This is a genomic window from Actinopolyspora biskrensis (assembly GCF_013408175.1).
In the GTDB taxonomy this organism is placed as follows: Bacteria; Actinomycetota; Actinomycetes; order Mycobacteriales; family Pseudonocardiaceae; genus Actinopolyspora; species Actinopolyspora biskrensis.
The window spans coordinates 1,150,217-1,207,887 of the sequence record NZ_JACBYW010000001.1 but is presented as its reverse complement, the minus strand read 5'-3'; the positions used below and the strand labels follow the sequence as shown (position 1 = coordinate 1,207,887).

General features: G+C 68.4%; 48 protein-coding genes and 2 pseudogenes (2 of these 50 running past the window's edge). 35 read left to right on the top strand and 15 right to left on the bottom strand.

Annotated features, from left to right (window positions below):
* Both FHR84_RS05195 and FHR84_RS05190 read right to left on the bottom strand, forming a co-directional pair.
* On the bottom strand, positions 1-327 hold the 5' portion of the coding sequence (locus FHR84_RS05195; protein ID WP_179534233.1) for an Orn/Lys/Arg family decarboxylase. 99 nt of this gene lie to the left of the window's left edge; 327 of the gene's 426 nt are visible here — the first part of the coding sequence; its start codon is at positions 325-327; its stop codon lies beyond the left edge, outside the window.
* The gene (locus tag FHR84_RS05190) at positions 255-1,322 is read right to left on the bottom strand and encodes a hypothetical protein (protein WP_179534232.1); all 1,068 of its coding nucleotides are present in this window, start codon (positions 1,320-1,322) and stop codon (positions 255-257) included. The genes FHR84_RS05195 and FHR84_RS05190 overlap by 73 nt, the downstream gene beginning before the upstream one ends.
* Positions 1,323-1,655: 333 nt before the next feature.
* Between FHR84_RS05190 and FHR84_RS05185 the strand changes: the two are divergent.
* The 9 genes and pseudogenes from FHR84_RS05185 to FHR84_RS05145 all read left to right on the top strand — a co-directional run.
* A pseudogene (locus FHR84_RS05185) lies at positions 1,656-2,759 on the top strand (Gfo/Idh/MocA family protein); the annotation flags it as partial.
* The gene (locus tag FHR84_RS05180; protein WP_179534231.1) at positions 2,756-3,673 is read left to right on the top strand and encodes a DUF6807 domain-containing protein; all 918 of its coding nucleotides are present in this window, start codon (positions 2,756-2,758) and stop codon (positions 3,671-3,673) included. The pseudogene FHR84_RS05185 and the gene FHR84_RS05180, both read left to right, overlap by 4 nt.
* Positions 3,674-3,681: 8 nt before the next feature.
* Positions 3,682-4,434 carry a cupin domain-containing protein gene (locus FHR84_RS05175; RefSeq protein WP_179534230.1) on the top strand — a complete coding sequence of 251 codons (753 nt, stop codon included), beginning with the start codon at positions 3,682-3,684 and terminating at the stop codon, positions 4,432-4,434.
* Positions 4,434-5,744, top strand: a complete 1,311-nt coding sequence (locus FHR84_RS05170; protein WP_179534229.1) for an ABC transporter substrate-binding protein — start codon at positions 4,434-4,436, stop codon at positions 5,742-5,744. Before FHR84_RS05175 ends, FHR84_RS05170 begins: the two co-directional genes overlap by 1 nt.
* The gene (locus FHR84_RS05165) at positions 5,741-6,712 is read left to right on the top strand and encodes a carbohydrate ABC transporter permease (protein WP_218861972.1); all 972 of its coding nucleotides are present in this window, start codon (positions 5,741-5,743) and stop codon (positions 6,710-6,712) included. Before FHR84_RS05170 ends, FHR84_RS05165 begins: the two co-directional genes overlap by 4 nt.
* 2 nt (positions 6,713-6,714) lie before the next feature.
* On the top strand, positions 6,715-7,581 hold the full coding sequence (locus FHR84_RS05160; protein ID WP_179534228.1) for a carbohydrate ABC transporter permease: 867 nt from the start codon (positions 6,715-6,717) through the stop codon (positions 7,579-7,581).
* A 10-nt stretch (positions 7,582-7,591) separates the two neighbouring features.
* Positions 7,592-8,236 (top strand): hypothetical protein, encoded by a 645-nt coding sequence (locus FHR84_RS05155; protein ID WP_179534227.1) that lies wholly within the window; start codon positions 7,592-7,594, stop codon positions 8,234-8,236.
* A 145-nt stretch (positions 8,237-8,381) separates the two neighbouring features.
* Positions 8,382-9,533, top strand: coding sequence for a Gfo/Idh/MocA family protein (locus FHR84_RS05150; protein ID WP_179534226.1), 1,152 nt, complete (start codon positions 8,382-8,384; stop codon positions 9,531-9,533).
* A gap of 153 nt (positions 9,534-9,686) precedes the next feature.
* The gene (locus tag FHR84_RS05145) at positions 9,687-10,781 is read left to right on the top strand and encodes an ABC transporter ATP-binding protein (protein WP_179534225.1); all 1,095 of its coding nucleotides are present in this window, start codon (positions 9,687-9,689) and stop codon (positions 10,779-10,781) included.
* Between the two features lie 184 nt (positions 10,782-10,965).
* On the opposite strand, the gene FHR84_RS05140 is transcribed toward FHR84_RS05145, so the two are convergent.
* Positions 10,966-11,997 carry a LacI family DNA-binding transcriptional regulator gene (locus FHR84_RS05140; RefSeq protein ID WP_179534224.1) on the bottom strand — a complete coding sequence of 344 codons (1,032 nt, stop codon included), beginning with the start codon at positions 11,995-11,997 and terminating at the stop codon, positions 10,966-10,968.
* Positions 11,998-12,138: 141 nt separating this feature from the next.
* Between FHR84_RS05140 and FHR84_RS05135 the strand changes: the two genes are divergently transcribed.
* Genes FHR84_RS05135 through FHR84_RS05125 form a run of 3 tightly spaced genes read left to right on the top strand, consistent with a single transcriptional unit; the run spans position 12,139 to position 15,184 of the window.
* Positions 12,139-13,302 (top strand): DUF993 family protein, encoded by a 1,164-nt coding sequence (locus FHR84_RS05135; protein ID WP_179534223.1) that lies wholly within the window; start codon positions 12,139-12,141, stop codon positions 13,300-13,302.
* On the top strand, positions 13,299-14,141 hold the full coding sequence (locus tag FHR84_RS05130) for a sugar phosphate isomerase/epimerase family protein (RefSeq protein ID WP_179534222.1): 843 nt from the start codon (positions 13,299-13,301) through the stop codon (positions 14,139-14,141). Before FHR84_RS05135 ends, FHR84_RS05130 begins: the two co-directional genes overlap by 4 nt.
* Before the next feature lie 32 nt (positions 14,142-14,173).
* Positions 14,174-15,184, top strand: coding sequence for a glycerate kinase (locus FHR84_RS05125; protein ID WP_179534221.1), 1,011 nt, complete (start codon positions 14,174-14,176; stop codon positions 15,182-15,184).
* Between the two features lie 77 nt (positions 15,185-15,261).
* On the opposite strand, the gene FHR84_RS05120 is transcribed toward FHR84_RS05125, so the two are convergent.
* Positions 15,262-18,006, bottom strand: coding sequence for an exo-rhamnogalacturonan lyase family protein (locus FHR84_RS05120; RefSeq protein WP_179534220.1), 2,745 nt, complete (start codon positions 18,004-18,006; stop codon positions 15,262-15,264).
* A 758-nt stretch (positions 18,007-18,764) separates the two neighbouring features.
* The gene (locus FHR84_RS05115) at positions 18,765-19,811 is read right to left on the bottom strand and encodes a substrate-binding domain-containing protein (RefSeq protein ID WP_179534219.1); all 1,047 of its coding nucleotides are present in this window, start codon (positions 19,809-19,811) and stop codon (positions 18,765-18,767) included.
* A gap of 136 nt (positions 19,812-19,947) precedes the next feature.
* Between FHR84_RS05115 and FHR84_RS05110 the strand changes: the two genes are divergently transcribed.
* The 8 genes from FHR84_RS05110 (at position 19,948) to FHR84_RS05075 (ending at position 31,986) form a co-directional block, all read left to right on the top strand.
* Entirely contained in the window at positions 19,948-20,223 is a 276-nt protein-coding gene (locus FHR84_RS05110; protein WP_179534218.1) for a hypothetical protein, read from the top strand.
* 98 nt (positions 20,224-20,321) lie between these two features.
* Entirely contained in the window at positions 20,322-22,370 is a 2,049-nt protein-coding gene (locus FHR84_RS05105; protein WP_179534217.1) for a bifunctional aldolase/short-chain dehydrogenase, read from the top strand.
* Positions 22,371-22,545: 175 nt separating this feature from the next.
* Positions 22,546-24,048, top strand: coding sequence for a rhamnulokinase (locus tag FHR84_RS05100; RefSeq protein ID WP_179534216.1), 1,503 nt, complete (start codon positions 22,546-22,548; stop codon positions 24,046-24,048).
* Positions 24,049-24,256: 208 nt separating this feature from the next.
* Positions 24,257-24,655 carry a DUF5313 family protein gene (locus tag FHR84_RS05095; protein WP_179534215.1) on the top strand — a complete coding sequence of 133 codons (399 nt, stop codon included), beginning with the start codon at positions 24,257-24,259 and terminating at the stop codon, positions 24,653-24,655.
* A 423-nt stretch (positions 24,656-25,078) separates the two neighbouring features.
* Positions 25,079-26,254, top strand: coding sequence for a right-handed parallel beta-helix repeat-containing protein (locus FHR84_RS05090; protein WP_179534214.1), 1,176 nt, complete (start codon positions 25,079-25,081; stop codon positions 26,252-26,254).
* A 282-nt stretch (positions 26,255-26,536) separates the two neighbouring features.
* Positions 26,537-27,787 carry a formamidase gene (fmdA, locus tag FHR84_RS05085; protein ID WP_179534213.1) on the top strand — a complete coding sequence of 417 codons (1,251 nt, stop codon included), beginning with the start codon at positions 26,537-26,539 and terminating at the stop codon, positions 27,785-27,787.
* Positions 27,788-28,296: 509 nt separating this feature from the next.
* A complete protein-coding gene (locus FHR84_RS05080; RefSeq protein ID WP_246300126.1) occupies positions 28,297-30,342 on the top strand; it encodes an FUSC family protein in 2,046 nt (681 codons plus the stop codon).
* A gap of 480 nt (positions 30,343-30,822) precedes the next feature.
* Positions 30,823-31,986: a monodechloroaminopyrrolnitrin synthase PrnB family protein gene (locus FHR84_RS05075; protein WP_179534212.1), complete on the top strand. Its 1,164-nt coding sequence runs from the start codon at positions 30,823-30,825 to the stop codon at positions 31,984-31,986.
* Between the two features lie 259 nt (positions 31,987-32,245).
* Here the strand turns inward: FHR84_RS05075 and FHR84_RS22765 are convergent.
* Positions 32,246-32,734, bottom strand: a pseudogene (locus FHR84_RS22765) (class I SAM-dependent methyltransferase); the annotation flags it as partial.
* A gap of 287 nt (positions 32,735-33,021) precedes the next feature.
* Here FHR84_RS22765 and FHR84_RS05070 point away from each other — a divergent pair.
* Together FHR84_RS05070 and bfr are read left to right on the top strand one after the other, a co-directional pair.
* On the top strand, positions 33,022-33,225 hold the full coding sequence (locus tag FHR84_RS05070) for a (2Fe-2S)-binding protein (RefSeq protein ID WP_179534211.1): 204 nt from the start codon (positions 33,022-33,024) through the stop codon (positions 33,223-33,225).
* Between the two features lie 121 nt (positions 33,226-33,346).
* Positions 33,347-33,832 (top strand): bacterioferritin, encoded by a 486-nt coding sequence (bfr, locus tag FHR84_RS05065; RefSeq protein ID WP_092521333.1) that lies wholly within the window; start codon positions 33,347-33,349, stop codon positions 33,830-33,832.
* Positions 33,833-33,905: 73 nt separating this feature from the next.
* Here the strand turns inward: bfr and FHR84_RS05060 are convergent, their stop codons facing one another.
* From FHR84_RS05060 to FHR84_RS05045, 4 genes are read right to left on the bottom strand one after another with little or no spacing between them, the layout of a single operon-like run.
* Positions 33,906-35,147 (bottom strand): cytochrome P450, encoded by a 1,242-nt coding sequence (locus tag FHR84_RS05060; protein WP_179534210.1) that lies wholly within the window; start codon positions 35,145-35,147, stop codon positions 33,906-33,908.
* A gap of 49 nt (positions 35,148-35,196) precedes the next feature.
* Positions 35,197-35,391: a ferredoxin gene (locus FHR84_RS05055; RefSeq protein ID WP_179534209.1), complete on the bottom strand. Its 195-nt coding sequence runs from the start codon at positions 35,389-35,391 to the stop codon at positions 35,197-35,199.
* 53 nt (positions 35,392-35,444) lie between these two features.
* Positions 35,445-36,089: a TetR/AcrR family transcriptional regulator gene (locus tag FHR84_RS05050; protein ID WP_179534208.1), complete on the bottom strand. Its 645-nt coding sequence runs from the start codon at positions 36,087-36,089 to the stop codon at positions 35,445-35,447.
* Between the two features lie 2 nt (positions 36,090-36,091).
* The gene (locus FHR84_RS05045) at positions 36,092-37,312 is read right to left on the bottom strand and encodes a cytochrome P450 (RefSeq protein WP_179534428.1); all 1,221 of its coding nucleotides are present in this window, start codon (positions 37,310-37,312) and stop codon (positions 36,092-36,094) included.
* 197 nt (positions 37,313-37,509) lie between these two features.
* On the opposite strand from FHR84_RS05045, the gene FHR84_RS05040 reads away from it, so the two are divergent.
* Together FHR84_RS05040 and FHR84_RS05035 are read left to right on the top strand one after the other, a co-directional pair.
* Positions 37,510-38,904, top strand: a complete 1,395-nt coding sequence (locus FHR84_RS05040) for an MFS transporter (RefSeq protein ID WP_218862223.1) — start codon at positions 37,510-37,512, stop codon at positions 38,902-38,904.
* 419 nt (positions 38,905-39,323) lie between these two features.
* Positions 39,324-40,811 (top strand): amino acid permease, encoded by a 1,488-nt coding sequence (locus FHR84_RS05035; protein ID WP_179534206.1) that lies wholly within the window; start codon positions 39,324-39,326, stop codon positions 40,809-40,811.
* Positions 40,812-40,836: 25 nt separating this feature from the next.
* Here FHR84_RS05035 and FHR84_RS05030 read toward each other — a convergent pair whose 3' ends face one another.
* Positions 40,837-41,442 carry an N-acetylmuramoyl-L-alanine amidase gene (locus tag FHR84_RS05030; protein ID WP_179534205.1) on the bottom strand — a complete coding sequence of 202 codons (606 nt, stop codon included), beginning with the start codon at positions 41,440-41,442 and terminating at the stop codon, positions 40,837-40,839.
* A 185-nt stretch (positions 41,443-41,627) separates the two neighbouring features.
* Here FHR84_RS05030 and FHR84_RS05025 point away from each other — a divergent pair, with 185 nt between their 5' ends.
* From FHR84_RS05025 to FHR84_RS05005, 5 genes are all read left to right on the top strand, one after another.
* Entirely contained in the window at positions 41,628-41,942 is a 315-nt protein-coding gene (locus FHR84_RS05025) for a hypothetical protein (RefSeq protein WP_179534204.1), read from the top strand.
* Between the two features lies 1 nt (position 41,943).
* Positions 41,944-43,464, top strand: a complete 1,521-nt coding sequence (locus FHR84_RS05020) for a sodium:solute symporter family protein (protein ID WP_179534203.1) — start codon at positions 41,944-41,946, stop codon at positions 43,462-43,464.
* 40 nt (positions 43,465-43,504) lie between these two features.
* Positions 43,505-43,831: a hypothetical protein gene (locus FHR84_RS05015; protein WP_218861970.1), complete on the top strand. Its 327-nt coding sequence runs from the start codon at positions 43,505-43,507 to the stop codon at positions 43,829-43,831.
* 108 nt (positions 43,832-43,939) lie between these two features.
* The gene (locus FHR84_RS05010; protein ID WP_179534202.1) at positions 43,940-45,424 is read left to right on the top strand and encodes an aldehyde dehydrogenase family protein; all 1,485 of its coding nucleotides are present in this window, start codon (positions 43,940-43,942) and stop codon (positions 45,422-45,424) included.
* 705 nt (positions 45,425-46,129) lie between these two features.
* Positions 46,130-46,735 carry an Hsp20/alpha crystallin family protein gene (locus FHR84_RS05005; RefSeq protein WP_246300125.1) on the top strand — a complete coding sequence of 202 codons (606 nt, stop codon included), beginning with the start codon at positions 46,130-46,132 and terminating at the stop codon, positions 46,733-46,735.
* On the opposite strand, the gene FHR84_RS05000 is transcribed toward FHR84_RS05005, so the two are convergent.
* Positions 46,672-47,406 carry an RNA-guided endonuclease InsQ/TnpB family protein gene (locus tag FHR84_RS05000; protein WP_246300124.1) on the bottom strand — a complete coding sequence of 245 codons (735 nt, stop codon included), beginning with the start codon at positions 47,404-47,406 and terminating at the stop codon, positions 46,672-46,674. The genes FHR84_RS05005 and FHR84_RS05000 overlap by 64 nt on opposite strands.
* Positions 47,407-47,878: 472 nt before the next feature.
* On the opposite strand from FHR84_RS05000, the gene FHR84_RS04995 reads away from it, so the two are divergent.
* From FHR84_RS04995 to FHR84_RS04975, 5 genes are all read left to right on the top strand, one after another.
* Complete coding sequence (locus tag FHR84_RS04995) at positions 47,879-49,303, top strand: amino acid permease (RefSeq protein ID WP_179534426.1); 1,425 nt, start codon at positions 47,879-47,881, stop codon at positions 49,301-49,303.
* Between the two features lie 55 nt (positions 49,304-49,358).
* On the top strand, positions 49,359-50,120 hold the full coding sequence (locus FHR84_RS04990; protein ID WP_179534201.1) for a lipoate--protein ligase family protein: 762 nt from the start codon (positions 49,359-49,361) through the stop codon (positions 50,118-50,120).
* A gap of 311 nt (positions 50,121-50,431) precedes the next feature.
* Positions 50,432-50,791: a GntR family transcriptional regulator gene (locus FHR84_RS04985; protein ID WP_017975075.1), complete on the top strand. Its 360-nt coding sequence runs from the start codon at positions 50,432-50,434 to the stop codon at positions 50,789-50,791.
* Positions 50,788-51,690: an ABC transporter ATP-binding protein gene (locus FHR84_RS04980; protein ID WP_179534200.1), complete on the top strand. Its 903-nt coding sequence runs from the start codon at positions 50,788-50,790 to the stop codon at positions 51,688-51,690. Before FHR84_RS04985 ends, FHR84_RS04980 begins: the two co-directional genes overlap by 4 nt.
* On the top strand, positions 51,687-52,385 hold the full coding sequence (locus tag FHR84_RS04975) for a hypothetical protein (protein ID WP_179534199.1): 699 nt from the start codon (positions 51,687-51,689) through the stop codon (positions 52,383-52,385). Before FHR84_RS04980 ends, FHR84_RS04975 begins: the two co-directional genes overlap by 4 nt.
* A 126-nt stretch (positions 52,386-52,511) precedes the next feature.
* Here FHR84_RS04975 and FHR84_RS04970 read toward each other — a convergent pair whose 3' ends face one another.
* The 3 genes from FHR84_RS04970 to FHR84_RS04960 all read right to left on the bottom strand — a co-directional run bounded on the left by FHR84_RS04970 (position 52,512) and on the right by FHR84_RS04960 (position 57,271).
* Positions 52,512-53,504 carry an exonuclease domain-containing protein gene (locus FHR84_RS04970; protein ID WP_179534198.1) on the bottom strand — a complete coding sequence of 331 codons (993 nt, stop codon included), beginning with the start codon at positions 53,502-53,504 and terminating at the stop codon, positions 52,512-52,514.
* The gene (locus FHR84_RS04965) at positions 53,504-54,046 is read right to left on the bottom strand and encodes a hypothetical protein (protein ID WP_179534197.1); all 543 of its coding nucleotides are present in this window, start codon (positions 54,044-54,046) and stop codon (positions 53,504-53,506) included. The genes FHR84_RS04970 and FHR84_RS04965 overlap by 1 nt, the downstream gene beginning before the upstream one ends.
* Positions 54,047-54,157: 111 nt before the next feature.
* Positions 54,158-57,271 (bottom strand): beta-ketoacyl synthase N-terminal-like domain-containing protein, encoded by a 3,114-nt coding sequence (locus FHR84_RS04960; protein WP_179534196.1) that lies wholly within the window; start codon positions 57,269-57,271, stop codon positions 54,158-54,160.
* Between the two features lie 350 nt (positions 57,272-57,621).
* On the opposite strand from FHR84_RS04960, the gene FHR84_RS04955 reads away from it, so the two are divergent.
* A protein-coding gene (locus FHR84_RS04955; protein ID WP_179534195.1) for an acetyl-CoA carboxylase carboxyltransferase subunit alpha/beta crosses the window boundary here: on the top strand, positions 57,622-57,671 show its beginning. The gene runs 1,501 nt beyond the window's last position; the window shows 50 of its 1,551 coding nt (coding positions 1-50); it begins with the start codon at positions 57,622-57,624; its stop codon lies beyond the right edge, outside the window.

Below are 57,671 nucleotides of genomic sequence, written 5' to 3'. Positions count from 1 at the left end.
GAAATCACGCAGTCCGAACAGGTAGCCGGTGAACGCACCGCGGCGCGGTCCGGTGGCCTCGCCGGGCATCAGAATCGGCGCCCCCGGCGGCACGGGAACCACCATGCTGGCCGCCACGGAGTGGTGCAGCTTTTCCAGCGGTACCCGACGCAGCCTGTCGCGCACCAGCTCATCATGCGCCTCGGCGGGGGTGCGGCACCGCCGTGGAAGACAGGAACAGGCATCCTTCAACCGTCCCGGTAGATCCCACTGCCTCAAGTGATCCTGCGTCCGGGCCGCGAGGCCGGGCAGAGTGACACCACGGTAGTGGTCCGGGTACTCGTCCACCAGTCCGGACACCACCTCTGAGAGCAGATCTCCACCCCGGAGAAGCCGTGCCAGTCCTCCGCAGGATCCAGCACCCAGCAATCGGGGACCGTGCGTAACAGCTCAGCGGGCGCGTTGCCGAACGAGTACCGCTTCCCGTCCACGGGGTCGGCCACCTCGGGTGGTTGCCAGATGTCGAAGAACCAGTCGTCCTCCCGTCGAGCCGTCTCCGCTTTCGCGGAAACGCCCTGCCGGAACCGGACAGCTTCGCGCACGACGTCGTCGATCAGCACGGGGCCCGACCCCCCCTCCAACATAGTCGCCGCGACGTCGAGCCCGGCGAGCATCGGATACGACGAGGAGGTGGAGGCGTGCATCGCGTAGGTGAGGTTGAAACGATGCCGGTCGACACGACCACGACGAGCACGAACATGGATCATGGAGCTCTGTGAGAGCGCGGCGAGCACCTTGTGGGCGGACTGAGCTGAGCAGATCAGCTGATCGTCCTCTCCGCGGGAAACCGCCATGGCATACCTCCCCCTGTACAGGGGGAGGAAAGCGGCGTGGCCGAACCAGGCCTCGTCGAAGTGCAGGTCCCGTACCGAGGCGGCGAACGAGTCCGCCGCCCGGTTCGTGTCGTAACAGAACCCGTCGTAGGTGGAATTCGTGACGACGGCGTAGGTCGCCCCCTCCGTTCTCCCGGTCTCACGGGAAAGCGCCCCCGGGAGAACGGGGCCGGGCAACCCGTACCCGTTGCGCTGAGCGGGAAGGTATTCCGGCCGAGCACCGGTCAGCGTGATCCCGTCGCACACGCACTTGTGGCAATTGCGGTCCACCAGGATCTTCTCGCCTCGAGCAACGCAACCGTGCATGATCGTACGATTGGCCCCGGAACTGCCGTTGAGGAAGAAAAAGGTCTCGTCAGCGGCGAAAACCCCCGCGGCCTTCCGCTCGCCCGCACCGATCGGCCCCGACGAGTCGAGCAGGGAACCGAACCGGGACACGGAGACGGACATGTCACTGACACCCCGCTGACGGTGCGACCGGAAACCGCGCTCGCCCTGCCACACCCGCCCGGGCAACCCCACCGCAACCGAACCCTTCCCCTCCGGAGCACCGGCGGGACCGGCGCAGGGCACCTCGCCCGGCGAGCCTCTCACCAGCACTGACTCGAACACGCTGACGAGCACCTCCCACCCGGCCCGAAGGAACCCGCACGCTCCTCTTGTGGCAAGCGTTACAAGCGGGTTAATGTCTCCCGCACTAGAAAGCGCTTTCCAACTTTTCGTTCGAGGCGAGCGGCGTCTCGACGCCCACGAGAGGAGAAAGTCACGTCCCCCGCGAACACTCGCTTCCGCGCCGCCGTCATCGGCACCGGCGCCGTGGCGACACACCACCTGTCCGCACTGTCCGAGCACGACGAGATCGACCTCGTCGCCGCGGTCGACGTCGACCCCGCCCGACTGGAGACCTTCCGCGCGGAGAACCGGACGATGCGGGGCTACACCGACCCGCACGAGATGCTCAGCGCCGAAAAACCGGACCTCGTGTCCATCTGCACCCCGCCTGCCCTCCACGTGGAACAGGTCAAACAGGCACTGCGGGCCGGCGCCTGGGTGTGGTGCGAGAAGCCTCCCTGCCTCTCCCTGGCCGGCTACGACGAGATGGTCGACGCGGAAGGAACGAACGGTCCGTACGCCTCCTTCGTCTTCCAACAGCGCTTCGGCTCGGGAACCGAACACGCCGGCACGCTGCTGTCCAGCGGCGAACTCGGCACTCCGCTGGTCGCGCACTGCCAGACCACCTGGTACCGCGACTCCCGGTACTTCTCCGTGCCCTGGCGCGGCAAGTGGGAAACCGAGGGCGGTGGCCCGGCGATGGGACACGGCATCCACCAGCTCGACCTGCTGCTGCACCTGCTCGGGCCGTGGACGGAAGTGCAGGCGATGACCGGACGTCTGCGGCACGACATCGACACCGAGGACGTCTCCACCGCGCTGGTGCGGTTCTCCTCCGGGACACTGGCCACGATCGTCAACAGCGTGCTCTCCCCGGACGAGACGAGCCGGATCCGCCTGGACTGCTCGGAAGCCACGCTCGAACTGATCCACCTCTACGGGCACGGCAACGAGAACTGGCACTACACCCCGGCACCGCACGTCACCGACGAGACCCGGATCGCCCGCTGGCGCACCCCCGAACGCGACGAGCCGAGTTCCCACCGCGGGATGCTGCGCGAACTGGTCACGGCGATGCGGACGGGAAAGCGCCCCCCCTGCAGCGGACGGGACGGACGCCTCGTCCTGGAACTGCTCACCGCGCTCTACAAGTCGGCGGCCACCGGCCGCGCGGTCTCCGCCACGGAGATCGACCCGGACGACCCCTACTACACGGTGATCCACGGCGGGAGCCCGGAGAAACTGATCCAGCGGGGAAAGGCGAGCACCACATGAGTCACCCCATCACGGTGACGCACCGGCACGGCGAGAGCATCACCGTCGAATCCGGCCGGACCGAGCTCATGACCTACGTGTACAAACCGGACCCGGGCGAGTTCGAGTCCCAGAAGCCCTACGTGCACCCCCTGCGCACCCTTGCCGGAAACACGGTGACCGGATACCGGCCGAACGACCACCGCTGGCACAAGGGGCTGCAGATGACCGCCAGCCACGTTTCCGGACAGAACTTCTGGGGCGGAAACACCTACGTGCGCGGTGAGGGGTATCTCGCACTGCCCGAGCGGGTCGGCTCCATGCGCCACGAGGGTTTCGAGGCCTTCGAGGCGCACCCGGACGAACTGCGTTTCGTCGAGAACCTGCGCTGGCTGAACAACGGCGGGGACCCGTGGGCCCTCGAACGTCGCGAGCTGCGCGCGCACTCCGTCGACCCCGCGAACGGCACCTGGGCGCTGGACTGGTCCATCCGGCTGACCAACACGTGCGACGCGCCGCTGCGCTTCGGAAGCCCCACGACCGAGGGCCGCGAGATGGCCGGCTACACGGGACTGCACTGGCGTGGCCCGCGGGAGTTCACGGGCGGCGCGGTGCGCGGCCCCGGCACCACCGGGGCCGACGCGATGATGGGCACGCAGGGCCGCTGGTTGGCCTTCACGGGCGAACACGACGAGGTCGACGGGCATTCCACGGTCGTGTTCGAGCACTGCCCGAGCAACTCCGAGTCCGTGCACGAATCGCACTGGTTCGTGCGTTCGGACCCCACACCGGCCGTGGCGATTTCCTGGGCCTTTTTCGAGGAGTTCGAGCTTCCCGGCGGGGAAAGCTTCGAGTACACCTACCGAATCCTGATCGCCGACGGCGCTCTGAACCACGAGCGAATCGACAGAACTCTCGACGAACATCCCTGGTAGGAGACGTCATGACCGAACCCCCCGACATTCCCCTTCCGGGATCGATCGGGCTCTCACACGTGCGTTCCTACGAATGGCCCGCCGAGGACGGACTCGGCGGCGGTAGCCCGCACATGCATCTGGCCTGCACCGAGGCCTACGTGGTCACCCACGGCCGCGGTGCGGTGCAGACGTTGAGCACGGACGGATACCGCGAGCACGAACTGGAGCCCGGTGCCGTGGCCTGGTTCGCTCCCGGCACGGTGCACCGGATGGTGCAGCACGAGGACCTGCGGGTCACGGTGCTGATGCAGAACAGCGGCCTGCCCGAGGCGGGCGACGCGGTGTTCACCTTCCCACCCGAGGTGCTCGCCGACCCGGACTCCTACTCCGCTGCCGCGAGCATCCCACGGGATGCGGACGAGCAGGAGACGCGAGCCGCCGCTCACCGGCGCAGGGACCTCGCCGTCTCCGGGTACCTGGCGCTGCGCGAGTCGTTGCGCGCGGGCGATGCCGGACCGCTGCGCGAGTTCCACCGGGCCGCCGTCCGGCTGGTGGGTCCCGAAGTGGACCGCTGGCGGCAGCTGTGGCGGCGCGGCGCGCTGGCCACCGCCGAGCACACCGGTGCCCGCCTGGACCGACTCGCCGAGGGCGATCCCGCCGACCTGGAGAACTCCGAGGTCCGTCTGGCCCACCCGTCACGGCGGGACGGGTACGGCGTGTGCGGCCTGCGTGACGAGTACGAGATCCCCGGTACGACCCTTCCCTACGGAGGCGAGTGATGCCGGACAAGTCCCCGAAGCAGCGGACGCTGCCCCGCACCGGGATCAAGGCCTCAGCGCTGACCTTCGCGGTCCTGACGCTGTGCGGTCTGCTGGCCGGCTGCGGCGCAGGAACGAACGGATCCGCGGGCGGCGAGGTCGAGTTGCAGTTCAGTTGGTGGGGAAACGCCGACAGGGCGGCCGCCACCAACGAGGCCGTCGACCTCTTCGAACAGCGCCATCCGAACATCGAGGTGCAGACCTCGTTCTCCAGTTACAACTCCTACATCCAGAAGCTGGCCACCCAGGCCGCCGGTGGGAACGCCCCCGACGTGATGCAGCTGGACTACCGGCAGATCAGCCAGTACGCCTCCTCCGGGTTGCTGCTCCCGCTCGGGGACCGCCCCGAGGTCGGCACCGGGAAGGTGGGCTCGGGCATGCTGCGCACCGGCCAGGTCCGTGGAACGCAGTACGCGATCCCGATGGGCCGGACCTCGCAGGTGCTGGTCTACGACTCCGCCGAGTGGCAGCGGGTCGGCGTGTCCGAGCCGCGTCTCGACTGGACGTGGCGGGACTGGAGCGCGGCCATGCGCGAACTGAACGAGAACACGGGCCAAGCGGGCTCCACCGATCCCGGGTGGAGCGAGGACTGGTTCGAGGTGTGGCTGCGCGGCAGGGGCAAGAGCCTCTACACCGACAGCGGTGAACTCGGCTTCGACAAGAGCGATCTCGCGAAGTTCTGGAGCTTCACGAACGGGCTCAGCCAGCGGGGCGCGGTCAGCCCGGCACGCCAGACGACGCAGATAGACGGGTCGGCGGCGAACATGCCCTTCGGACGCGGCAACGCCGCATCGGGCATCACCTGGGATTCCGCTGTCGGCGGTTTCCAGGCCCTGATCGGTGACAGCCTGCGGCTGGCCCCGCTGCCCTCCGGTCCGGACGGCACACCGGGGCAGTACTTCAAACCCTCGATGCTCGTCGGCGTCTCCGCCAACAGCGCCCACCCGGAGGAAGCCTCGCAGCTCGTCGACTTCCTGATCAACGATCCGGAGGCTGGCGACGTTCTCGGGGTGAGTCGCGGGATGCCGGTCAACCAGGACATCCGCGAGGACATCACGCCCTCCCTGAGCGGTCTGGACGAACGGATCGCCGACTTCCAGCAACGTCTCGAGGGCAAGCTGCTCGACCCGCCGAGTGCTCCCCCCTCGGGTGATCTCGCACTGCAGACGACCTTCCAACGCGACTACGACCACGTGGGCTTCGAACTCCGAACACCGCGGCGGATGGCCGAGCAGTTCCTCACCAGCGTGAGATCGGAGTTGCAGCAATGAACGTCGAAGCTCCTGACCAGAGGCTGAGCGAGAAGCCGAGGGCCGAGAAACCGGCCGAACCCGCCGAAGCGGAGGGCACACGGCGGAAACGGAAGCGCGAGGGCGCCGCCTGGGTGTTCCTCTCACCATGGCTGCTCGGTGCCGCGGTGCTGACGCTGACCCCGATGCTGGTCTCGCTGTACCTGTCGTTCACCGAGTACGACCTGTTCACCGCTCCCGAGTGGGTGGGCCTGGACAACTACGTGCACATGTTCACCGAGGACCCCCGCTACTGGCGGTCGGCGGTGAACACCCTGGTGTACGTGCTGGTGGCCGTTCCGCTGCAGCTCGCGGCCGCGTTGGCCGCGGCCCTGGCGCTGAACTCCATCGGACGCGGCAAGGGTTTCTACCGCTCGGCCTTCTACGCCCCCTCGCTGCTCGGCGCGAGCATGAGCATCGCGCTGGTCTGGCGCGCCCTGTTCAACGACGGCGGCACCGTGGACGACCTGCTGTCCTCGTTCGGGGTGAACATGGGCGGCTGGGTGAACCAGCCGGGGTGGGCCCTGCTGGTGGTGGCCCTGCTGACGATCTGGCAGTTCGGCGCCCCGATGGTCATCTTCCTCGCGGGCCTTCAGCAGATCCCGGGCGAGCTGTACGAAGCGGCCGAAGTGGACGGCGCGGGACGGTTGCGGCGGTTCCGCTCGGTGACGCTGCCGATGCTCTCGCCGGTGCTGTTCTTCAACCTGGTGCTGCAGACCATCCAGGCCTTCCAGGTCTTCACCCCGGCCTTCACCGTCAGCGGGGGACGCGGCGGCCCCGCGGACTCGACGCTGTTCTACACGCTCTACCTGTACGACCGGGGATTCACCGCATCACACATGGGATACGCCTCGGCGATGGCCTGGGTGCTGCTCGTGGTCATCGGCATCGTGACCGCGCTGCTCTTCCGCAGTTCACGCTCCTGGGTCTTCTACAACGATAAGGGGTGACGATGGTAGCCGTCAGAGGATCCATCACCGGTCGCGGACCCGACTGGGGCCGCATCGGACTGCACGTCGGCTGCCTGGCCGTCCTGCTGGTCATGCTCTACCCGCTGGCATGGCTGGCCGCGACCTCGTTCAAACCCGCCGACGAGGTGATATCGAGCCTGCGGCTGCTGCCGAGCAGGATCGAGCTGGGCAACTACGCCACGGCGCTGGAGGGCGTCGGCGGGGTGAGCGTCCTCAGGCTGATCGGGAACTCCCTGATCATCTCCGTCGGCGCCGTGCTGGGCAACGTGCTCAGCTGTTCCCTCGCCGCCTACGCGTTCGCCCGTCTCCGGTTCACGCTGCGGGGACCGTTGTTCGCGCTGATGCTGGCCACGATCATGCTCCCGCAGCACGCGGTGCTGATCCCCCAGTACATCGTGTTCAACCAGCTCGGGATGGTGAACACCTTCTGGCCGCTGGTCCTGCCGAAGTTCCTCGCCACCGACGCGTTCTTCGTCTTCTTGACCGTCCAGTTCATGCGCGGGATCCCCAAGGAGCTCGACGAGGCCGCCACGCTCGACGGCTGCGGTCCCTTCCGAACCTTCTTCCGGATCATCCTTCCGCTGAGCAGGCCCGCGCTGATCACCACGGCCATCTTCACCTTCATCTGGACGTGGAACGACTTCTTCCTGCAACTGATCTACCTGTTCGAGCCGGAGAAGTTCACGATCACCCTGGCACTGCGTTCCTTCGTGGACACTTCCAGCCAGTCGGCCTACGGTCCGATGTTCGCCATGTCGGTGATCGCCCTGCTGCCCATCGTGCTGTTCTTCATGGCCTTCCAACGATTCCTCGTCCAGGGGATGGCCAGCTCCGGTGTGAAGGGGTGAGTTCTTTTCGATGACCGCCACATCACAGCCGAAGCAGCACCGCGGCCCGTTCGGCCCCGGCTTCGAACTGTTCGCGGACATGCTGGGCATCGGGGTGGCCACCACGCTGGCGTCGCTGCCCGTGGTGACGGCCCCCGCCGCGGTTTCGACGGCCTGTGCACAACTGCGGGCACGCTCCCGAGGAGGTCGTGGCCCCGGGGGACTCGGGTACGCGCGCCAATTCCTCCGGAGACTGCGCGGCGAACGCGCACTCCCCGACCTCACCGCCGGGGTGCTCGCGCTGGCCACGGGAGCACTGCTGGCGCTCGACCTGTTGTTGACGCGCACGAGCAGCGGTTTCCCCTGGCAGGGAACCGTCACGGCGATCCTCTTCCTCGTGGCGTTGACGCTGGTACCGGTCGGGCTGCGCACCGTGGCACTGCCCGAGTCCGAGCACGACTGGCGCGCGGCGCTGACAACGGCCGCCCGGACCACCGCCACCGATCCCGGCGGGAGTGTGCTGCTGCTCGGGGCCCTGGCCGTGTCCGCCCTGTGCGTGTGGATGCTGCCCGTCCTGGCAGTGCTGATCCTGGGACCGCTCAGCCTGGCCGCCACGGCCGTCGAGGAACGCAGGCCTAGCCGTGGCTCGGAGACCTCACCACGCGAAACCGGTTGAGCCGAACAACGATTCCCCGCTCCGGGAAAGGCCGGACGCGGAAAAACCGAGAAGCACACCGGACGCCCCTCCGCACGAACACGCTTCGGCGGGCGGGTCCCGGCTGACCGAGAAACAGCACTGCAGAAATCGAGGCACTGCTCATATGACGACGAAAACGGTACGTATCGCGCTCAACGGCGTCACGGGGCGAATGGGGTACCGCCAACACCTGCTCAGGTCCGTGCTGGCCATCCGGGATCAGGGCGGCATCGAAACCGCCGACGGCGAACGGGTGACCGTGGAACCCGTGCTGATCGGCCGCAGGCCCGAAAAACTCGCGGAAATCGCACGGCAACACGACGTCCCCGAGTGGAGCACGGAACTGGACACCGTGCTGTCCGACGATTCCGTGGACGTGTACTTCGACTCCCAGATAACCTCTGCCAGGCAGAAAGCACTTCGTTCGGCCGTGGAGGCGGGCAAGCACGTCTACTCGGAAAAGCCGGTCTCTGAGACCGCGGAGCAGGCACTCGAACTGGCCCGGCTGGCCGAGAACGCCGGAGTGTGCCACGGGGTGGTGCACGACAAGCTGTTCCTGCCCGGTCTGCTGAAACTGCACCGCCTGCTCGAAGGCGGATTCTTCGGTCGAGTGCTGTCCGTGCGCGGCGAATTCGGGTACTGGGTCTTCGAAGGGGACTGGCAGTCCGCGCAACGTCCCAGCTGGAACTACCGTTCCGAGGACGGCGGCGGAATCGTCTCCGACATGTTCTGCCACTGGCACTACGTGCTGGAGAACCTGTTCGGACGGGTCGAGTCGGTCACGGCCAAGGCCACCACGCACGTTCCCCGGCGCTGGGACGAACGGGGGCTCGCCTACGAGGCCACCGCCGATGACGCGGCCTACGGGATCTTCGAGCTCGAGGGCGGCGCGATAGCCCAGATCAACTCCTCGTGGGCGGTGCGGGTCAACCGCGACGAGCTGGTCGAGTTCCAGATCGACGGCACCGGGGGAAGCGCGGTCGCCGGGTTGCGCGGATGCAGGTTGCAGCACCGCACCATGACCCCGAAACCGGTGTGGAACCCGGATCTTCCCGCCACCGAGCCCTTCCGCGACCAGTGGTCCGAGGTACCGGACAACGAGGAGTTCGACAACGGGTTCAAGGCCCAGTGGGAGCAGTTCCTGCGGGACGTGGTCGGCGATGCGAAGCACCGCTACGACTTCTTCGCCGGAGCCAGGGGAATCCAGCTCGCCGAAGCCGGACTGCGCTCCTCCGAGAGCGGGCAGCGGATCCCTCTGGACCGTCTCGACAGCTAACAGGAACTCGTTGACTCGGTTGCCGTAGGTGGTCGCTCGGCGGACCCTCCCGCGGCGACGCCGACCGCCCGGGTGTCCTTCGAGGCGGGCAGCGCCGAAGGACACCCGAGCTCGAACAACCGAACGAACGGAAAAGCTTCAGGAGGAGGACCGATGGCACAGGTCGCGTACAACAAGGCCGCACGGGTGTTCGGCGGAACCCCGCCCGTGCGTGCGGTCGACGGTTTGGACCTGACGGTCGACGACGGGGAGTTCCTGGTTCTGGTCGGTCCTTCGGGATCGGGCAAATCGACGGCGCTGCGCATGCTCGCCGGCCTGGAGGAGATCGACGAGGGCGGCGTGCAGATCGGCGACGTGGACGTGACCACGATGCCACCGAAATCCAGGGACATCGCGATGGTGTTCCAGTCCTACGCGTTATACCCCCACATGACCGTGGCCGAGAACATGGGCTTCGCCCTGAAACTGCGGCGCATTCACAAGCAGGAGGTGCGGCGTCGGGTGGAGGAGGCGGCCGAACTGCTGGACCTGACCAGCTATCTCGACCGCAAGCCGAAAGCGCTGTCCGGGGGGCAGCGTCAACGCGTGGCCATGGGACGCGCCATCGTCCGCGAACCGTCCGTGTTCCTCATGGACGAACCCCTGTCCAACCTGGACGCCAAACTGCGGGTGGAGACCCGGGCCAACATCGCCTCGCTGCAACGTCGTCTCGGGACCACGACCATCTACGTCACCCACGACCAGGTGGAAGCCATGACCATGGGGCACCGGGTGGCCGTCCTCGCCGACGGTGTCCTGCAGCAGTGCGAAACCCCGCGTGAGCTCTACGAGCGCCCGGCCAACGCCTTCGTGGCCGGGTTCATCGGCTCTCCCGCGATGAACCTCAGAACGGTGCCGCTGACCCCCGAGGGCGCGGAACTGGACGAGGTCTCCATCCCGGTCCCGCGTGCGGTGACCTCCGGGCGGTCCGACGACTCCGAGATCACCATCGGTATCCGCCCCGAGTCGCTGCACCTCGTCTCCTCCGAGGAGGGCAGCCTGCCGCTGCAGGTGGAACTCGTCGAGGAGCTGGGGGCCGACTGCCTGATCCACGGCCGGACGCTCACGAGCACGAACAGGGATCCGCTGATCATCCGTGGGGACGGACGCACTCCCCCCACGCCGGGCGAGACCGTGAACGTGGCCGTACGTGATCTCGAGGAGATCCACCTGTTCGACGCCGGAAGCGGGGAAAGGCTGGCGAGCTGATCCCGACGACGGCGGGGAGGGGCTTCGGCCGGGCACCGGAAGAAACTCCGGGCGGACTCCCCGGCCCCGCATCCCGCCTCTCCCCCACCGGGTTCCGCACTGGGGGGCAGACCGCCACGCACCGTCGGACGGCGGCCCCGCTCCACGGCGGGCCCTCGCGCGCCGAGCGGTCCGCGGACCTCCCTCAACCGATCCCCGGGGTGCTGGCCCGCACGACCACCTCTCCCCGGAAACGACGCACCCTCGCCCTGTCCGCGGGCTCGTCGAGCAGGAAGCCGAGCGCCTCCTCCCCGAGGCGTTCCAGCGGAATGCGCACCGTCGTCAACGAGGGCCACACGTCCCGCAGGCTGGCGATGTCGTCGAAACCGGCCACGGCCAGGTCCTCGGGCAGCCGCACTCCACGCTCGCGGAACGCGGACAGGGCGCCCACCGCCATGACGTCGTTGACCGCGAACACGCACTCCGCACCGCTTTCCCGGTCGAGCAGCTCGCAGGCGGCCTCGTGGCCACCGTCCCGGGTGAAAGCACCGTTGATCACGTTCCGGCGGGGCAGCTCGATCCCCCTTTCGCGCAGCCCCTGCCGGAAGCCGGCCAGCCTGTCCCGCGCCGTGATCAGGTCGGCGGGACCGGCGAGGACCGCGAACTCGCGGTACCCCAGCTCCACGAGCTTCTCGGCCAGCGCGCACGCCCCGGCACGGTTCTCCACCACCACCGTGTCGGCCGGCAGCTTGTGCTGTCCGATGGCGGCGGCCCGCCCTCCCGCGGCCGTGTAGGCCTCGATCTCCGCTCGCAACGACTCCAGCTCCTCGTCGCTGGTGGTGCGGCTCCCGACGAGGACGATGCCGCGCGCCTGCTGCCGGCGCAGCGAGGCCACGTACTCGGCCTCGCGCTCGAAACGACGCTCGGTGCTGGCGAGGTTGATGATCAGGCCGTGGGGCTCGGCGGTGCGGACGATGCTGGCGGCGATCGTCGAGAAGTACGGATCGGCGATGTCGGGAACCACCAGCCCCACGACATCCGTTCCACCGCGGGCCATGGCCTGCGCGGGCGCGCTAGGAGAGTAGTCCAACCTGGCCGCGGCCTGACGGACGCGCTCCCGCAGGTCGGTACCGACGCTGCGGGTGCTTCCGTTGAGAACCCGCGACGCGGTCGCCAGCGACACACCGGCCTGGCGCGCCACGTCGACCAGATTCACCTTGCCGGAACCGCGCGGCATCAGTCCTCCCTAACTCGAAGTGCTCCGATACTACCTGCTCGGGAGAAGCCTTCCCGGGAAAGCTCCCGCTGTTTTCTTGCGTTCACGCTGTCCTCCCACCTAAGCTCCGGAAAACGCTTTCCGAATTCTTTCGAGGTTTCCGTGTCGTACACCATCCAACTGCCCGGTGCGGACGGTTCGCTCGTCACCCACCGGCTGAACGAACCGATCCCCCGGCCGGTCGAGCCCGCCCCACCCCGGAGCCGCGTCGCCTACGCGGCCGCCCACGTCGTGGGCAATCCCCTCGGCGACAACGCGCCGGGAGCCCCCGCCGATGTCGACTGGGAGTCCACAATGGCCTTCCGTAGGCATCTCTGGGGCCACGGCCTCGGAGTCGCCGAGGCCATGGACACCGCACAACGCGGCATGGGACTGGACTGGACCGCCACCCGCGAGTTGATCAACCGCAGCGCCGCCGAGGCGAACGAGGTCGGCGGACGCATCGCCGCCGGTGTCGGAACCGACCACCTGCCCCCCGACGTCACCGACCCGGAGAAGATCACCGCGGGCTACGCGGAGCAGCTCGAGTTCACCCAACGGGCGGGCGCGCGGGTGATCCTGATGGCGAGCAGGCAACTCGCCGCGGGTGCGCGCGGCGCCGCCGACTACCACGAGGTCTACAACCGCCTGCTCGAAGACGTGCAGCACCCGGCGATCCTGCACTGGCTCGGGCCGGCCTTCGACCCCGCGCTGGAAGGCTACTGGGGATCGACGGACATCACCGAGGCCACCGAGACGCTGCTGGAGATCCTGCACGCGCACTCCCACCGGATCGAGGGAGTGAAGGTGTCGCTGCTGGACCTCGAGCACGAGATCCACCTGCGTTCCCGGCTCCCCGAAGGAGTGCGCCTCTACACCGGGGACGACTTCAACTACCCGCGACTCATCAAGGGGGAGAACGGGAGCCACAGCGACGCGCTGCTCGGGGTGTTCGCCGCGATCGCCCCCGCGGCGTCCGCCGCGCTGCGCGCGCTGGACAACGGGGACGAGATCACCTTCGACGAGGCGCTGGCCCCGACGGTTCCGCTGGCCAGGCACCTGTTCTCCGCCCCCACCTACTACTACAAGACCGGAATCGCCTTCCTGGCGTGGCTCAGCGGGCACCAACCCGGGTTCACCATGGTCGGTGGGCTGCAGAGCGGACGCGGCATCGTCCACCTCGCCGAGACCTTCCGGCTCGCGGACCTGGCCGGCCTGTTCCCCGACCCGGAGCTGGCCGTGACACGAATGCGCGAACTGCTCGACGTTGCGGGGGTGCCTCGTTGACCGACGAAGACACCACACCGGCCGATCTCTCGATCAACCAGAAGACGCTGAACAACAGCTCGCTGCCCGAAGTCGTCGACGAGTGCGTGGCAGCGGGCGTCCCCGCTGTGGGCCTCTGGCGCGAGTCGATCCACGAAATCGGCGTGGGCGAAGCCTCCCGACTGGTGAAATCGGCGGGGCTGCGGGTCTCCTCGCTGTGCCGGGGCGGTTTCTTCACCGCCGACTCGCCCGAGCGCAGACGCGAGTCGCTGTCGGAGAACCGGCGGGCCCTCGAGGAGGCGGCCGAGCTCGAGGCCCCGTGCCTGGTGCTGGTCGTGGGAGGCCTCCCCCCGGGGTCGAAGGACCTGGCGGCGGCACGCAGGGGGGTCGCCGAGGTACTCGCGGAACTGGCTCCCCTCGCGGAGCGGCACGGGGTGCGACTGGCCCTCGAACCGCTGCACCCCATGTACTGCGCCGACCGCGCGGTGCTGTCCACGCTCGACCAGGCCCTCGAACTGGCCGAACCGTTTCCCGTGGAACAGGTCGGAGTCGTGGTGGACACCTTCCACGTCTGGTGGGACCCACGACTGTTCGAACAGATCGAGCGGGCCGGTTCGCGCATCGCCTCCTTCCAGGTGTGCGACTGGCTGACCCCGCTGCCCGCCGACGTCCTGCTGGGCCGGGGGATGATGGGCGACGGTCACATCGACTTCGCCCCGATCGACACCGCTGTCCGGCAGACCGGCTACTCGGGCGACGTGGAGGTCGAGATCTTCAACGAGGAAGTGTGGTCCCGGCCGCCCCGCGAAGTCGTTGAAACGACCGTCGACAGGTACCGGCGTCTGGTACGTCCCCGGTAACCGGGCTCCGACAGGTCCCGCAGGAGGCACGGATGCGAATACTGGCCGCCCCGGACAAGTTCCGCGGCTCGGCGACTGCCCGTGAAGTCGCCACGGCGGTCGCGAGCGCGGCGAGCGCGCACGGCGCGGAGTGCGTCGAGCTGCCGATGGCCGACGGCGGAGAGGGCACGCTGGACGCTTTCGGCGGGCCGAACCGCCGAACCGCGGTCACCGGACCGCTCCACGAGAGCGTGGAGGCGGGGTGGCGGTTGACCGCGGACGGCCGTGCCGTGGTCGAGATGGCCACCGCATCGGGCCTGGCTCTGGCCGGAGGCCCCGAGCACAACACACCTGAGGAGGCCACCACCCGGGGAACGGGCGAACTGATCGCCGCGGCACTGGAGTCCGGGGCCTCCCGGGTCCTGGTCGGCCTGGGTGGTTCCGCCACCACCGACGGAGGGCTCGGCGCCGTCGAGGTGCTGGAAGGGTTCGCTCCGCTAGACGGACGAGCGGGACGCCCCGAAGTGCTCCTCTGCTGTGATGTGGACACCGGGTTCACCGAGGCCGCCGAGGTGTTCGGGCCCCAGAAAGGAGCGAGCGCGCTCCAGCGGAACCGGATGACCGAGCGCCTGGAACGACTCGCCGCGCACTACCGGAACCGATTCGGCGTCGACGTGACGGGCCTCCCCGGCGGCGGAGCGGCGGGCGGCCTGGCCGGAGGTCTCGCCGCGCTGGGCGCCCGTCCGGTATCCGGTTTCGGGACCATCGCCGACGAACTCGGCCTGCGCACCGCCCTGGACTCCGCCGACCTGGTGGTCACCGGGGAGGGCAAGCTCGACCCGGAGTCCTTCACGGGCAAAGTGGTCGGCGGTGTCACCCTCGCGGCGGAAAGGCGCGGCGTGGACGTGCTCGCCGTCGTGGGAACGGCGGCCCCCGAGGTGAGGGGACGGATCGAGGTCCGGGACCTGTCCGCGGAGTTCGGGACCGCGGAGTCCTTCGCGAACACCACCGAGTGCGTCCGGAAAAGCGTCGCCGAACACCTGGCCCGCGAGGCGCGACACTGATCCGACCCCCGACCGCGTCGCCCCGCGGCGGGGAGGGGCTGCTCGCTCCTCCCCGCCCTCTGGTCAGGGCCCGGTTGTCAGGGGGCCTCGTCCGGGGCTATCGCCAGCAGCGACACGATGGCCAGCGTGCGCTGCGCGGCGTCGTTGGTCCCGCAGGTCGCGAAGTCACCGGACTGGTTGCTGGAACGGTCGACGGGGATCTCGTCGACCGGAGTGGCCACCGCCGTGCCGTCGACGCGGACCGGGTCCGGCCACGGACGCCCGTTGGGGTCCGAAGTGAACTTCTCCCAGCCCCGCCGCCGCAGCTTGGGGTCGTCGAGCTCCTCGCCCGCCCAGGCGGTCACCCGCGAGTAGATCGTGCCGAACAGACCGGGATCGAAGTCGAAGCCGAACCTGTCGATCTTCTCCTCGGCCGGGGCCTGCGCGTAGCGCGCGAAGTCCAGGAAGGTCCGGCGGAACTCGGGGACGTCGACCAGCTCGAGGGTCTCCCAGAGGATCTGCTCCCCGCAGAAGGCCATCGACAGATTGTAGCTGCTCTCGTAGTCGCCCTTGCCGAGATCGGTCAGATGGGCGCTCTCCGGGTCGAAACCGACCGCGCCGCCCGCCTCTCCGGTGAACAACCCGGCCGGGAAGCCGGCGATGTCGCGCATCCCCGTGACGATCCGGTCCCGCCAGCGCGTGTCCCCCGTACGTTCCCACTCGGTCATCCAGTTGCTGACCAGCGCGTACCAGTCGGGACCGATGCGCAACCTGGTGGGGGCCTCGTCCTGCGGGGGCAGCGCGTTGCGCAGCGGCGGCACCCGCATCATGGTCTCGTCGGCCTTCAGGGAGGAACGCATCAAGTCGCCGAGGGTCTCATCGGCGGTGAGGTAGTAGCAGAAGCGCTTGGTGAAGGACTCGGAGACCCGCGCCTCCTTGGCTCCGCCCCCCCAGTGCGAGACGTTGTGCCGGGCCCCCAGTCCGGCGAAGCGGCCACTGTGGTGGGTGTCGACCTCGCTGAGGTGCTGCGTCATCGCCCGCGCCAGCCGGAACGCGGTCGGGTCCCCGGAGCGGAGGAAGACGTACCAGAGCATCGCGTCGGTGCCGAGCTCACCGTTGTCCCAGGCGTAGCCCCCCACGTCGTAGCGCCACTCGTGGCGGTCCGAATCGTAGGTGTGCATGACGTCGCCGTAGTCCCAGAAGCCGTACCACTCCCGCTGGTCGATCTGCCCCTTGTAGAACTCGATGTCGCGTTCGACGGAACGCTCCAGCTCGGCACGACCCGATGTGCTGCGGTCCGGCAGACTCCACCTGCCGAACACCCCCGCACCGTGGTACCGGGAGGGCTTCGCGACCAGCTGGGCCGGTGCGTCCACCTCCGCGGACAGCTCGGCCACGCGCTTCCGCGTCGGCGTCGAGGGCAGCGCCCACAACCGCATCTCGGTGGAGCGCGAAACGCCCTCCGGGGTGCTGAACCCCTCCTGCACGTCCTCGTAGGCCAGGCCGAGCCCGTGCGCCTCGGTGTCGTAGTGCCGCAGGTCCATGGCCTCGGCGTGCGGGGAGTACGACCACAACGTCACCGTCGCGGAGTCGGTCGCGGCGCCGCTGATGTCGAGCGAACGCGGGAAACGTCGCCAGAAGTCCTGCAATCCCGCTCCGAGTCCGCCGCTGACACCGCCGAGGTACCCGAATCCGGCGGCCCTGCGCCCCCGGCCCGCGTTCTTGAGCCAGCTCGCGGAGGTGGAAGTGCGCTTGCGGACCGAGAAGTGCTCGGAGGACTCCTGGAACAGCGCGAAGTCGTTCCACAGCGCCAGCTCCTGATAGCCCTCGCGCACCTCCTCGGACCACTCCTCCGGGGCAGGAGTCCGCGTCCCCGCGTACTGCGCGTGCCGGACCTTCTCCCCCGGATCGCGCCGGAGGCCGGTCAGCACCCGAACCGGTTCCCCCCAGACTCCCCCGGAATCGGTGCCGAAGCGGATGTGGCGGTTGTGGGCCTCGTCGGACATAGGAACCGACATCCGCAGCCCCAGTCCGCGGACGTGGTCCTCGTCGACCTCGGCGTCCCAGACGAAGTTGTGCACGATCCTCATGGACTCGTCCCCCGCGGACAGGTACACCCGCAGCGTCCAGGGAAGGATCCCCCTGCCTCCCGCACCGCGCCGATTACCGCGGTCCTGCTTGTACCGCCCGGAGAGCTTGACCACGGCCCGCACCGGGCCGCGCTGCTCGATCTCCGCGTTCTCCACCACCCCCGACCACTCGAACCGCCGGGGTTCGGCGTCCTCTCCGTCCGGTTGGTCCTGGGTCAGCAGCACCAGCCTTCCCGCGTTCGCGGTCGCCCGACCGTCGCGCCCGACCGAGCCGATCACCTCGGCACCGCCCCGGGCCAGGCGGACCTCCACGATCCCGTTGCTCATCCTGATCTCGCCGGATTCCTCGGAAACGCCGACCGCGTTCTCCGGGGCGGCCGGTTCTCCCTCGGTCAGGTAATAGGAATCCGCCGGAGCTCTCGCGGCCATCGCGTGACCGCTCCACTTCAGCGTCCCGTCCGGCCAGTAAGCCAGCGGCCAGGACTGCAGGGGAACCGGTTCGCCGTTCTTACCGGCGAGGGTGAACGAGGCGTCCGAGGAAACCGTTCCCCGCGGCCACGGCACCCCCCACGTGACAGCGGCAGGGGCCGCCGGAGCGCCCTCCAGCCAGTGCAGTTCCGTTCTCTCCGGTTTTCCGGTCTCCCCCGCGGCCGACGCGGGCGTCACGACTTCGTTGCCGAGGAAAGTGACCGCTGCCGCGGCACCGGCCCCGGCCAGAAAACCACGACGACCGAACGGTGAATCCAAGGGCATGGGCGGCCTCCGAACAGTGACTTGTCGAATACCGTCACGGCTTTTTCCAGCCGGACGTGCTCAGCTCCGGTTTTCCGGTTCGGCACAGACGTGACGCCCGCGGAAGCCGGTAACCGGGTACACCCGGGCGGAGGAAAACACTTCCGCTCCGCACGCGGAGCCCTCTGGTGCTTCGGGCAAAGTGCGTTCGAAAATTCCGGGATCGGTTTCCCGTGGGGATTCCGGCCCCGGAACCCCCTCGGAGCCGGAGCGGAGGACCGGGAGCGCCCCCGCCCGGACGCCTCGATCTCGTGGGCGACGTCCCCCGCTGCCGGAGCCCCGCGGACTCGGCCCCACCGGACCGGCCACGACGAACCCGGCAGCTGTACAGCCGACAATGGGCGCGCCGAACGATCCTTTCCGGCACCGTCCGGAAACGACGCTTCCCGAACGCTCCGTCAGCTGCGACTCGGACGACGTCATCGCCACGACCTCTCCGATCCCGTTTCCCCCGGTCGAACGAGCGCGGGGGGAGAAATCGGCACGAAGAACCATCGCGGCCTTCGTGGAACCGATTCAATGAAACGTTTTATGAAACGAGACCGTAGAGCCGAACTGTGGCCCAGTCAACACCCGGAGTCGCAGCGCGCGAAAACGCCCCGCCCGGACCGGCGGTGAGGCCGCCGGAGCACCCGGCTCGGCGTCCTCCTCCGCCGGGCCGGGAGTCCCGGCGGAGGAGGACGCGGCGCGGATTCCGCGCCGCGCGACCGCCGACGAGCTCAGTCCCGACGGTGCAGTGTGGAACGACGAACGATGAGTTCCGGGCTGTAGACCACGCTCTCGTGCTCGTGGCCCGGTTCGCCCTCCGTCTCGCGCAACAACAGCTCGGTGGCGGTGGCGCCCATCCGGGCCGCCGGCTGACGCACCGAGGTCAACGGAACGGCCGCGGCCTCGGCGAACTCGATGTCGTCGTAACCGATCAGGGCCAGATCCTCGGGGACCCGGACCCCCGCGTCGAACATGGCCTGCAACAGGCCGAGCGCCAAGAGGTCGTTGGCGCAGAACACCGCGGTGGGCCGCGGGCGCAGTCCCAACAACCGTGCTCCCGCGTCACGCCCGGACTGAACGTCCAACCTCCCCGTGTCCAGCACCGCCACCGCATCCGGGGGCAGTCCCGCTTCCGCGACGGCCCGGCGCGCTCCGACGAGCCTGTCCGCGCACTGCGCCAGCTCGACGGGACCACTGACGTAGGCCACGTGCTCGTGGCCGTTCTCCAGCAGGTGCCGCATCGCCAGTTCGCCGCCTGCCACGTCGTCCACCGACACGGAACAGGCGTCGTCGCTGTCGACCACCCGGTCGACGAACACGTACGGGATCCCGTGCCGCCGAAAGGACAGCAGATTGCCGCCCGAGGCCTCCGCGGGAGTGACGAGCACCCCGTGCACCCGCTGTTCGGCGAACATGGACAGATAAAGCGATTCGGCCTCGGGGTCCTGAGCACTGTGGCACAGCATCACTCCGAGACCGTGATTCCGCGCGGCGCGCTCGGCTCCGCGGGACAGGTCCACGAAGAACGGGTTCCCCATGTCGAGCACCAGCAGCGCGACCATGCGGCTGTTGCCCGAACGAAGCTGTCTGGCCGACTCGCTACGCACGTAACCGAGTTCGTCGATGACCGCGCGAACCCGGGACCGGGTCTCGGCCGAGACCCGGTCGGGGCGGTTCAGCGCGTTGGAGACGGTTCCGATCGACACGCCGGCCCGATGGGCGACGTCCTTGATGCTGACCTCTCCCGCGTTGCGACTGCTTCCCCCGGCTGGCACCACGCCTCCCTTGACTCGGATACACCCCCATCTTATCCTTCCGGGAAATAAAACGTTTCAACAACTCGCCGGCCACACCGGAAGCCGGTGGCTGTCGTTTCGCGACAGCTCGCACGCCCCGCAACGGAGACCGCAGGCAATGCCGAACGAAAACGCCGTCCAGGCGGTCCTCAGCAGCACCCCTCCACGGGCGCGCGAGCTCGACCAGGGTTCCGGAGCCGCGTTCGTGCTCGGCCAGTGCCACGACACCGAGCCCGGGACCCCGGTCACGATCCGTTCGGCGCTCAACGTGCGGGAGAGCACCGCCGAGGCCCTGCCGGACGAGGCACCGCCGGAGGCCCACCGGGTCTCCGGACACCGGGAAAAGCTCATCGCCGAACGGCAGGGCGGAACGCGAGCGGCTCGGGACGCGTGATCGAGGTTTCCCGTCCAGTCGGTACCGGCAGCACCACACCACTCGTCAACGCGACAGCAAAGCCTCAGCAAGACGGCCCGGAACCGAAAGGCACCCCCATGAACGAACTATCCCCCGAACAGGCGGTATCCGAACTGCTGGACCGTGCACACCAGCTCGGGGCCGATCCACGCAACACCAACTACGCGGGAGGCAACGCCTCCGCCAAGGCCACCGGAACCGATCCGGTCACCGCGCGACCGGAACGTCTGATGTGGGTCAAGGGGTCCGGCGGGGACCTCGGAACGCTCGAGGAGTCCGGACTGGCCGTGCTGCGCCTGGACCGCATGCGCTCCCTGACCGAGGTGTATCCGGGAGTCGGACGCGAGGACGAGATGGTCGAGGCCCTCGACCACTGCCTGTACGGCAAGGGCGGGGCCGCACCCTCGATCGACACCGCCATGCACGGGCTCGTAGAGGCCGAACACGTCGACCACCTGCACCCCGACGCGGGAATCGCCCTGGCCGCGGCCGAGGACGGTCCACAGTTGACCGAGGAGTGCTTCGGCGACGAAGTGGTGTGGGTCCCGTGGCGCCGACCGGGCTTCCAACTGGGCCTGGACATCGCCGCCGCACGACGGGAGAACCCGAACGCGGTCGGAGTCGTCCTCGGCGGGCACGGGATCACGGCCTGGGGCGAGACGAGTCAGCGGTGCCGGGAGAACTCGCTGTGGATCATCCGCACCGCCGAGCGATTCCTGCGAGAGCGCGGCCGTCCCGAACCGTTCGGTCCGCCGGTGAGCGCGAACGAGGCACTGCCCGCGGAACAGCGGCACGCGCGCGCGGCGGAGCTCGCCCCGGTAATCCGGGGACTGGTCTCGACCGACAACCCCCAGGTGGGCCACTACGACGACCGGGACTCGGTGCTGGAGTTCCTCGCTGGCGAGAACCACCCGCAACTCGCCGACCTGGGGACCTCCTGCCCCGACCACTTCCTGCGCACCAAGGTGCGCCCCCTGGTGGTGGACCTTCCCCCCACCGCCCCGCTGGAGGAGGTCGTCGAACGGCTGCGGGAACTGCACTCCGCCTACCGGCAGCGCTACCGCGAGTACTACCAGCACCACGCGGACGAGAACTCCCCCGCCATGCGCGGAGCCGACCCGACGATCGTGCTCGTGCCCGGGGTGGGGATGTTCTCCTTCGGCAAGGACAAGCAGACCGCCCGCGTCGCGGGTGAGTTCTACGTCAACGCGATCAACGTGATGCACGGGGCGGAGTCCGTCTCCCGCTACCAACCGATCGAGGAGTCCGAGAAGTTCCGGATCGAGTACTGGAGCCTCGAAGAGGCCAAACTCGCCCGCATGCCCGCCCCGAAACCACTGGCCACGCGCGTCGCCCTCGTCACGGGCGGTGCCTCGGGAATCGGCAAGGCCACTGCGCACAGGCTCTGCGCCGAAGGCGCCTGCGTCGTGGTGGTCGACCGCGACGTCGAGTCCGCCCGGGAGCTCGTCGACGAGCTGGGCGGCTCGGACAGGGCCGTGGCGGTCGCCGCCGACCTCACCGACGAGGACGACGTCTCCGCCGCGTTCCGCACGGCCGCGCTCTCCTTCGGCGGGGTCGACCTGGTGGTCAACAACGCCGGGCTGTCCGTCTCCAAACCACTGCTGGAGACCAGCACCTCGGACTGGGACGCCCAGCACGACGTGATGGCCCGGGGGTCCTTCCTGGTTTCCAGGGAAGCGGCCCGGGTCATGACCTCCGAGGGGCGCGGAGGCGACATCGTCTACGTCGCCAGCAAGAACTCCGTGTTCGCCGGGCAGAACAACGTGGCCTACGGGTCCGCCAAGGCCGACCAGGCGCACCAGGTGCGGCTGCTGGCCGCCGAACTCGGTGAGCACGGCATCCGGGTCAACGGCGTCAACCCCGACGGGGTGGTACGCGGTTCCGGCATCTTCGCGGGGGGCTGGGGAGCCCAGCGAGCGGCCCACTACGGGGTCAGGGAAAGCGAGCTCGGCGAGTTCTACGCCCAACGCACCCTGCTCAAGCGGGAAGTACTGCCCGAGAACGTGGCCGCCGCGGTGTTCGCCCTGGTCGGTGGCGATCTGACGCACACCACGGGAACGCACGTGCCCGTCGACAGCGGTGTTCCGGCCGCCTTCCTGCGCTGACGCCGCCGAGGAGGTGTCAGTGCCCCCGGACGGACCGGCCGGCCGACGGGAGCCGGTCGGCCCGTCCGGGTGACGGACGGTGCTGCCGCCACCGTCGACGAGTCCTTCCCATCCGGACCGGCCGCGAGACCGGTCCCCGACCCGGTGTCCCGGGACACCCACGGACAAGGTTGCCATGACGAGGACGGATTTCACCTGCGCGGCCGTCGACCTGGGCGCCTCGAGCGGGCGCGTGGTGGCGGGTGAGGTGGCTGCCGGAAAGCTCGAGCTGACCGAACTGCACCGGTTCCCGAACAGCCCCTCACGCACGGAAGCGGGATTGCGCTGGGACATCTCCCGGATACACCGGGAGGTCCTCACGGGACTGGATGCCGCCTCCGCCTACGCCCCGGCCTCGGTGGGGATCGACAGCTGGGCCGTGGACCACGGCCTGCTGGACGAGACGGGGAACCTGCTCGCCGAGCCGTACCACCATCGGGACACCAGGACCGAGGGCATGATGGAACGGGTACGCGAACTGGTGACCGACGAGGAGCTCTACCGGGTCACCGGGCTGCAACGGTTGCCCATCAACACCCTGTACCAGCTCCTCGCCTCCGAGGAGAGCGGGCAGCTCGAGTCGGCGCGGACCATGCTGCTGCTTCCCGACCTGCTGAACTACTGGCTCACCGGAAACATCGGGGCCGAGATCACCAACGCCTCGACCACGCAGCTGTTCGACGTTCTGGGCGACGACTGGGCGCACGACCTCGTACGACGTCTGGGACTGCCCACTCGACTGCTCCCCCCGCCGCACTCCCCCGGCCGGTGCGCGGGCACGCTGCTCGCGGAGGTAGGAACCCGCACCGGACTGCCCGCGGGACTACCGGTCACCTCCGTGGCCTCGCACGACACCGCCTCCGCCGTCGTGGCGGTACCCGCCGCGACCGAACGTTTCGCCTACATCTCCTGCGGAACCTGGTCGCTGGTCGGCCTCGAGCTCGACTCCCCCGTGCTCACCGAGCGATCGCGCGCGGCGAACTTCACCAACGAACGCGGTGTCGAGGGCACCACCCGCTACCTGCGCAACACGATGGGCCTGTGGCTGTTGCAGGAGTGCCTGCGTCGCTGGCGGGAGCTGGGGATGCGGCGAGAGCTGGGCGAGCTGCTCGAAGGAGCCGCCCGCCTGCCTGCTTTCCGCAGTGTGCTGCACACCGACGATCCGGCCTTCATCGCCTCCCAGGACATGCCCACGGCCATAGCCACGGCCTGCGCGAACGTGGGGGAACCCGTCCCGGAGACCCCGGAGGAGACCGTTCGCTGCGTACTCGAAAGCCTGGCCCTGGCCCATCGGACCACCGTGCGCGACGCCGCGCGGCTGGCCGACCACGAGGTCGAGGTGGTGCACATGGTCGGCGGGGGCAGCCGTAACGACCTGCTGTGCCAGCTGACCGCCGATGCCTGCGGACTTCCCGTGGTCGCCGGTCCCGCCGAGGCCACCGCACTGGGCAACGTGCTGGTCCAGGCCCGCGCCCACGGCGCGGCGGGCGACCGGGCCGCGGCGCGTGAGCTCGTGGCCGAAACCCAGCCCCTGCGGCGCTTCGAACCCACCGGTGGAGCGCAGGAGTGGAGCGCCGTCGAAGCACGGGTGCACGGCAACCGCCAACGCGACCACGGTGTGCGGTCCACTTCGGGATGACCGGTGTTCTCCGCCCCCGTGTCGTGGGATCGCCGGGGCGGAACATCCTGCCGTCTCGTGAACGGGTGCCCCTCCACCGGGGAGCGACGTTCGTGTGACGGAGCTCAACTCCGCGCACGGCCCCGGCCGTTCCCCCACGCCTCTCCGTGGGCAGTATCTTTCTCAGCAGGCCGCACGCGGACGCCGGAAGGAACGGAGCCTGCCGAGTTTGAGCCGAGAACGCCCCAATCCCCTGCAGTGGCTGTGGTACGCCTACGGTGGTCGCCTCCCCGCACGTTGCCGGGAGTGGGTACTGCACGACATCACGTGTCGCACCTGGGCGCTGCGGCACGTCGCCCGCGCGCTCGTCCAGGTATCGCCCGGTCTGTTGTTGCTGCTGCTTCCGGGGCCGCTGTGGATCAGCGCCATGTCGCTGCTCGGAGGAGTGATCATGGCGGTGTGGTACTCCGTCTCGGCGATGGTGGAAACCTGCGAACACCGCCTGGCCAAACACGGCTATCCGGTCGGCACGGGAAAGGCGAAGCGGGCCGAGGCCGATGCGGAGCTGCTGGCCGAGCAGGAAGCCCGCTATGCCGCCCTGTACCGGAACCGACCGGAGCAGCAGTAACCGGAGAGCGTGTTCCGATGAGCCGTGCCCGCCCGTGCGCACCTTCCGGGCGGGCGCTCCCCGCGCTTTCCGAACAGGTTCGACCAGTTCTTCCCGAAAAACCAACCGGCGCACGGCGGTGAACGCCAAATAGACCGCCCGGGGCAGTCCCTTACGCCGAATTCTCGAAAACGAATTACGATTCTGCCGACCCGACGAGTCCCTTGACAGTGCCACAGGGAATAGGGCTACACTCCATCTCCACTTGGTAAGCGCTTACCGAGAATTTTTTGCCCGTTCACGAATCAGCGATGCCCCGGTGGTGCCACTCCGCGCCGCAACACCGGAAAGACGGGGCAGAACACTGCAGTCCATTCCGCGAAAACGAGGGAATCCATGAAAACCCGATTATTTCCTGCCGGGAGTTCCCGAAAATCACTCACGATGCTGTCCACGGCCGTGTTGGCGACACTGGCTCTGTCACCGCTCGCCCACGGCGCGGACAGCACCGACGTGCCCACCGAGCGGGGCCCCGGTGTCGAGCGGAGCACCCCGACCGGAACCGCGCAGCAGTGCGGAAGCGGCTCGTTCGACGCCGAGGTCGTCTCGAGCGGCGGCTCCTGGACGGCGCGTAACGGGAGCGAGGTCGTCCACACCGGACCGAACATGCGAGCGGCTACACAGGCCGCCGTGGACAGCCTCACATCCGGCCGCCAGAGCAAGGAACGGGTCGTCGTCCGCGGTTCCGGAAGCATGAGGGCCGACCGATCGCTGGATCTGCCCAGCTACACCGTGCTGGACGTCTGCGGCACCATCGACGTGACCGGCCAGGCCACCGGCGACAACGCGGTGGTTCGCGGGCGGCACGTGACCGCCGTGGAGGTGCAGCACCTCAGCGTGACCGGATCACCGTGGTTCGGGGTGTTCTTCCGGAACGCCAGTGACATCCACCTCGGCCAGATCGACCTGCGCCTTTCCGGTGGGCTGGGAATCCGCGTGGACAACCACGCAGACCGTGACCAACCCACCACCGATGTGCGGATCGACGACGTCCACGTGTCCGGCACCGACAACCACGGGGTCGAGACCTACGGCGTGGACGGGCTGACGGTCGGCACCGTGGTGGCGCGCGACGTCGCGTACTCGGGGCTGCTGCTCAACAACACCACGAACGCCACCGTGGGAACGGTGGACGCCGAGAACGCGGGCTCGGGGACCGGTTACGCGGCCTTCCGGATGGCGAACAGGAACGGTCGCGTGGACGGTGCCTATCCGACCAACGTCCACGTCGGTGAGGTGATCGCACGCGGTGGTGGACGCGGCGTCTTCTGCGTCTCGGAAAGCGGCGGCGCCGTGATCGACCGCGTGGACATCGCCGACACCGGCAACAACGCCATCCTCGTGGAGAACTGCTACAACGTGGAAATCGCCTCCGAAGGAGGGGAGGTGAGCGGACCGGGAACCGTCCGGATCGCCGCTCGTTCGGAGTTCCCCGTGACCAGGGACGTGACCCTGCACAATTTGACGGTCACCGACTCGGCAATCGTGGAGAGTCCCTGCGGGGAGAACATCACCATCGAGAACAACACGTTGGAGAACACCTCGCGGGACGTGTGCTGATCCCCCGTCGCGAGTTCGCCTGCCGCTGCCGGGCTTCCGGACGGGAGTCCGGCAGCGGTCCCCCCAACCAGCGAGCGATCGGCACGGGAAAGGACGGCGTCGCGAAGTCGCGGCACGTTCCCCTCCCGAAGACCACGTCCCGGTGGCCACGCCCGGTCGGGAAGTCCGCGTGGAGCGCCCACCGGCCGAGCTGTTCGCGATCATTGCCCGAGCGCACGAGCTCGTTCGGTGCTATGACGGCGACACCAGCAGAGCGCGGGCCAACGCGAAAAGGGGACCGACATGCCGCGGACCGTCTTCCACGTCGACCAGGCGAAATCGATGCGCGACCAGGCAACTCCCGGACACAACCGGTGGCACCCGGACATCCCCGCCGTGGCCGAGGTCCGGCCCGGCGACGAGTTCCGCGTCGAGTGCAAGGACTGGACCGACGGACAGGTCCACGACGACGACTCGGCCAACGACGTCAGGGACATGGTCCTCGACCACAACCACATGCTCAGCGGGCCCATCGCCGTGGCCGGAGCCGAGCCGGGCGATCTGCTCGTCGTCGACTACCTCGACATCGGACCCGCGAACACCGTCGACCGCGGGAAGGGCGAGCAGGCGGGCCAGGGGTGGGGCTACACCGGCATCTTCGCCCGCGACAACGGAGGCGGTTTCCTCACCGACCACTACCCCGAGGCGGGCAAGGCGATCTGGGACTTCCACGGCCGCTTCGCGACCTCCCGACACCTTCCCGGAGTGCGCATCGCCTCCAACATCCACCCGGGGCTGGCCGGATGCGCCCCCTCGGCGGAGCTGCTGGCCGCGTGGAACCGCCGGGAACAGGCGCTGATCGACACCGACCCGCACCGGGTTCCCCCGCTGGCGTTGCCGCCGCTGGAGACGAACAGCCTGCTCGGTTCGCTCACCGGTGCGGAACGGGAGCGCGTGGCCCGGGAGGGCGCTCGCACGGTCCCCCCGCGCGAGCACGGCGGCAACGTCGACATCAAGAATCTCGGCATCGGCTCGCGCGTCTACTACCCGGTCTACGTGCCGGGGGCCAAGTTCTCCATCGGGGATCTGCACTTCGCCCAGGGCGACGGTGAGATCAGCTTCTGCGGTGCGGTGGAGATGGGCGGGCACGTCGACATCGGGGTCGATCTCGTCAAGGGCGGAATGCGCGCGTACAACGCGACCACACCGATCTTCCGCCCGGGACGGCAGGAACCGCGCTACGACGAGTTCGTCTCCTTCGTCGGCATCTCGGTCGACGAATCGGGCGATCAGCACTACATGAACGCCACGGTCGCCTACCGCCGCGCCTGCCTGCAGGCCATCGCCTACCTCGAGCAGTTCGGCTACACCGGCAGGCAGGCGTACCTGATCCTGTGCGCGGCGCCGATCGAGGGCCGGGTCAGCGGCATCGTCGACATTCCCAACGCCTGCTGCTCCCTGTACCTGCCCACCGAGATCTTCGACTTCGACGTCCGTCCCGGCGCCGACGGCCCCGTCGCCGTCGATCGTGGAGAGTGCGCCCTCGCGGACTGACTCGGGGCGACGACGCGCTCACCTCCCCGCCGGACGTCGCGACCACCGACGCACCGCCCCGAAAACCGTGCGTTCGACTCCCACGGCCCGCCCGGAGGCTTCACCCGGTTCCATCCTCCCCTCGGCGCGAAGTGGTGCGACAAAGCACAGCCGACCGGTCGCGACGAGAAGGTGATCTCGCCCACGGGAAAAACGCGGAAGATCTCCGCCCGGCGTTTCGGAAAAACACCGGAAACATGACGAAAATCTCTACACCGCATTTTAACCCGGCATTCATCGCCCACTTGGAGGTGACACACGACAAGGTGTGATCTGTGTTGTGCACGGGACTTGTCCCCGCATCCCCGAGTAATAATGGGGAAACGGATCGGGCAGGACGAATCGGCACGCCGCGAACACGGCGGCGGACCGCGACGCACAGCGGCACACTGCGCACGTCGAAGAGATCACCGGGAGGTCGGGTGTTTCCCGTCGACACGTTTTCCGTTCGACACACGTGGTCGACCGCGTTGCCACGTCTGCTGCGCGCAGCCCTGCCCGCCTGGCTCCGCCGGATGCTGCGCCCGGCCCCCATTCCCGTGGACTGGAGCCGTATCGGCGTGGCGGCACTGGCCGTCGGCCTCCCCCCTGCGGTGGGACTCGCCACGGGAGGAATCGGGGAAGCGATCCTGATTTCCCTCGGCGCTTTGTGCGTCGCTTTCTCGGACCCGGTCAGCTCCTATAGGTACCGGTTACGTCGCGTCGGGCTGACCGTACTTCTGGGAGCCGTCGGATTCGGTCTCGGAATAGCCGCCCCGTCGCCGTGGACGGGCGCGTGCGTCGTCGTGATCATTTCTGTGCTGTCGGTTCTGGCCAGCAGAATGGGCGATCTGTGGGGCGCGGCCGGCGCCCAGATGCTGACTTTCTGCATCGTGGCCACCGGCCACCCCGTGGAAACCATGCACGACGGACAACAGCTCGCGTGGTTCCTCGGCGGAGAACTGCTCGCCTTCACGTTGATCGCGGCGACGTGGCCGTTCCGGCGCACCGCCCCGGCCAGACATGCCGTGGCGCGGGTCTTCGAGACCGCCGCACGAATGCTGAACACCGAGAGCGAGGAAACGCGCACCGAAGTCAGGCAGCAACTGACCAGGGCGCTGAACGAGGCCCACGACGTGCTGATCAGCGTGGCGGCGGGCTCCACGGCGCGCAGTCGCGTCCACGACAGGCTCTACGTGGCACTCTCCCAGGCCACTCCGATGGTGGAGGCCTCCGTCGCACTCGCCCACGCCGGCACGCGAGTTCCCGACCCCCCGATGGAGACGATGCGCACGCTGGCCCGGTGCCTGCGCTCCGGAGCCCTGCCCCCGCCGTACACATCGACCACCGCCTCCACCGACCCGACTCCCCTGCGCGCCCTGGACCACGCCCTCGGCAGACTGGTCGCCTCGCTGCGCACGGCGAAACTCGCCGATCCCGGCGAACTCGACACCGGACGCGATCGACGCGCACGCTTCCGGGTGTGGCGCGAGGGCCTCGCGGTCGGCAGGACCGGGTGGTTGCTCGCGGCCCGCATGGCGCTGTGCCTGGCCGTGGCGGAAACGATCGGCCTGCTGCTTCCGCTGGAACAGCCCTACTGGGTCGCGCTGACGGTAGCGCTGGTCCTCAAGCCGAACTCGGGCTCGTTGTTCGCACGCACCGTGCTGCGCGGGATCGGAAGCGTGCTGGGGGTGATCGTGGCGAGCGCGCTGTTGGCCGGTATCGCCCACGGATGGTGGATGCTGCCCTTCACGGTGCTGCTGGCCGCCTTGGTGCCCGACACGTTGAGCCGTCACTACGGCCTGTTCACCGGAGTCGTGACGTGTCTGGTGCTGTTGAAGATGAACCAGGTGGAATCCATTCCCGCGCTTCCCGCGGTGCGGCTGGTCGACTCGCTCATCGGCTGTGTCGTCGTCCTGGTCGTCGGGTACGTGCTCTCCCCGCTGCACCGTCGGCCTCCCCTGGAACGGGGTTTCGCCGATGCGGTACTGACCGTCTCCGAGTACGTGTCGCTGTCCCTGACCGGAATGGCACGGGAAAGGCCCGCACTGCGGCGGCGCAGCTACCGGGAGCTGGCCGAGTTGCGCACCACGCTGCGACAACGACTCGTGGAACCGAGCTCGGCGAGCAGGACGGCGGAGCAGTGGTGGCCGTCGATCGTCGTGCTCGAACGACTCGTCGACGGAGCCACCGAACACGCGATCCGCATAGAAGGCGGCAACACCGGGATCAGCCTGCAACGCGCCCAGCTGATCGTGTCGAACATGCGGTCGCTGGCCCGGTGGTTGCGGTGCGAGACCTCCGAGAACGCCACCCCCTCGCCCACGTGCGTGAGCGAACGGCTCTCCGAGATCGAAAACGAGTTGACGTCCTCCTCGTGGCCGAGGCCGGAGGACGCCTCACCCGGACGGGAAACCGCGCGCCCAGCCGCTGAACGGGTGACCGCCTCGTCGCGTTCCGGAACGAGGAATCCCGTCACGCCACCGAGCTCGAACGGCGTCAGCACGGTCAATCCCCCTTACGGAGTCCGGCGCTGATGAGTTCGCCACAAAAGGAGCAAACAAGATTCGTATTGCTCGTCCCAACCCGGTGAGAATACCGATAAAACGCGAATTACAGTCACGATCACACTCGTACATTCCGGTGATCCCCGTTTAGGATCATCGTCGGATGCACGAGAACAACACCGCGCCCCTCCGGGGAAACGCGCGGAGTAGGCCCACCGCAGCTCCGCTCACGTTCCCCTCCCGTTCGACCGTGATGCCAGCGCCACGCCCGGCATCCGAGGAGACGGGTGTGTGCGGTGACGAACACCGGGCCGAGGTCGGCGGAACTCCGTCGACGGTCCCACTCGTTCTCATCTCCCCGGCCGTTCCCCGACCCCGAAACCGGACACGGCCCACTGCCTGTCCGTGCAGTACGTCCGGGCGCACCCACGGTGAGCGCGCTCGACCGACCACCCCTTCCGGGCAAGCGCTCTCCGAGACCCACCGCGTGCCCGTCCCGTGGGAGGCAAGATGAGCACACTCGAAAGCCTCGAATACGGTTCCCCCGCACAGCTCGAAGCGGTTCGATCGGCCGATCCGTTGCGCGCGGACGAGCTCTGCGAGCGTCTTCGAGGGATGAACGAGGACGCCGACGTGGCGGCCCTGATCGAATCGCTGCGCGCACTGCTGCCCGCGACCGAGGAGGTCGCGGAGCTGTCGACCGACGAGTGCCTCGCGGCGATGAGAGACCTGGGGATGTTCCTGGGCTCGATCAAACGCCACGGAACAGAACCCGCCGAGGCCGTGCCCGAAGCGCTCCCCGTACTGACCGAACTGGGCAGCCGCACCGACATGGTCCCGAGGGACACGGTGCTGCACTACTGCGTGTGGAACCCGCAGGGCGAGCGGCGGCGGATGTACACCGGTGACCCGCAGGAACGGATCCTCCAGGACTCCGTGCGCCACGCCTTCCCCCGGCTGAACACCGGGCTGCGGATCTGCGACGAGCTCAACCGCACCGACCCCGCCGCGGAACGCTTCGCCGTGCTCGCACGGGAGCTAGACGAGTGCGTCGGTGCCATGCTCGAGTCCATAAACGCGGTGATGGCCGAGGTCGGCCCGGTGTTTTTCGCCCGCACGCTGCGCCCCTACTTCGAGGAGATCTCGCTGCGGGGACGGACTTACCTCGGTCCGGCCGCCGCGCAGGTGCCGCTGTGGCTCGTCGACGAGGTCCTGTGGCTGTCCGACCGGGGCATCGCCGAGTACGAGGACTTCCTGCTCGACTCCGTGCCCTACGGACTACCGCGCTGGCGTGAGCTGCACGCGGGCTGGCGCGGCTCACCATCGGTCGTGACCAGGCTCGTCGAGGCCTTCGACGTGGCCGGAGGTCACGACCGCGCGGGCCACCGGCTACGAGACGGCGCGAACGCCCTGGCCGGCGTGCTGCGCACGATCGTCACCTTCCGCGGTCGTCACTACCGCATCGCCAGACAGGCCTACCAGGAGGAGGTGCGGCTGTATCCGCTGGGAAGCGGCGGAGCAGGCATCGACCTGCTACAGCGTGTGTTGCTGCTCACCCGGCAGAACGCCCGGGTCGCCTCCGAGCGGACCGATCAACGGCGCCGGAGTTCTCGTCCCGCTTCCCCCACACCGACACCAGCGGAGCGGAAAGAGCGACGAAGTCCGGGTCCTTGAGGCTTTCCCGCACCAGGTCGAACGTCTCCCCGTCCACCGGGGTGTGTTCCAGGATCGGCTCACGCAGCCGCAGGAATGTGTGCCGGTAGAACTCGGCGGCCGTGCTGCCGCCGCGCACCAGCTCGCCGTCCGGTGAGGCGTCGATCTCGGTGAGTCCTCGCGCGGCGAGAGCCGCCGGCATCCGGTGCGCGAAACGCGAGTCGCATCCGTTGCGGGCCAGTACCGCCACCACCGCGTCGTGCACGCGCTGGAACCGTTCCACGTCGTCGCGGGGAGGGGTCTGCTCCGCCAGGGAGGCCCCCTCCGCGTCGAACTCGGACAGCAGCACCCGGCCTCCCGGGGCGCACAGTTCCACGAGCTGGTCCAGCACCTGTTCCCGTTGCGGCAGGTGCGAGAGCGTCATCCGCGCGTGCACCAGGTCGAAAGTCCCGGCGACGGGTCCGTCGGACAACAGGTCGTGGGCACGGATCTCGACCCGCTCCGGCAAACCGGCCTGTTCGAGGAACCCGGTGTCGCTGTCGAGGGCCACGACACGTCCCTCCGGCCCCACGAGATCGGCCAGCATCCGACTGACCGATCCACCTCCGGCACCGACGTCCAGGCAGGAGCTCCCCGCGCTCACCCCGAGCTTTCGCAGAGCGCGCCAGGAGGACGGATCCCAGAGCCCTTCCAGGGAGTCGAGCCGTTCTCGCTCGGCGTACCACTCGGGGGCGAACGTGTAGGACTCCGCGGCGCTTCTCGTGTTCATCACGGATGAACGTTAGGGCGGCCGTGCCGCGAGGGCAACAGCCGCGCGCTCCGCCGTCGGCGGGACGACCGGACCGCACGCGCATCCTCCCGGGCGTTCCCCGCACACCCGGCACACGGCCCGCGGAGAAGCCCCGCCCCTGCGGGCACACCCGCCCCGAACACCGTGTGAACTCGGTTACCGGGGGTTGCGCGCGCCCCACCCCCACTAGTTTACTTAGGCAAGGCTAAGCGAAAGTTAGATCAGCCTTACCTAATGAACGTCGTGGAGTTGTGGAGCCCCGCCCCATGTACACGTGCATCTGCGCCGGCGTGACCGAACCGGAAGTGCGGACGTGCATCCACGCCGGAGCCGACAGCGTCGAGGAGATCGGCGACCGCTGCCTGGCCGGAACCGGCTGCGGCACGTGCGTGGAACGACTGGAGGAGCTCCTGGAGGAGAACCGAACGGCGAGCACGACCCCCTCCTGCCCGCTGTCCAGCGGCGTCTGACCGTGGCCGTCGGTGTCTCCACCGGTTGCCGGACACGCCCGTCGCGGTTACGCACACGATGCCGCGCTGCTCGTAACGTGTCCGACGTGCGGTTCGACCCACGGCTACCGGCGGAGGACTCATGCAAGGCGACTCAGAGGTCATCTCGTTGCTCAACGAACAGCTCACCAGCGAGCTGACCGCCATCAACCAATACTTCCTGCACTCGAAGATGCAGGCCAACTGGGGCCTGACCAGGCTGGCCGAACACACCCGCACCGAGTCGTTCGAGGAAATGCGGCACGCCGAGTGGCTCAGCGACCGCATCCTCTTCCTCGAGGCCCTTCCGAACTACCAGCGATTGTTCACCCTGCGGATCGGTCAGACGCTCAAGGAGCAGTTCGAGTCCGATCTCGCGATCGAACGCGAGGTCCTCGACCGGCTCAAACCGGGCATCGCGCTGTGCCGCGAGAAGAACGACATCACCACGGCGAACCTCTTCGAGGGCATCCTCCGCGACGAGGAGCACCACATCGACTACCTCGAGACCCAGCTCGAACTGATCGAGACCCTGGGCACGCAGCTCTACCTGAGCCAACTCGTGGAAAGCCCGCCGACGAGCGCCTGAGCGGAAGAGGCAACCGGCGTTCCGCACGGCGGCCCGTGCGGAACGCCGCGGCGACGACTCCGAACCGGAGGGGTCACCAGGTCACCGGCAGCTCGTAAACGCCGTAGACGGACCCGTCGTGCTTGAACGGGATCTCCTCCGGATCGACGGCCAACCGCAGGGTGGGCACGCGCCGGTAGAGCGTGCCGTAGACGACCTGCAGCTCCAGCCTGGCCAGCGGTTGCCCCAAGCACTGGTGCACCCCGAAGCCGAAGGCCATGTGACGACGATTACCGCGCCGGATGTCGAGGCCGTCGGGATCGTCGAAGACCTCGGGATCGCGATTGCCGATGTCGTTGGCCACGATCAGCCCCTCGCCCGCGCGGATGGTCTCCCCGGCGATGTCGATGTCGTCCAGGGCAACCCGGCGCCGCCCATTGTGTGTGATGTGGAGGTAGCGCAACAGTTCCTCCACCGCCGAGGAGACCAGCTCGGGATCGTCGGTCTCGCGCAGCGCCTCCAACTGATCGGGGTGCTCGAGCAGGGCCAGCGTGCCGAGCGCGATCATGTTCGCCGTGGTCTCGTGCCCGGCGATCAGCAGCAGCACCCCCATCCTGGCCGCCTCGTCCCGGGGCAGCTCCCCGGCCTCGACCCGCTCCGCCAGATCGGACAGCAGGTCCTCGCCCCGGTCGACCAGCTTGTCCCCGACCAGACCGTCCAAGTACTCGGTCAGCCTGCCGGTCGCGGCCGAACGGTCCTCCTGGCTCGAGTTCCGGTTGACGATGACCCTGCTGTTGCTCTGGAAGAAGTCGTGATCGGAGTAGGGCACCCCGAGCAGCTCGCAGATCACCAGCGAGGGAACCGGCAGCGCGAAGGACTCCACCAGATCCACCGGATTCGGCCCGGCCAGCATGGCCTCGATCGCCTCGTCGACGATCCGCTGCACCTTCGGTCGCAGCGCCTCCACCCGTTTGACGGAGAAGGGCCCCGTCACCATGCGCCGGAGACGGGCGTGCTCCGGATCGTCCATCAGGATGAAGCTCAGCGGCGAACCGCTCGTGCGCTCCGCGGAGGAAACCGGCGCCGGGCTCGGATAACCGGGGTTGGTCGGATCGGCGCTGACCCGCGGATCGGCCAGCAACTTCCGCTGCTCCGCGTGCCGGGTCACCAGCCACGGCGTGCTGCCGTCCCACAGCGCGACCCGGGCAAGCGGGGCTTGGCGCTGCTTCTCCCGCAGCTCGGGCGGCGGGTCGAAAGGACACCCGGCCGCCCTGGTCATCGGGTATTCCGGGACGTCGGCCACGCCGCCGTCGACGGAATCCACCGTACTGCTCATCAACTCCTCCACGGGATGTCGTGCCGCGTTCCCCGTCCGGGCGGGCCGCTCACTCGCTCAGCTCGATGGCCGCGGCCGGACACATGTCGGCGGCCTCGCGCACCGCCTCGTGCAGCTGTTCGGAGGGCCGGGAGTCCAGCAGCACCACGATCCCGTCCTCGTCGCGCTGGTCGAACACCTCGGGAGCGGTCATCACGCACTGTCCCGCTCCGCAGCACTTGTCCTCGTCGACACTGACCTGCATCGGATCTCGTCCTTCCGTCGCGGAGTGTTTCCTCGCGTTCCGTTCCGACCCGTTCAACCGGTGACCGGAGCCAGCCACAACCCGGTCACCGCGTCGACCAAGCCGGTCGCTGCGTCGTGCCAACCGGCCCTGGGCGTGGCAACGCCCTCGGCCAGGGCACGCTCGCGTTCGGCGTACATGTGCGCCATCAGCTGTCGGCTCATGGCGAAGCGTTCGGAGCGCACTTGCGGCGGCAAGTCGGGCAGCGAGCGGTCGAACCCGTCGATGATCCGGTGCAGGTCCGGCGAGGTCAGCGACTCCTCGACCATGATCCCGTGCAACGAGGGCTCCGTCATCACCTGCGCCGCGAAGCGGGCGTACCAGGTGGGACACCCGAGCGTGGCCAGGTGCTCGGCGCTCGGGCGTACCAGGCAGCCCACCCAGTCCCGAACGCTGGGCTCGTCCCCGACATCCGCCAGCAGCTGCCTGCGCAGCTGCTCGATCCGCCCGGAGTGCTCGCGCACTATGGCCCGCACCAGATCGGCCTTGGCGCCGAAGTGGTAGCTGACCGCGGTGTTGTTGCCCAGCCCCGCCGCCTCGCTGATCTGGCGGTTGGACACGGCGAACACCCCGTGCTCGGCGAACAGGCGCTCCGCGGTGGTCAGAATGCTCTCCCGCGTGGTGCGGATCTGCTCACTCCGGACAGTTCTCTCGGTCATGGTCACCACCGAACCGGTACTTCGCGCAGCCCTCCCACCACGAGCCCGTCGACCCGCCGCAACTCGTCCACGGGCACGGCGAGTTCCAGGGAGGGCAGTCGCCGCAGCAACACTTCGAGCACGGTCTGCAGCTCGGTGCGGGCCAGCGCCTGGCCCAGGCACGAGTGCGCACCGACGCCGAACGCCAGGTGGGGGTTCGGACTGCGCCCCAGGGTCATGTCCTCCGCATTGTCGAACACGCTCTCGTCCCGGTTGGCCGCGGCCATGCTGCACACCACGGTGGTTCCCTCCGGCAGGGTCGCGTCGGCGAGGTGGGCCTGCTCACCGATGTAGCGCGGCATGCCGAAGCCGGGGTTGGCGTCGTAGCGCAGTGCTTCCTCGACGGCGGTGCGCACCAGGGAACCGTCCTCCAACAGCTGCTGCCAGCGCCGCCTGTCGGACAGCAGCACGGCCACCATCTTGCCGATCATGTTCGCCGTCGTCTCGTGTCCGGCCACCAGCAGTCCCTGCCCGGTGGCCACCAGGGTCTCGTCCGACAACCGCTCACCGGCCGAGTCGGTCTCGGTGGTCAACGCGCTGAGCAGATCGTCGCCGGGCTCGGCCCGCTTGGCCTCGACGTGATCGGCCATGTAGGCGGCGAACTCGCGCTGGGCCGCGTCGATCTCCTCCTGCCCGTAGCGGGTCAGGTTGAGCAGGGTGTCGGACCAGTGGGCGAACCTGTCCCGGTCCGCTTCGGGCACGCCGAGCATGTCGCAGATCACCCACACAGGCAGCGGAAACCCCAGGGCCGCCTTGAGGTCGGCGGGGCTGCCCTTCTCGACCATCTCGTCGAGCAGCCGCTCGGCCATGGACTCGATCCCGGGACGCATCGTGGCCATTCGCTTGGCCGTGAACCACTTGCTGACCATGCGCCGCCAACGCTGGTGCGCCTCCCCGCTCTGCGGAAGCGCGGAGGCCATGGAGGTGTTGAACACCCCGCCCGACTCGTTGGCCGAGATCCTGGCCGCCCCCGGCGCCCCGAGGTCCCTGGTGAAGCGCGGATCGGACAGCACCTGTTTGACGTCCTCGTGCCTGGTCACCAACGACGCCTCGTCCCCGCTGGGCAGCCGCACCCCGGCAACCGGGCACCGCTGCCGCAACCGCTCCCACTCCTCCGGCGGGTCCAGAGCGCCCCGCGCCGAGAGCGGGTAGTCCAGCAACTGCTCACCGTCGTCACGCTCCACCGCGACCTCCTCCGAGCCGATCTTCAGTGCACCCCCAGTCAACCCGGTTCACCGCGTTAAGTCAATCGACTGATTGAATATTCTTCGACGCGAAGACCCGACACACCGAAACGGAGGACCCCGTGTCACACGACAACGCCACCCCACCCGGCGAGACCGGCCCACCCCGAACGTCGGCCGTCGTCGTGGTGCTGGCCATGGCCGGAATCGTGGTCTCGTTGATGCAGAGCCTGGTGATTCCGCTGGTTCCCGACCTGCCCGAACTGCTCCACGCCTCCGCCGCGGGCACGGCCTGGGTGGTCACCGCCACCCTGCTCGCCGGAGCGGTCGCGACCCCGGCGGCGGGCCGCCTGGGAGACATGTACGGCAAGCGGCGCGTGCTCGTGCTCAGCCTGGCGCTGATGGTGCTCGGCTCGATCACGGGCGGGCTGAGCAACTCGCTCGTGCCCATGATCGTCGGACGCTCCCTGCAGGGATTGGCCGCCGGTGTCATCCCGCTGGGCATCAGCATCATGCGCGACGAGCTCCCCACCGAGCGCCTCGGCTCTGCGATCGCGATGATGAGCGCCTCGCTGGGGGTGGGCGGAGCGCTCGGGCTGCCCGCGGCCGCCTTCCTGGCCGAGTACGCCGACTGGCACGTGCTGTTCTGGGCCTCCGCCGCGCTGGGGGCCTGCGCCACCGTCCTCGTGCTCGCGGTCGTTCCGGAGTCCGCGGTGCGCACCGGAGGACGATTCGACCTGCCGGGAGCGATCGGGCTGTCGACCGGGCTGGTCTGCCTGCTGCTGGCGATCTCCAAGGGCGGCGACTGGGGCTGGACCAGCGGTACCACCCTCGGCCTGCTCGGTGCCGCGGTGCTCGTGCTGATGCTGTGGGGTCGGTGGGAGCTGCGCACGCCCCGGCCGCTGGTGGACCTGCGCGTCAGCGCACACCGCCAGGTCCTGCTCACCAACCTCGCCTCGACGGTGTTCGGCTTCGCGATGTTCGCGATGTCGCTGATCCTGCCGCAGCTGCTGCAACTGCCCGAGTCCCTCGACTACGGGATGGGGCACAGCATGCTGGTCGTGGGCATGGTGATGGCCCCCTCGGGGCTGGTGATGATGGCCATGGCCCCGGTCTCGGCACGTATCTCGAAGCTCGGCGGCCCCAAGGTGACCCTGATGGTCGGCGCCGTGGTGGTCGCGGTCGGCTACGGGCTCAACACGGTGCTGATGTCGCAGATATGGCAGCTCGTCCTGGTCTCGGGCGTGATCGGGGCCGGTATCGGACTGGCCTACGGGGCCATGCCCGCGCTCATCACGGCGGCCGTGCCCGTGTCCGAGACCGGAGCGGCCAACAGCCTCAACACCCTCATGCGCTCCATAGGCACCTCGGTCTCGAGCGCGGTCGCAGGTGTGGTCCTCGCGCAGCTGACCGTCACGCTCGGACCCGTCACCGTCCCCTCGCAGACCGGATTCCGCGTGATCATGGGGATCGCCGTCTTCGCCTCCCTCGCGGCCCTGGTGATCGCGGCCTTCCTCCCCGGTCGGCGGTCCCCCGGGGGTTCCGCCCACTCGCGCGCAACCACCACGGCCGCGGAGACCACCTCCTCCTGACGACTCCGTGGTTGTCCACCCGTCGCCGGAGCGGCCGGTTGCTCCGTTCGGAGCAGCGCTGTCCTAGCCTCGGGAAGTGGAACCGCCAACGAGGAATCGAACCCGTCGGACAACAGCGTGCTCACCCGAACCGTTCCGCGCGGCCGCTCGAGTCGAGCGGCCGCGCACTCCTTTCGCGCCCCCGGCAGTGCCGATCCCGGTGGGTACGTCGCGCCGGAGTCCCGGAGAGGCCCGCCACGTCGTCCGCACCGGTGCGGACGGCACAAGATTCGAAAACTAATCCGTCGATTCGCACAACAGTATCCGGGTTCGAGTGGAACAGAGGGACTCTTAGTGTTGCCCAATACCCATAACCTCGTTCACAACCTGTTGACAGCACGGCCTCCGCGCACGAACGGAGTCCACCGAGGAGACGCCCCGTGGAAGACCAACGCACTCCGGAAACTCCCCGAAGCACCACACCGGCCAGCCCCTCCCGACCGGCAACGGCGGGGCTGACTTCCCGGCTGGCCCGACGCAAACCGGTCGAGGAGCTGACCGGCGAGACCGGTCAGCTGCGCCGCTCACTCGGGCTGACCCAGCTCACCATGATCAGCATCGGGGCGACGCTGGGGACCGGTATCTTCGTCGTCCTCGGTGAAGCCGTTCCCAAGGCGGGTCCGGCCGTGGTGCTGTCCTTCGTGCTCGCGGGACTGACCGCGCTGTTCTCCGCGTTGTCCTACGCCGAGCTGGCCGGCATGATCCCGGCCTCCGGGTCCTCGTACTCCTACACCTACGCCACGCTGGGCGAACTGGTCGCGTGGGTGTGCGGCTGGTGCCTGATCCTGGAGTACGGAGTGTCCGTGGCCGCGGTGGCGGTCGGCTGGGGCCAGTACCTGAACGAGCTGCTGCACCTCACCGTCGGCGTGACGATTCCCGAGGCCTTCAGCCAACCCCCGGGAGAGGGAGGCCTGGTCAACATCCCTGCCGTGGTCGTGGTGCTGCTGGCCATGTTCCTGCTGCTCGGGGGAGCCCGGGAGAGCGCACGGGCCAACGCGGTGATGGTGGTGATCAAGATCGCCACGCTGCTGGTGTTCTGCGCGGTGGCCTTCACCGCCGTGCGCGACGGCAACTTCACCCCCTTCATGCCGCTCGGCATGGCGGGAGTCAGCGCGGCGGGGGCGACGCTGTTCTTCTCCTACATCGGTTTCGACGCCGCCTCCACCGCGGGTGAGGAGGCCCGCGACGCCAGGAGGGACCTTCCCCGGGCGATCGTGCTCTCCCTGTTCGTGGTCACCGTCCTGTACTGCCTGGTGGCGTTGGCCGCCGTCGGCGCCATGCCCTGGACAAGCTTCGCCGACGCCGAGGCGGTGCTCAGCCAGGTGCTGACGCAGGCCACGGGCGCGGGCGTGCTCTGGTCGGTGCTGCTGTCCGTGGGCGCGCTCGTGGCGATCTCCAGTGTGGTGCTCGCCGTGATGTACGGGCAGACGCGGATCCTGTTCTCCATGTCCCGCGACGGGCTGGTCCCCCGCGTGTTCTCCCGGGTCGACGAGCGGACCGGAACCCCGCGGAAGAACGTCGTGATCGTCTCGCTGGCCGTGGCCGTGCTCTCCGCCGCGATCCCGCTGGGCTCCCTCGCGGACGCGACCAGCATCGGCACCCTGTTCGCCTTCGGGCTCGTCAACGTGGCCGTGCTCGTGCTGCGGCGGAACCGCCCCGAGCTGCCTCGCGGTTTCCGGGTACCGCTGTCCCCGGTGACTCCGCTGCTCGGGGCCGGTTTCTGCGTGTACATGATGGCGAGCCTGGGCGCGGAAACCTGGCTGGTTTTCCTCGGGTGGATGGCGGCCGGACTGGCGTTCTACTTCGCCTACGGGATGCGGAAATCGCGGTTGAACGCTTCCACCCCGGACGCGGACGCCGCGGAGTGAGCCGTCCACGCCGCCCGCGCGGCCGTCAAGCGTCCTCCTCGAACGTCGAGGCGGCGCCACGGGGAATCTCGTTCGGAGACCGCAGGTAGTGGGCCACCCGCGCGCGCAACCGCCGCATGTCGATACCGGCCGGATCATCCTTCCGCTCGGGTGCCCACTCCCGGTGCGCGCACGCCCTCGATGAGTCGACTCCCAGAAACAGGCACAACCGGGCCACGAGCCTCGGGTAGACGTCACGTTGTTCCCCGGTCCAGTCTCCGTCGCCGGAATCCTCGGCCTCTATTCCCAGTGCGACCGAGTTCCCCGACAGGCCGGCCCACCCCCCGGCTCCGGCGTGGTAGGCGAGACCGGCCGCGATGACGTAAACGGTCCCGTCGTAACCGATACCGTAGTGCCCCAGGGGGCCGGGCAGACCTCGCCGACCGTCCCGGACCAGTCCGAGTGAGGGGTAGTTGTCCGAGGTGTCCTCCGGCTCGGGGCCCGCGGTGTGGTGACACACGACGACACCGACGTAGTCGTCGAGCGGGCCGTGCCCGCGCCCCCTCCACCCGGGCACCTCGACAACCGGATACCCCGTCGCACGGGCGACGGTGGCCAGATCCTCGCCGGGGCCGTTGAACCACTGTCCCATCGGTGCACCTCTCGTAGTTCGGGAACAGAACTCCCCGACCGTTCTGTCCGATCGACGCCCCACGGCACAAGCCTCCGTCCGGGGCATTCCACGTTCCACCGACCGGGAAAGGTGTTGCACCCGCGCGTTCCCACTGGTTCGATCACCCGCCGGACGACGGGAGCTCCGACGGGAACGGGGTGGACATGCCGGACGAGGGTGACTCCGAGCCACGCGAACCGATACGCGCTCCCCTGGCCTGGTCGGGGCTGCTGCTCCTGGTCCTGCTCGGCGTCCCGTGGTACCTCCCCGAGGGCACGATCGGGCCGGTACTGCTCGGCTTTCCGCTGTGGACCCTGGGCGCGGTGCTCTCCTCGCTGGCGATATGCGGTTACCTGTCCTGGATGTTGCTGTCCCTCTGGGAGACCCCCGAACAGCGGACGGGATCCCCGGGGGAATCCCCCCGCGAGACACCGCACGACGGCAACGGAGACACGAACGGACACGGCGGAGCGGTGTGACATGGACACGCTGAACTTCAGCGGCCGATCGGGCGTGCTCGTCCTGGCGTCCTACGCCGCGCTGATGCTGATCATCGGGTTTTTCGCCGGGCGTGGCGGTTCCGGGGCGAAACGGAGCCCGAAGGACCACTACCTCGCGGGCGGCAACCTCGGCGTGATCACCCTGTTCTTCACGCTGTACGCCACGCAGTACAGCGGCAACACGGTGATCGGCTACGCACCGCAGGCCTTCCGCGAGGGTTTCGCCTGGTGGCAGTCCGTGACGTTCTTCAGCATGATCGTGGCGGGATACCTGCTGTTCGCTCCCCGCATGTACGTGATCGCGAAGGAGCACTCCTTCGTGACCCCCACGGACTGGGTGAGTCACCGCTTCGGTTCCACTCCGCTCACCGTGCTCGCCGCGCTGTTGATGCTGTGGGCGCTGGCGAACTACCTGCTGGAGCAGCTCATCGCCATGGGCCAGGCGATCACCGGCCTGACCGGGAGCACGATCCCCTACCAGGTGGGCGTGACCGCGTTCGTGATCGTCATGCTCGCCTACTCGTGGAGCGGGGGGATGCGCGCGGTCGCCATGACCGACATCATGCAGGGGGTCGCACTGCTGCTGGGGGTCGGAACCCTGCTGGCGGGAGCCGTTGTCCTCGTCAACGACCTCCCCCGGGGTGGTGGCCCCACCGTGCTGGCCGAGCACCCGGAGGCCATGGCCGTTCCGTCCACGGCCGATTCGGTCAACTGGGTGTCGATGGTCCTCATGGTCGGCATCGGGATCGCGATGTATCCGCACGCGATACAGCGCGTGTACGCGGCACGCAGCGCACGGACCCTGAAGCGCTCCCTGCTGCCCATGGTGTGGATGCCACTGCTCACCGCCGGTGCGGTGTTCGCGATCGGGCTGCTCGGGCTCGAGCTCTTCCCGGACCTGTCCGCTCAGGACTCCGAACGGCTCGTGGGCGTGATCGCCAACGAGGTCGCCGGGCTGAACGTCTTCTTCTACGTCATGATGATCCTGCTGTTCGGCGGTGTCGTGGCTGCCGTCGTGTCCACGGCCGACTCGGCGTTGCTGAGCTTTTCCTCGATCGTGTCCACCAACGTCTACGCCCGTTACATACGACCGGACGCCACCCCGCGACACCAGGTGCGAGTGGGCAAAGCCGTGGGCGTGGTCGCCGTGTCCGGCATTCTGCTGCTCGCCTGGAACCCGCCGAGCACGCTGGTCGAGATATTCACGCTCAAGATCGAGTTGCTGATACAGCTGGCACCGGCCTTCGTGGTGGGACTGTACTGGAAACGTCTCGCGGCAGGACCCGTCTTCTGGGGAATGCTGTCCGGCGTCCTCCTCGCGGGCGGGCTGGCCATCGCCGGGGTCGACGCGGTCTGCGGAATCCACGGCGGAATGCTCGGTCTCGTGCTCAATCTCGGAATCTGCGTGCTCGGTTCGCTGCCCCACCGGCGGGGCCGCACCGAACACAGGTCCGGCGTGGGCTCCGAACAGCGCGCTCCCGGCGAGGTCCACTCCGGATGAGCCCCCCGGGCAGCAGCACGCGCTGTCATCCTGACGGCTGGTGTCGCGATTCCCTACCGGCCCGAAGGGCGGTACCGCCTGGTGGGGACTCGTGCCGCGCTTCCTGACCGGCGCGGCGGCAGCGGCCGGGATCGGCGCGATCAACGGCATCGGCAACCTCGGCGGTGGCTTCGGTCCCATGGGAATCGCCGCGATAGTCGACCTGACCGGATCCACGCGCGCGGGACTGGTCTTTCTGATCCTCGTCTCACTTCTCGGGCTGGCGGGCACCTTCGGTCTGCGCGCCCTGCTGCGTGACAGGGCACGGTCCTCCGAGACCCCCGAGCCCGCCGCCCACGGGAGCACTCGGACACGGCAGGAGCAGTAGGCCCACGGCCGATGACGAAAGGCGCTTCGTCCCGGAGGAGCGAAGTGACCACGAGCGCCTCAACGGGTATCCGAGGGTCACCAAGCCCCTCTTCCGGAAGGAGCGGCCATGAGCACCGACACGCAGTCACCCCCTCCCGCCTACAGCGGTTTCGACCGGATGCCCGTCGACGGGCGGTGGCGCCCCGGGAAGGCGGGCTCGGTCAACACCGACGTGAACCCGTACACCGGGGGGCGGCTCACCGAGATCACCCAGGCCGACGCCACGGACGTGGACGCCGCCTACCGGGCATCCGAACGAGCCCGGGGAGAGTGGGCGGCGGCTACGGCCTCGGAACGGGCGGAGGTGTTCGTCCGGGCCGCCGAGATCATGTCGCGCCGCAAACAGGAGATCATCGACTGGCTGGTCGCGGAGGCTGGCGCCATCCGCTCCCGAGCGGAGTGGGAATGGATGGCGGTGCGCGCCGTCATGCTCGAAGCGGCTTCCTACCCCGCCCACGTGGAGGGCAGGCTCCTTCCCGCAGCCCTCATCGAGGGCAAGGAGAACCGGGTGTACCGGCAGCCGGTCGGCACCGTGGCCGTGATCAGCCCGTGGAACTTCCCGATGCAGCTGTCCAATCGCTCGGTGGCCCCCGCACTGGCCGTCGGCAACGCTGTGGTCCTCAAGCCGGCGGGTGACACACCGGTGACCGGAGGCCTGCTCCTGGCCGGGATCTACCAGGAGGCCGGCCTCCCGGAGGGAGTGCTCAACGTGCTCGTCGGCGAGAGCGGTGAAATCGGTGACCCGCTGGTCACCGATCCCCGCTCCCCCGTCGTCTCCTTCACCGGCTCCACCGAGGTGGGACGCGACCTCGCCCGGAAGGCGCCGCTCAAGAAACTCGGCCTCGAGCTCGGCGGCAACGGTCCGCTGGTCGTGCTCGACGACGCCGACCTCGAGCAGGCCGTGGACGCGGCGATGTTCGGATCCTTCTTCCACCAGGGACAGGTCTGCATGGCCACCAACCGGGTGATCGCACACCGGGACGTGCACAACGAGGTGGCCGAACGGATGAGAGCACGGGCCGAACAGCTGCGTTGCGGCGATCCCTCCGACCCCGGCACCAGCATCGGCCCGGTCATCAACGCCCGCCAACTCGATTCCGTGCTGGACAAGCTGTCCCGGGCGAGTTCCGAGGGCGCGAAAACGCTGTGCTCCGGGGAGCCGGGAGGGCCGACCGGGCAGGTGCTGCCGCCCCACGTGCTCACCGGGAACAACGAAACCCCCACGGCCGCCGAGGAAGTGTTCGGCCCCGTCGCCACCATCGTGCGCGCCGAGGACGAGGAACACGCCCTGCAGCTGGCCAACGACACGGAATACGGCCTGTCCAGCGGTGTCTTCACCCGCAACGGGGAGCGTGGGCTCCGGTTCGCCCTGCGGGTGCGCGCGGGGATGACCCACATCAACGACACCACGATCAACGACGAACCGAACACGGCGTTCGGTGGGGAGAAGGCCTCCGGCATCGGCCGGTTCGGCGGCGAGTGGGCGATCGAGGAGTTCACCACGGACCACTGGGTCAGCGTGCAGCACTCCCGGCGGCAGCGGCCGCTGTGAACTCGCTTCGCGGGCTTCAGCGAGATCACGGCGAATCTTCACCGGTTCAGGTGCACACCCGAGGGAAAAATTTACTGCCGTGGCCTGCTCCCCCGAAAATCAACCGTTTCCGAAAAACAACGGCGCCGAGTAGGCGACAGCGCGGAGTCCGATCTCGCCAGTCGGTCCGCCCCTCGGAACAGGTGGTTTCCACCCGCAACGCGGAAAGTCCCGCACCGGCCCCCGTCCGGCCGAACCCGCGCGGTTCGGCCGGACGCGGCCGGCTCGGCGAAGCGGACGAATCCGCTACTCATCCGGGGACCTCGACCGCGCACCGTCACCCGCTCCTCCGGGGAGAACACCCGCCGCGCGCCGGGGGTTTCCCCGGCCGGCACCCCGCTTCCGGAAGCAGCGCCGAGTAGACCCCCCTGCCACACGAGACGTCCCTGATGCGTGATGAAATACGGGCAACGGAATCCGTTGAATGGGACAAACCCGTCTGTCTCGTGCACGAGTCCTGCGTAACCGTGAGCGCGTTCAGGACGGGAGCCTCCGATTCAAGATCACCCGAACGGCTCAACAGTTGTGGGGCTTCGGCTCCACTTCCGGCGATGTGAGTGCCCTCCGGTCCCGTCCGAAACGGCTCACGGAGGACACTTCGCGCCGCCGCACGTGTTGTCCGGAACGCGCCCTTTGCTATACAGATCAGTATAGTTACATTGTTTCATGATAACCGGGTTGTCCTCGAACAACTCGACACGCGGGTCCTGGGAGATGGTGGGATTGAGCAATCCGATCCGGCCGTTGGTCGCGTCCCTGGCGTTGCTGCTGCGCGACATGAAGCGAGGCAGAACGACGACGGTCGATCATCCGAAGCACGAACAGCAACCACTCGACGAAGCACCCCGCTCAGTTCTCCCGGAACAGTGGGAAGCCAGGCACAGCGAGAAACTCCGGCAAACTCGCTCCAAGCCGCTGCGTCAGAAGCAGCAGTGGCTCATGGGACAGGACCTCCCCTCCGAGACTCCCCCGGAGAATTCCTGGGAACCGACGGCGAACACTTCGGTGACCCCCGCGGGCGACGTGGAGATCGACGTCTCGCTTCCCGGCGTCACGGCGGGCGAAGTGGACGTGGGCCTGCGGCGACGGGTCATGATGACCGTTTCGGGGATCAGCGCCGGACGGGTTTTCTACCGTGAGGTGACCCTGCCCTCCGGACTGGACGAGGACAGCGTCACCGCGAGCATGAGCGACGGAACGCTGAGCATTCACGCGCACACCACGGAGCACGCCGAGGAGCATCCTCGGCGGGTCTCCGTGGAGTCCGCCTGACCGATCCCACTCGCGTTCCGCACACGGCAGCAGTTGACGTGCTCCCCGCCGTTCACGGCGGGGATTCCGACGCGACCCCAGCCGCGTGCGGAGCGGTGTCCCCTCGCGGGGTTCCGCTGCTTCCTGCTTCGGCGACCTCTGCCCCCCGTGTGGGGTCTTCCCCGGTCTCCACAGGCGTTTCGCCTCTCCGCCCGCCCGGCGGCGAGGATGTTGGCGGCGTCGCGGTCGTGGGCCGCGCCGCACGGGCAGCTCCACTCCCGAACGCTTAGCGGTTTCGGCCCGTCGATGCGTCCGCACTCGGAGCACGTTCGGCTGGTCGATAGCCACCGGTCGACGACGACCAGCTCGCGCCCGTATCGGTGGGCCTTTTCCGACAGGATCCGCCGGAATCGACCCCACGAGGCGTCCTGCACGGACTTCGCCGGGCGGGTGCGGGCGAGCCCGGACGCTGCCAGGTCTTCCACGGTGATCAGTCGGTTCTCCCGGATCAACCGTGTGGACTCTTTGTGCGGCCAGTCGGCCCGGGTGTCGGCGACTTCGGCGTGTCGACGCGCCAGACGCTTACGCGCCTTGGCGCGGTCTTCGCCACCTCGTGCGACGGGGCGCCGCTGCGCATCGTCCGGCAGTACGTGGAAAACCAGCGGCGCCCTGCGTGACGTACCCGACCACAAGCACTCCTGATCGGCTCACTCCGGCCCGGCGGCCGGAGCTCGCGCCGATTAGCTACTGGTCGACCGCGCAGACTCCCACCGTCTGCTCGGTCGTCCCGGACCGCGCACCAGCGACCACGGCTCGCGCTCTCCCCGCGAGCAGTAGCTCGCCCGCCACCGAGCACGTCGTCTCGTCGGCTCCACGTCCTCGGAGCGAACCGCCCCCACCGCGATCGACGCAACACGCTCACGAGTTCCCGCAGAATTCCTTCCCGATTCCGGAACCGAATCATCCCGGCAGACAGACCCGAATGATTCGAAACGAGCGATACACCGATCGTCCTCCGCGATGCCGGATCCCGCGGAATCACTCTTCCTCACCGACCGCTGCCCGCTGCTGTCATCCGTTTCGGTGCTGGCCTGTCCGTACGAGCGGGATCAGGATGTCCCCGTGCCCGGAAAGCCCCGAAGACGGTTACCGGCGGGAGAGGCCATGATCGACGGCGGGGAGCGCTCCTTCGCGCGCGTGCTCGGCCGATGGGACGTGCTCGTGATCGCGTTCGGAGCCATGATCGGTTTCGGCTGGATCGTCAGGACCGGGGATTTCATCACCCGAGCGGGAACGCTGGGGGCCTCCGCGGCCTTCCTGATCGGCGGTGTCGTCGTCGGTCTCGTCGGACTGACCTACGCCGAACTGGTCTCGGCCATGCCGCACGCAGGCGGCGAGCACAATTACGTGCTGCGCGCGCTCGGGACACGGCCCGCCTTCGTCACCTCGTGGATGCTGGTGCTCGGCTACGTCTCGGTGGTCGCCTTCGAAGCCGTGGCCCTGCCGCAAAGCCTGAGCTACGTCTTCCCCGAACTGCCCGCGGGTCCGCTGTGGTCGGTGGCCGGGGAAGACGTGTTCGCCACCTGGACGGGCGTGGGCGTCCTCGGAGCCACGGTGATGACCACCGTCAACTACATCGGGGTGCGCCCGGCCGCCGTGTTCCAGAGCCTCGCCGTCCTGTTCCTGCTCGCGGTCGGTGCCACCCTGCTGCTCGGTTCCTTCCTCGGCGGTGACCTCGCGAACATGCGCCCGCTGGTCTCCGCGGCTCCATCCGGTGTCCTGAGTGTGCTGGTGGCCGTACCGTTCCTGTTCGTCGGGTTCGACGTGATTCCCCAGTCCGCGGGTGAGATCGGACTGCCCTTCCGACGCATCGGCAAACTGCTCGTGCTCGCGACCTGCGCGGCCACGGCCTGGTACGTGCTGATCGTGCTCACGGTCGGTTCCGGGCTCCCGCCCGAGGCCCTCGCCCGGTCCGAACTCGCGGCCGGAGACGGCATGAACGCGCTGTGGAACAGCCGAACGATGGGAACCCTGCTCGTGCTCGGCGGCGTAGCCGGAATCCTCACCAGTTGGAACGGCTTCCTGCTCGGAGCGAGCAGACTGGTGCACGCCATGGCCTCCTCGGGAATGCTGCCGAGCTGGTTCGGCAAGATCCATCCACGATTCGACACGCCGAGCAACGCGATCCTGTTCGTCGGTGGGCTCTCCCTGATCGCCCCGCTGTTCGGCGAAAAGATGCTCACCTGGTTGATCGATGCGGGCGGGTTCGCCGTCGTCGTCGCCTACCTGATGGTTTCGACCAGCTTCCTGGTGCTGCGATACCGCGAGCCGGACATGCCCCGTCCCTTCCGGGTCCGCTGCGGAAGGACCGTCGGCGGGCTGGCCCTGATGCTCAGCCTCGGACTGGCCGTGCTGTTCCTGCCCGGCATGCCCAGCGGACTCGACTGGCCGTCCGAGTGGATCATCCTCGGCGGCTGGGCACTGCTGGGAGCGGTGTGGTTGTTCGGACTCCCCCGAACCACCACCCCGCGTGGGCAACGCACCCCCACCGGCACCGAGCACTCCGTCTGCCGGGACGACACCCGGTGAGCCGAGCGGCTCCACGATAACGACCCGCCCCCCGCAACCAGTAGGATGCTGAAACGTGAACCTGCTGCGCGGAGCGCTCGAGACGACCGACGACCAAGCGACGGAAGTCGGTCTCGCGCACGCGCTGGTGCGCCGCGTCGGACGCGGAGAGGCCGCCCCCGCTGTTCGGGTGTACCGACCGAGCGCTCCCGTGGTCGCCTTCGGCAGGCGGGACACCCTGCGGCCCGGATTCGACTCCGCGCTCCGCGCCGTCCACGAAGCCGGCTTCACCCCGGTGGTGCGCGCGCCGGGTGGCCGTGCCGTGGCCTACACCACCAGCTCCCTGGTCGTCGACCACGTCGGGCAGGACCCCGGATTCCTGGCCGGCATGGACGAACGCTTCCGCGGTTACGCCGAACTGTGGGCGGAGGTGCTGCGCCAGCAGGGCGTGGACGCCCGCATCGGCGCGGTCCCCGGCGAGTACTGCCCCGGAGAGCACAGCGTGAACGCCGGGGGCCGGGTCAAACTCGTCGGAACCGCCCAGCGAATGATCCGGGGGGCCTGGCTGTTCAGCGCGGTAGCCGTCGTGGACGACGCCGAGCTGCTGAGGCCGGTGTTGACCGAGGTCTATCGCCGCCTCGACCTGCCTTTCGACCCGGAGTCGGTGGGGTCCGTCCGTGAGGAGGCACCGAACGTCGCCCTCGACGAGCTCGAAGAGGCCGTGATCACCGCCTACGACGAGCGTTTCGGACTGGTGCCCACCGGCGTCGACAACGACCTCCTCGACGACACCGGCAAGCTGCTCGACGAGCACCGCCTGAGGGCCGCGGCGAGCTAGAGCAGCGGTCCCGCCGGGAGATCCACCGTTCCCGCCGGCCGACACCGCGAACCCGGTGCGCCCGGGCGTCCCGTCGGTTCCTTCCGGAGTCCTCCGAGTTCCGTGATCGGACGTTTCGTGCCCGGTCGCGTACCGAACGCCCGTTCCGGTCCCACCCTCATCTCCCCTGCTGCCCACCCGAGACGGGGGAGTCCCCCTCCGCTCGTGTCCGGCCGTGCGCTGGAAGGTTTGACTTCCATGTACCATACTGTCATGGTTACCCACATGACTAATGAACCAAGCAACCGGTTCGGACGACGGTGGTGGACGTGATGGACGACGGCCGCCCGCTGTTCCTCCAGATAGCCGAGCAGGTCGAAAGCTCGGTCATCGACGGCTCACTGCCCGAGGAGACACGGGCGCCCTCGACCAACGAACTCGCCGCGTTCCATCGGATAAACCCGGCCACGGCGGCCAACGGCATCAACAAGCTGGTAACCGACGGGGTGCTCTACAAGCGGAGAGGAATCGGGATGTTCGTGGCCAGCGGGGCGCGCGACCAGCTACTCGAACGGCGCAGGCAGACATTCGGGGAGAAGTTCATCGCCCCGCTGCTCGGCGAGGCGCACAAGCTGGGAATGGACGCCGAGGACCTGAAAAAGATGATCGACGCCTGGAGCGACGAAACATGACAGCGGTCAGCATGCGCGGAGTGAACAAGAAGTACGGAAACGTGGTCGCGCTCGACGACGTCTCGCTGAACTTCGCCGAGAACCGGATCCACGGGCTGCTCGGACGCAACGGAGCGGGCAAGACGACGATCATGCGCATCCTGACCGGCCAGGGGTTCGAGAGCTCGGGAAGCGTCGAGGTGTTCGGGCAGCGCCCCTACGAGAACGCCGACGTGCTCAGCCACGTCTGCTTCGTCAAGGAGTCCCAGAAGTACCCGGAAATGTTCTCGGTGCACCACGCGCTGACCGCGGCGAGCCTGCTCTACGAGAACTGGGACCCGGATTTCGCCGATTCGCTGGTCGAGGAATTCGAACTCCCGCTCAAGCGGCGCATCAAGAAACTGTCCCGGGGGCAGCTGTCCGCGCTCGGCGTCATCATCGGGCTCGCCTCCCGCGCCCCGCTGACCTTCTTCGACGAACCCTACCTGGGGCTGGACGCGGTGGCCCGGCAACGGTTCTACGACCTGCTGCTGGCCGACTACGCCGAGAACCCGCGCACCATCGTGCTGTCCACGCATCTCATCGACGAGGTCAGCGATCTGATCGAGCACGTCACGCTGATCGACGCCGGCCAGGTCCTGCTCGACGAGGACGCCGAGAGCCTGCGTTCACGCGCCGTCACGGTCACCGGCCCCGCACGGGCCGTCGAGGAGTTCGCGGCCGGTCACTCCGAACTGCACCGGGAACAGCTCGGCGGGTTCCTCCGCGTGACCCTGAGCGGAGCCGCTCCCGAGCACAGCCCGGACGACCTGCACGTGGAACCGGTCTCGCTGCAGCAGCTCGTCGTACGAACCACCCAGCAGGCAGCCGACGAACGCACCGCGTCCGGTGCCACGAACAACAAGGGAACGCGCCGATGACACGCCTGTTCAAAGTCGTCCGTATCCAGCTCGTCAACAAGTTCGCGGTCCTGGGGATGCCGCTGCTCGTGCTGGCAGCAGTGTTCCTGGTCAACATGGCGCTCTACGGCGTGATGAGCGAACCCTCCCCCGGCGGGGAACGGATCACCGGGGCCCTGATGTCGATCTACTGCGTCATGCTGGCCGTGCACCTGCAGACCATCACCCAGGTCTTCCCCTTCGCGGCGGGGCTCAGCGTCACCCGGCGAACCTTCTTCGGAGCCACCGCCCTGGTCGTGGTGGGGCAGTCGATCGGCTACGGGGTGCTGCTGTACCTGCTGAATCTGATCGAACGGGCCACCTCGGGGTGGGGGCTGCGACTCCAGTTCTTCGCGCTGCCGTTCCTTCCCCAGGACAACGCCCCGGCACAGCTTCTCACCTACACGGTCCCGTTCCTGTTCCTCTCGTTCATCGGCGTGTGGGTGGGCATCGTGTTCAAGCGCTGGGGGCAGCCCGGGGTGTACACGGTGGTTTTCGGAGCCGGGCTGCTGGCCGGAGCGCTCGCGGTCGCTGCGACCTGGCAGGAATGGTGGCCCTCGATCGGGCGCTTCTTCGTCGAACAGCCTCCGGTGGCACTGCTCGGTGGCTATCCGCTGGCGCTGGCGGCAGTGATCGCCGCGGTGGGGTACCTGACCCTGCGGCGGGCCACTCCCTGAGCCGGCCGGTCGTCCGTCCCCCTCCGTGGGCGCTCCTCCCACGTCCCCGGCGGGGGACGAGCCACGCGATCCGGTGCCGTCGGTGGAACACCGTGACCGCTCCCCCGCCCTGGGGTGGAATCACGATCACATCGACGCGCTCGGATCGACCCCGGGGACCGACGGTTTCCGCTGACCGGTGACCAGGGCCGTGAACTCCTCCTCGGTGAGGATCTCGAGACGTTGCCCCTTCTCCCGACGCCGCAGCGCCTTGGCCACCTTGCCCGTGGTGAACCCCGCCGAGAGGTCACCGGTGAAACCGTCACCGACGACGAGGTGCGTGCTGCGCTTGGTGACGTCCTTGTTCGGCGTCGCCCCGCACTCGGCCGCGAGGTCCCAGACCCGCTGCCGGGACACGGACAGGGAACCGGTGACCACCACGACCCCGCCGCAGAGCGGGTGGTCGGGATCGGCAGCGGTGTTGACCGTGGGCACGGTCAGCTCCTCCCGGAAACCACCACCGCCACCGCGCCCGCCGGAGACCGTTCGACACCCCTGCCACGTGTCGGTTCCGACGAAACCGAGCCTGGTTCCCGTCGCGGTCGCGAAGTCCTCGACCGTCCGGATGCCCCGTTGGCCGGCCAGCTTCACCAGGATCCCGGCACACACTTCGGCGTCCGCGGCGGCCTCGTGGTGCCGTTCGAGCGGAACGTCGAGCGCCTCGGCCACCGTGGGCAGCCTGTGGTTGGCCAGGCCCTTCAACTCGCGCCGCGACCACACGAGAGTGCAGCCGTACCGCAGCGTGGGCCACATCAGCCCCTCCGCGTCGCAGCCCTCCCGCACCGCCGCCGTGTCGAAGGCCGCGTTGTGCGCCACCACGGGCTGATCACCGATCACGTCGAGCGCCTCGCCCAGCCTGTGCCGGAACGACGGTTCCCCGGCCACGTGATCGGGAGTGATCCCGTGGATGGCGATGTTGTGCGGCTCGAAGTGGTCGAGTGGTTCGGGCGGCCGGCACAGCCAGGAGTGCGTACCCGCGATCCGCCCGTCGCGTACCACGGCCACACCGATGGCGCAGACGGAGCCGCGTCGCGAGTTGGCGGTCTCCACGTCGAAGGCGACGAAATCGAGTCCCCGCATCACGACCTCTCCCGAACGGCAAGAGGGGCCACGCGACGCTCGGGGCCACCCGGCATGTACTTGCGGACGAGGCGCTCGCTCTCGATTCGTTCCCACGTGGTGGCCACCCCGGCCAACCAGCGCGCCACCGCGAGCGCGGCCCCCTTCGGGGCCTCCGTGGCGACAGTGGGCGGACGTCGCACGTCGATCGGCTCTGGGAGGCGGGGCCAGCTCGGGGCGACGAGCGTTCGCCGGTTCGGATGGCGTTCGTAGTGGCTCTGCAGCTCGTCCCTGACCAGCTCGATGTTATCGAGCGTTCCTTCGGGGTCGATGTGTTCGACGACCGGGACTTCCAGGCGTTCCAGCTCCGCGACGCCCCGGGAGGTGACCAGCGCGCGACGTCGTGTGACCAGCAGCGCTACCGTGTCCGGATCGTCCGTGGCGACCGTCCAGGCCCCCGTCATCCGCGACATGCCGAGGTCCGCACCCGTGTGGACGTGCCACAGAATCACCTTGTCCTCCAAAGCATCCACCACGCAGCAGGTGCGTTCGGGGTCGATCATCGGTCCTCCGGGGAGCGGGCACACCGTGCCGTTCGTCGAAACGTGGCCCCGCGACGTTACAACTCCGGCCCGACAGGATCGAGCGCGCCTTCCGCTCCCACGAACCTCTTGTCACTGCCACGGAGCGATCCGAACCCCCGTCAGCTCCGCCAACGGCCTCTCCGAAGGGTCGCTGAAGAGCAGATCCACCCGCATCGAGTTTCCGCTCCACTCGTAGACCCGGACCTCACACAACACACACTCACCCGCCGTGGCGTGGAACGTCGCCCGCTCGATCCGATGAACGGTGTGTCCAGCGGTTGGTTTCGTCCCTTCGAAAACAACGGGCACCAACCTCAACACCGTGTCCATCACCGATGGGCCGAGAACACAACCTCGTTCGGAATCGGTACCTGATTCCAGGGTGAAACGAGCGGCCCGGTCCTTCCGCTCCGCACGCAGAAAGCGGCCCCGAACATCCTCACCCCCCGCGTCATCGCGCATGAAAGCGAGCAGCCCATTTGTGTCGAGTGGGGAAGCTTCGGAGAAATCGCCCCGCTCGACCGGAGTGCTGTAGCGAAACGCCTCGGCGCTGGCGGTGGCTACCCTGCCCCAGGAGCCATCACCGACAGCGGCCGAGAGATCCAACTCCCAGCGCCCCGGTCCCGTCAACTCTGCCAGCGCACGAATCCACGAAGCGGTGAACACCGCGTTCCCGCATGACCACGGGACGATGTCGCTCAGAAAGGAGCGGTCGCCCGTGGCAGCGCGCTCGGAAACCGTCGCCAGGATGTCGACGATCTCGCCGCTGGTCGGACGGACGTGGTTGCGAATTCCTCGCTCCCCGTCGGCACCCAACGGCAACGTCCCCGACCACTCCACTCTTCGTCGTTCCCGACCTTGATCCGCCAAGACCGGGTGGGAACGCGTGCTCGCCATCCCCGTCGTAGGGGCCCAGAACCGCGTTCTCCGCCACGGATAAGTCGGCAAACTGAGGACGTTTCCCCTCGGGGCCGCACCGAGCCAGCTCACCTCACGCCCGGCCTCGTAGAACCCCGCCAGAGCCTCGAGCACACTCGCCACCGGATCATCCACTTCCGGCGCGGGAACTCCTCCGCCCGACCACGGCGAAGTCTCCCGGGGAGCCAGCGCTGACACGTCCAACACCAACCGGCGGACCGTGTTCGCCGCCCTCTCCTGATGCCCCGGCTCAGGAGGAGTACCGAACCGATCGAGTTCCCTTCCGGTTTCGGCGGCGGACCGGGTCAGTACGCAGGGAACCCCTTCGTTGCCGGTGACTTCCGAAAAACCACCGTCGTCGAACTCCCGAGACATAACTTCCTCGAACGTACGTATCCCGGCCGCCACGAGAGCGGCCGGTTGTCCCCGTCCTTCTCCGATCACCACGTCGGGTCCGATTCCGAAACTCCTCCACAGGTCGAGCAGTGCGAGTTCGACGACCCGGTGGGCGGACGCTGAACTCTCGGCGGAGAGAACCTCCTCGAGATTCGACACTCCATCCAGCGGAGAGCACCCGAGACTTTCGCGCAGCGAACGAGCACGCAGCCATACCGCCGCCCCGAAGGCCGGGAACCTGTCACCCAGACGACGGAGTTCTTCCGCTGAAAAATCCACTTCTCCGGAGAACACGTACACTACGCGCGAATCCGACCGGACGAGCCGGTCATCACTTTCCGAGCTCACTTCACGCAGGCGTTCGATGGTCGTTTCCCCGTCTCGGACCAGAAGGCACCGGCGGCACGGCGAGTGGTGGTCCCGCCTGACCGAGGCTGTGTGGCACACATCCACCATCCGCGTGTTCGGACTCCGCTCGAGGAAGTCGGCGAGCGAGGCTGCCCGGGCACGCAGCGCGTCCGGACAGCGCGCGGACAACGGCAGTGGATGAGGACCGTCCGTGGGCTCCTCACCGCCGGTGCTCACGTCGCGGTCCACCGAGGTGAGCACGACGTGCGCTCCGGTACCAGTCACCCCGAACGCGCTCACTCCCGCCACATGTCGACGACCGTGTCCCGGCAACGGACTGACCCCTGTCGGAACACGCACCGGCAGCTCACTCCAGGGAATTCCCGCTCCGGGCGAACGATGGTTCACCGTGGGAGGGACCACGCCGTGGTACAATGAGAGCGCGGCCTTGATCAGGCTGGTCAATCCGGACACACACTCACTGTGCCCGAAGTTGGGTTTGTTCGAACCGATCAGACAGGGTTCTGCGCGCGGGCCGGCTTCGTTGAGCACGGAAGCCAGCGCGGAGAGCTCGATCGCGTCGCCTGTCGGCGGCCCTGCCCCGTGCGTTTCGAAAAAATCCACGTCAGCGGGGGACAGACCGGCGTTCGCATAGGCCTCACGCAGCAGACGTCGCTGGGGTTCCTCGGCAGGGGCCACCATGTTCGGACCGGCCCTGCCGTCGTTTCCCACCGAGACCCCTCTGATGAGAGCGTAGACGCGATCACCGTCGCGCCACGCTGCCGTGGCCGTCTTGAGCACCACGGAGACACACCCCTCACCCCGGACGAAGCCGTCCGAGTCGACGTCGGCGAACCTGCTTTTCCCCTCATCGGAAAGCACACCGCTGCGTTGGTAGGCAATATTCTCCGCGGAAGTCAGAACGAGTTGGGTTCCGCTGGCCAGCGCGGTCGTGGACTCCCCGGCACGCAGGCTTCGGCACGCCAACTGAACGGCGACGAGTCCCGACGAACAGGCCGTGTCCAGGGTGAGGCTCGGACCACGCAGATCGAGTGTGTAGGAGACACGTCCACTCGCCCCTCCGTGGCACGAAGCCCCGAGCACGGTGTACATGTCCGCGTTGCCGTCGCGAGCCAGCAGGTCCCAGTAACCGGAGTACACCTCGGTGGTGAACACTCCCGTACTGCCTCCCGCCAAATCACCCGGTGGGATCCCCGCGTCCTCGAGCGACTCCCAAGTGGTCTGCAGCAGGATCCGCTGCTGCGGATCCATTTTGAGCGCTTCCTTCCCGCCGATCCCGAAGAAGTCGGCGTCGAACTCGTCGACCCCCTCCAACCAGCCCATACGACGGGTCGGTGCGGAGCGGGTGAGCGGGTCACCCGCTCCCAGGGAACTCAGGCCGCGGGACCGGTCGTTCGGCTCGCCGACGGCTTCCTCACCACGCAAGAGGGAGCGCCAAAAAATATGCGGACCGTGCGAGCCGGGCAACCTGCACCCCAGACCCACGACCGCTATCGGTTCGACGTCCGTGTCGTAAGTCATCTCCACCACCAGTCCCCGGCCCGCTCTCCTGCGTGATCGATGCGTCGGCAACGGCACGGTCACGTGCTCCTGGGAGAACAGGACGCGCTGCCACAGTGCGCTGTCGCGATGTCACTTCTAGTATCTGATTCGCATCCGGTGTACGCAGTTCGGAACACACTGTGATCCCAATTCGGACGGACAGTGAAATGGAACGAGGGCTGCTGTCCCAGATCGGAGCGCTGTCAGCCCAGTGGCAGCGTTGCTCAAGCTGTGGCGCCTGGGTGAGCACACGGCGTTCCCGGTCCGCTCCCGGCGTCTGCACCGAGTGTGGACGATACGAGCGGGTCGGGGCGTCCGATCGGATAGCCATGCTGAGCGATCCGGGCAGCTTCGTCGAGCACGAAACCAGGATGTTCGG

What these genes read in the sequence shown, in the direction of transcription:
- FHR84_RS05105 (WP_179534217.1), top strand. Translation starts at nt 20,322, where the DNA reads ATGAACGAACTATCCCCCGAACAGGCGGTATCCGAACTGCTGGACCGT.
- FHR84_RS05150 (WP_179534226.1), top strand. Translation starts at nt 8,382, where the DNA reads ATGACGACGAAAACGGTACGTATCGCGCTCAACGGCGTCACGGGGCGA.
- FHR84_RS05155 (WP_179534227.1), top strand. Translation starts at nt 7,592, where the DNA reads ATGACCGCCACATCACAGCCGAAGCAGCACCGCGGCCCGTTCGGCCCC.
- FHR84_RS05180 (WP_179534231.1), top strand. Translation starts at nt 2,756, where the DNA reads ATGAGTCACCCCATCACGGTGACGCACCGGCACGGCGAGAGCATCACC.
- FHR84_RS05170 (WP_179534229.1), top strand. Translation starts at nt 4,434, where the DNA reads ATGCCGGACAAGTCCCCGAAGCAGCGGACGCTGCCCCGCACCGGGATC.
- FHR84_RS05020 (WP_179534203.1), top strand. Translation starts at nt 41,944, where the DNA reads ATGGACACGCTGAACTTCAGCGGCCGATCGGGCGTGCTCGTCCTGGCG.
- FHR84_RS05055 (WP_179534209.1), bottom strand. Translation starts at nt 35,391, where the DNA reads ATGCAGGTCAGTGTCGACGAGGACAAGTGCTGCGGAGCGGGACAGTGC.
- FHR84_RS04985 (WP_017975075.1), top strand. Translation starts at nt 50,432, where the DNA reads ATGGACGACGGCCGCCCGCTGTTCCTCCAGATAGCCGAGCAGGTCGAA.
- FHR84_RS05025 (WP_179534204.1), top strand. Translation starts at nt 41,628, where the DNA reads ATGCCGGACGAGGGTGACTCCGAGCCACGCGAACCGATACGCGCTCCC.
- FHR84_RS05050 (WP_179534208.1), bottom strand. Translation starts at nt 36,089, where the DNA reads ATGACCGAGAGAACTGTCCGGAGTGAGCAGATCCGCACCACGCGGGAG.
- FHR84_RS05100 (WP_179534216.1), top strand. Translation starts at nt 22,546, where the DNA reads ATGACGAGGACGGATTTCACCTGCGCGGCCGTCGACCTGGGCGCCTCG.
- FHR84_RS04965 (WP_179534197.1), bottom strand. Translation starts at nt 54,046, where the DNA reads ATGATCGACCCCGAACGCACCTGCTGCGTGGTGGATGCTTTGGAGGAC.
- fmdA (WP_179534213.1), top strand. Translation starts at nt 26,537, where the DNA reads ATGCCGCGGACCGTCTTCCACGTCGACCAGGCGAAATCGATGCGCGAC.
- FHR84_RS05145 (WP_179534225.1), top strand. Translation starts at nt 9,687, where the DNA reads ATGGCACAGGTCGCGTACAACAAGGCCGCACGGGTGTTCGGCGGAACC.
- FHR84_RS05120 (WP_179534220.1), bottom strand. Translation starts at nt 18,006, where the DNA reads ATGCCCTTGGATTCACCGTTCGGTCGTCGTGGTTTTCTGGCCGGGGCC.
- FHR84_RS04980 (WP_179534200.1), top strand. Translation starts at nt 50,788, where the DNA reads ATGACAGCGGTCAGCATGCGCGGAGTGAACAAGAAGTACGGAAACGTG.
- FHR84_RS05125 (WP_179534221.1), top strand. Translation starts at nt 14,174, where the DNA reads ATGCGAATACTGGCCGCCCCGGACAAGTTCCGCGGCTCGGCGACTGCC.
- FHR84_RS05165 (WP_218861972.1), top strand. Translation starts at nt 5,741, where the DNA reads ATGAACGTCGAAGCTCCTGACCAGAGGCTGAGCGAGAAGCCGAGGGCC.
- FHR84_RS05040 (WP_218862223.1), top strand. Translation starts at nt 37,510, where the DNA reads ATGGCCGGAATCGTGGTCTCGTTGATGCAGAGCCTGGTGATTCCGCTG.
- FHR84_RS05190 (WP_179534232.1), bottom strand. Translation starts at nt 1,322, where the DNA reads ATGTCCGTCTCCGTGTCCCGGTTCGGTTCCCTGCTCGACTCGTCGGGG.
- FHR84_RS05090 (WP_179534214.1), top strand. Translation starts at nt 25,079, where the DNA reads ATGCTGTCCACGGCCGTGTTGGCGACACTGGCTCTGTCACCGCTCGCC.
- FHR84_RS05110 (WP_179534218.1), top strand. Translation starts at nt 19,948, where the DNA reads ATGCCGAACGAAAACGCCGTCCAGGCGGTCCTCAGCAGCACCCCTCCA.
- FHR84_RS05010 (WP_179534202.1), top strand. Translation starts at nt 43,940, where the DNA reads ATGAGCACCGACACGCAGTCACCCCCTCCCGCCTACAGCGGTTTCGAC.
- FHR84_RS05175 (WP_179534230.1), top strand. Translation starts at nt 3,682, where the DNA reads ATGACCGAACCCCCCGACATTCCCCTTCCGGGATCGATCGGGCTCTCA.
- FHR84_RS05060 (WP_179534210.1), bottom strand. Translation starts at nt 35,147, where the DNA reads ATGAGCAGTACGGTGGATTCCGTCGACGGCGGCGTGGCCGACGTCCCG.
- FHR84_RS04960 (WP_179534196.1), bottom strand. Translation starts at nt 57,271, where the DNA reads ATGACTTACGACACGGACGTCGAACCGATAGCGGTCGTGGGTCTGGGG.
- FHR84_RS04970 (WP_179534198.1), bottom strand. Translation starts at nt 53,504, where the DNA reads ATGCGGGGACTCGATTTCGTCGCCTTCGACGTGGAGACCGCCAACTCG.
- FHR84_RS05030 (WP_179534205.1), bottom strand. Translation starts at nt 41,442, where the DNA reads ATGGGACAGTGGTTCAACGGCCCCGGCGAGGATCTGGCCACCGTCGCC.
- FHR84_RS05070 (WP_179534211.1), top strand. Translation starts at nt 33,022, where the DNA reads ATGTACACGTGCATCTGCGCCGGCGTGACCGAACCGGAAGTGCGGACG.
- FHR84_RS05140 (WP_179534224.1), bottom strand. Translation starts at nt 11,997, where the DNA reads ATGCCGCGCGGTTCCGGCAAGGTGAATCTGGTCGACGTGGCGCGCCAG.
- FHR84_RS05075 (WP_179534212.1), top strand. Translation starts at nt 30,823, where the DNA reads ATGAGCACACTCGAAAGCCTCGAATACGGTTCCCCCGCACAGCTCGAA.
- FHR84_RS05160 (WP_179534228.1), top strand. Translation starts at nt 6,715, where the DNA reads ATGGTAGCCGTCAGAGGATCCATCACCGGTCGCGGACCCGACTGGGGC.
- bfr (WP_092521333.1), top strand. Translation starts at nt 33,347, where the DNA reads ATGCAAGGCGACTCAGAGGTCATCTCGTTGCTCAACGAACAGCTCACC.
- FHR84_RS04975 (WP_179534199.1), top strand. Translation starts at nt 51,687, where the DNA reads ATGACACGCCTGTTCAAAGTCGTCCGTATCCAGCTCGTCAACAAGTTC.
- FHR84_RS05005 (WP_246300125.1), top strand. Translation starts at nt 46,130, where the DNA reads ATGATAACCGGGTTGTCCTCGAACAACTCGACACGCGGGTCCTGGGAG.
- FHR84_RS04995 (WP_179534426.1), top strand. Translation starts at nt 47,879, where the DNA reads ATGATCGACGGCGGGGAGCGCTCCTTCGCGCGCGTGCTCGGCCGATGG.